A 50,071-nucleotide genomic window follows, 5' to 3' on the forward strand; every position below is an offset into this window, starting at 1 on the left:
TTTTGTCTACTATGCCTATCACAATTAATACACATAACCATACATTAAATAATCAACAAACCCAACATCAAGGGATAACAAGTCAAGGTGATATTCGTTTACAGGCCGTTGCTGTATTAAATAATCAGCAAGGCAACCTCAGTACAAAGGGTAATTTGGTTATCCAAAGTGAACAAATTGATAACCAACAAGGAAACTTACTTAGCCAACAACAAATATCTTTAACAGGGAATACTTTAGATAATCGTCAGGGAGCTATTCAAGCACAACAAAATATTGAAATTACGGCAAATCGTGAAATTAACAACCAAGCAATCAACGCTAAAGGTTCGGTGATTCAAAGTGGTGCCACGCTCACCTTGATCACAAATCACCTGAATAATCAAGCCACCAAAGCAACGACAGCGATACCAACGCAAGGCTTAGTAGGTCATCAGCTTACCTTGAGTAGTAAGCAACTGGATAATCAGCGAGGTGGCATTTATACCACCGATCAACTTAGTGCGAGTGTGGCACAAGATATCCATAATCAACAAGGTGAAATCCTCTCTTTAGGCAACGTGAATCTGCAAGGCGATTCTCTCACATTACATAATCAACTGGGTATCATTGAAAGCGGGCAAAATCTAAGGTTGGTTCTGCAACAGTTTAATAATGAAGGTAATATTAAAAGTCATCAGGATGCCTTGATTGAGCTACAAAAAGATTTAATCCTTACCCAACCTTTTACTGTCGCTGGCCATTTAGCGATAAAAACAATGGGCGATTTTATTAATCAGACTCAATTAATCACGGGAAAAGGTTTACAGATCACAGCAAAACAGATTGAGAATCCAACAAACAGCGAGTTTACCTCGCCCAATACCCAACTGACTGCAAATTCATTGACCAATCGGGGATTAATTGATGGTACACAAAATGCAATTTATGTGAATACTTTAAATAATCTCGGCACAGGACGTATTTATGGCGATGAGTTAGCGATTCAAGCCAATGTGTTAAATAATCAACCAGAACATTCCAATAATGAAGTGCATACTGCAACCATAGCGGCACGTAAAAACCTTCATCTAGGGGTAGGTACCTTAACCAATAGTGATCATGCCTTAATTTTGAGTTTAGGAGATTTAACGATTGGTGGACGAATCGATGCAAACCAACGAGCCATTGGACAAGCTGATTTTGTGGATAATGGTAGTGCTACTATTGAAGCCTTGGGGAATGGAAAAATTAATACTAAACGGTTATGGAATCATGATTTGCATTTAATTACTGGAGAAGATCATCAAGATCAACGTATCAGTGAATATGCGGTACATAGTAAAGGTAAACGCTATTCTAGTCTTGAAGGATGGTTTGATCGTAATAACAATAATCGGCATGACAAAAACTCTTATTTTAATTTTAATGACGGTAGACCACGAGTGGGCAATCCAACTTGGGTACAATGGCATTTTAATCGTCATACTGTCACAACGACATTGGAACATCGTGACCCAGCTAAAATTTTGATTGCTGGTGATTTACGGTTAAATGGTGAAGATTTAGTGAACGATGTTTCACAAATTTTGGTCGGCAATCGAATCCGTATGGGCGGACGGGTATTTAATCAAAATGAGAAAAATCGTAACTTAAAAGGTAATTCTGTTCGATTAGAGAATAAAGATCTCATCGGTGAAATTCATCGCCATGATGAAGGAACTTGGTACACTATGGTCACAAAACGTAAGCGTCATGGTTGGAGAGGTAAAAAAGTATGGGCTAAATATGGTGATGATGATAAACCATTTAGTCGAGATTTACCGGTGGAATATTTTAAATTTCACCTAGTAGAAAACACCATCGGTCAAGCGCAAGCCGTAGCAAGCCAAGCCTCTCAAGTCACTATTGATAAACAGCATCAAGCTTCCACGCTTGCGGAGCAAGCATTAAAGGTCGCCCCTGTTTCTGCTATTGAGCCACATCAAATATCAACACCGGTGTTACCAAAAATCATCAGTGTTGAAATGAGTCAATCGGTTGGTCAAGTACGAACTTATCAACCCGACATTCGTTTACCGGAAGTCAGCCTCTATCGTATTAATCCAAAGACGGATAGCCATATCTTAGTTGAAACAGATCCACGCTTTGCCAATAAACGCAAATGGTTAAGCTCCGATTATATGTTTGATGCCTTACGCGCCGAACCACAAACGATGCTTAAACGTTTAGGAGATGGTTATTATGAACAGCGTTTAATTAACGAGCAGATTAACCAACTGACCGGGCAACGCTTCTTAGGCAATTACACTTCGGATTATGAACAATACAAAGCATTGATGGATGCCGGTATTCGTTATGCACAACGTTATCAGTTGATTCCTGGTGTTGCGCTTAGTGCTGCACAAATGCAGGAATTAACCGAAGATATGGTATGGCTTGCGCCTCAAACCGTCACCTTAAAGGACGGTACTCAAGTTCAAGTGCTTGTCCCTCAAGTTTATCTCGTAAAACGTGATGTCGATATTCAGCCAACAGGCGCTATTATCTCTGCAAGAGAAATTGAAATAGACAGTGAGGGTGAAGTCAACAATAGTGGCATAATTGCCGGACGCAATTTAACACAAATTTCCGCACAAAATGTCGTCAACACAGGTACCCTCGCTGCCGATCAACTGAATTTTCAGCTAGCGAAGCGTTTCTATCAACAAGGTGGAGAGCTTAATGCCAATAATCTTTATCTCAATGCAGGTTCAATTCAGATTGAAGGGCGAATGAGCGAAGCAAAAGCCAACCCTAACTATGCGCATCGTCAATTAGATCAGCAAGCTTTATTACAGGTAAAACAAGCGCTTATTTTGCAAAGCCAAGGCGATATTCAATTAGACGCAACCAGTGTTAATGCTGGATCTGCCTTATTAACAGCTGGTGGTGATATACATATCGGGACTGTCACTGAACGCGAACGTTCACATTATATTGCTAATTCAGAAAACTATTGGAAACTCGACCAACAAAGAGAAATCGGCTCTACCTTTAAAATTAAAGACAATGCGGTATTCAATGGCAAACAAGGTGTCATGTTACGTGCCGCACAAATTAATGCGGGTGGCGACCTTATTGTTAATAGTGAGCAAGGTGATATTCAACTACAAGCAGGGCGTGACCAAGAAACACTCTCATTTGCAACCAAATACAAAGATAAAAGCCTACTGAGCCGTAGCACAACAATCATTAAACATGATCACCAATATGACTTAGCCCAAGGTTCACAACTCTCAGGAGACAACATTGTACTTACTGCAAATCAAGGCAAAGTTTCTGTTAAAGGCAGCACCATTGTTGCCGATAAAAATGTGAACTTACAAGCTCAAGACATTGAGATCACTGCAGCGAAAAATACCCGAAAAGAACATGATTTTTACGCAGAGAAGAAATCAGGTTTAATGAGTAGTGGTGGGTTTGGTTTTACCATTGGCAGCCGCTCAGAAAAACAGGATTATACCGATAATGAAATTACCCAATCCGATGCACGTGCCACAGTAGGCAGCTTAGGCGGTAATGTTACCTTAGTCGCTGGCAGTCAAGCTAATATTCTGGGGACTGACCTGATTGTTCAACCAGAGAAAAGTATTAATGTCACCGCCAAGTCCTTAAAAGTAGAAGCAGGTAAAGACGTGATTGAGCGCACAGAAGACCACGAGTTTAAACAGTCAGGTTTGACCGTATCCCTGTCTTCTCCAGTGACTGATATGGCGATGAAAGCACGAGACAGTATGACGCGTAGTCAACAGGTGCAGGATAGTCGTTTAAAAGCCCTTTATGAAATCAAAGCGGCTCAGGAAGGCGTATTAGCCGCACAAGAAGCCTCAAAAGTGGCTCAAGCAGCACAATCAGGTCAGCGTTCAGACTTTAAAATCTCCGCGTCGGTGGGCGAGCAAAAATCAGAATCACATAGTCGAACCAAACAAGTGATACACCAAGGCAGTACCTTAAGTGCAGGTAATGTGAATTTGACGACTACAGAAGGCGATTTAGATATTATTGGCTCTTCTATCAAGGCAGGCAATACCATATTAGACGCAGCAGGCAACCTTAACTTATTGTCTACACAAGATACGATGAGTCATCGTAGTGATAATAAGAATAGCGGTTGGAGTGCTGGGGTATTTGTGGGCTATAGCGGCGGTAGCTATGGTTTTGGAGTGGAAGGCTCTGCTCAAGTAGGAAAAGGAGACGAGAACAGCGATAGTGTTACGCAAGTAAATACAGCCATACAAGCGGATAACGCTATGCTTCGTAGTGGGCAAGACACAAACCTGAAAGGAGCCGTAGTTAATGCTGACCACATTCAAGCAGAGATAGGGCGTCATCTCACGATAGCAAGCCGACAAGATAAGCAACACTATGATAGTAACCAAGTTCAAGCAGGTGTTTCGGCATCGGTGGCGATTTATGGCAGCGGCTCAAATGCTTCAGTCAATGCAAGCTTGAACAAAGGCAAGCTCAATTATGCCCAAGTTGAAGAGCAGAGTGGTTTACACGCAGGCAAAGAAGGATTAGAGGTTACTGTACAAGGCAATACGCACTTAAAAGGGGCTATTGTTGACAGTCAAGCAAGCCAAGAGAAAAACCACTTTACCACAGGCAGCTTAACCTCAGAAAATATTGAGAATCACAGTGAAGCCAAAGTGGAATCTATCAGTGCAGGCATTTCGACCAATATGGAACAAAATATTGCCAATGGTATGGCAGCGGCGTTAAGTGCGTTGGGGAATATACAAAAGCGCGAAAGCAGCACCACATATAGTACGATAGGTAGCAATATTCAGCTCACCACGCAACAAGGTGATATTCCGACTACCCTTTCTCGCGATACCACCACAGCAAACGAACGAATTGATAAAACCGAGATTGCTGACCTGAAAATGCGCCAAGAGATGGCACAAGTGATAGGTGAGATAGCCAATAATGGCATTACCATCGTTTTAAAACCAAAAGTAGATGAAGCAGAACGGCAAAAGGCTGAAGCGGAAGCGATATTAAAGAATGATGAGCATAACCAAGCAGCACAACAGAAATTAGATACAGCCAATAAGGTCATAAAAACCTACGGACAAGGCGGTCAAATCCAACTTGCCGTGCGTGCGGTTACAGGGGTATTACAAGGGATAGCGACAGGTGAAGCCTCGCAAGCAGTAGTTGGTGGCTTATCGCCGTATGCCAATTATGCGATAAAGAAAGCCACAACTAATCAAATAACAGGCGAAGTAGATACCCAAGCCAACTTAATGGCACACGCCTTATTAGGAGCAATCGAAGCTTATGCGACAGGAAACAACGCTGCTGCAGGGGCAGCTGGAGCGCTTGGCGGTGAATTGGCTGCAAAAATTATCACAGAACAGCTTTACCAAAAAACACCAGACCAACTCACCGAAGCACAAAAACAAACCGTCTCCACCTTAAGCCAACTTGCCAGTGGTTTAGTGGGTGGCTTGGTGGGTGATAGCACCTCAAGTGCTATTAGTGCGGCAGAGATTGGAAAGAGGGCGGTTGAGAATAATGGATTGCTTAGCGGACAAGTATCTGATTTATTTAGAGAGTTGGATGCAGCGGAGAAAGATAAGCAGCCTATAGAAGAAATTTTTATAAAAGCTAAAGCGCTAAGTGATAAGCAATATAAAGAATTAACAGAAAACTGTACTGATTCTGCAATATGCCGTTACGGCACAGAAAAAGCATTAGAAGAAGCAAATCAAAAAGCCTTTGAATTGGTAGGATATTTTAATTCTAAACTAAGTAATTTATCTTATGAAGCTCAAAATAAATTTCTTGAGTTTATTATTGATGAGAATAGTAAAGAATTTAATTTTATTGAAGAAAACAGAACGATTACAGAAAAAGCGATAGTTGGTTTGGTAGATAGTTTTATTGCCTCTCAACAAGATCAAGGAATAAAAATATCACCTAAGATTGCTAGCTTTGCTAAAAAAGTTAAAAATCCAAATATACAAAATAAAGATTGGAAGTATATTCCAGCTCCTAAAAAAGAAGAAATAACTGGCTTTAAAGGTTTAACTAGGGCAAAAGAAAAAACATCTATTCGCGGAGGAGGAAAACTTCGTGAACGTTGGAAAGATAGAGAGGGGAATATTTATGAATGGGATTCACAACATGGGACAATGGAAAAATATAATAAGCAAGGTAAGCATTTAGGAGAATTTGATTTTAAAACAGGAGAACAACTTAAAAATGCGGATCCAACAAGGAGAATAGAACCATGATAGAAGTTACTCGATATATAGATGTTTTTGATAATATAACAGATGAATTAATTGATTCATATGAAATAACATTACCTGATGAAAAAGCTATTTCTTATATCCAGCCTGATGATGATGATTGTTATGCTATTTGTGTATATGCATTAGATGAAGAGCAAGTGATTAATTTAGGAGGAGAACACTTAGTATCTTTATATAAAAATAAGGATGTTTGTTTTCATGCGAGCTGTTGTAGAAAATAAAAATAAATCAGAAAATTTAAGCCAACTTGCCAGTGGTTTAGTGGGTGGCTTGGTGGGTGATAGCACCTCAAGTGCTATTAGTGCGGCAGAGATTGGAAAGAGGGCGGTTGAGGATAATTTCCTCTCTGAAAAAGAGATTGCTATTTTAGACAAACTTGCTGAGAAGAAAGTATTAACGCCAGAAGATGTCGAACATATCACTAGCATAAAGATGAAAGATAAAGTCTCTGATGCCTTACTAACGAAATATTAGAAAGACCCAACATCATTAACCCCACAAAAATATCAACAACTGATGTATTGGGTGAATGAAGCGGCAGCTTGGCAACCTGAAACTGCCAAGAATATTTTAAAAATGGATGTTACAGGAGCTGCAATAAAATATTCAAACCCTGAATTAGATAAGAAATACCAAGCTGCACATAGGATTTACAGCTCATTAGATTATCAATTTGGTAAATCCACTTTAGAGGGATTGGCGGTGCTTGGGAATAGTGGTAACGTAATAATTAAAGGGGTTACTACTGTTGAAACGCTTGCTAGAGGGATCAGTGATAAAGCCTTTATCACTGCTCTGCAAGCTGAAAAGGCAATGGGTAAAATTTCGCCTGCATTACAATGGCTAGAGTTACTGTAATTGCTAAGCGATCTGTGTAATAGTTTTACCTAATGCGTAAAAAAGCCGTTATCTTTTTATGTTCACCAAGTGTAATATGTTTGTAGGTGTTCATAAGTTCTTATCAGTGATTTTGTTGTGGTAAACAAATTATAGTTGAATTCCTTATGAACACTTTTTTATTTGTTGCAGTTAGATTGTAAATTCAAGGTCATAAAAAAATCTGCACCTCTCTGTACGTTGGTAAATCCAAATTTAAAGGGCAGATGATTTGTTCATTAAGGAAATTTATTTTCCCCAAACTTCTTCGCTGATTTCACGAATAAATTCAAGTTTTTTCCATTGTTGTTCTTCAGTCAACACATTTCCTTCTTCGGTTGAAGCAAAACCACATTGTGGACTTAAACAAAGCTGATTGATGTCAACATATTGCGCTGCTTCTTTAATACGGGCAATAATTTCATCTTTATCTTCAAGCTCACCGCTTTTTGAGGTGACCAAGCCCAATACAACCTGTTGATCTTTAATAAAGCGTAACGGTTTAAAATCTCCGGCACGGTCGCTATCATATTCAAGGAAGAAACCATCCACTTTGCAATGGCCGAATAATGTTTCTGCGACAGGTTCATAACCACCGGAAGAGAACCAAGTTGAGCGGAAGTTACCACGACAAATATGCATTGTGATTGTCATATCTTCTGGTTTATCTTTAATAGCTTCATTAATTAAATTAACGTAATCTTTTGCGAGTTGATCAACATCAATACCGCGTGCAGTGTAGGCGGCACGTTTTTCTTCTGAGCAGAGTTCACCCCAACTGGTGTCATCTAATTGCAAGTTACGGCAGCCTAATTCATAGAATTTTGCAATAGCATCACGGTAAGCTTGTGCAAGATCGGCAAATAATTGTTGTGGATTTTGCTTATAAAGCTCAATCGGCTGATATTCCGCTTCACGAGCAATACAGATAACGTGCAGCATGGTCGGTGAAGGAATGGTGAATTTTACTGGATAATCGCCTGCAATTTTTTGTAATGAACGATAATGTTCAACAAATGGGTGGTTGTCACTGAAACCAACTTTATCGACAATTTTTAATGTTCTAGGACGTACATTGTGATGTTTGAATTGAACGGAGAATTTTTTGGCATCGACTTCTTCAACCCCATCCAATGCAGCAAGAAAATCCATATGCCAGAATGTGCGGCGAAATTCGCCATCAGTTACTGCGTGTAAGCCAACTTGTTTCTGATGTTCTACTAATTTTGTAATTTCTTGATCTTCAACATTTTTTAAATCAGCACAACTAATATCACCACATTGACATTGATGACGTGCTTGTTTCAATACTTCTGGGCGTAGGAATGAGCCGACAATATCAAAACGGAAAGGGGCTTTTGTGCGTTGTGTTGCATTTGGGAATAATTTACTCATTTTAAAACCTCATATTATATATTAAAATAGACGTTTAGATGTCTAAACAAAAAATACTGTACTGTACTTTATACAAGTTATCAAGAGGATAACGAAAAATAGTGATAGAAAAGGCGATTTATCATCGCCTTTAGTTTAATTTATGCCAAAATATCGTTTTTGATATAGAAACTATTCTTCAGAAATAGCCTCGTTTTCATCGTCATCACAAATACGTTCAATGCTGACTACTTGTTCAGTATCTGACGTACGAATTAAACGGACACCCTGGGTATTACGCCCAACAAGACTGATTTCAGCAACACGAGTACGCACCAAGGTACCGGCATCAGTGATCAACATAATTTGGTCATTTTCTTCCACTTGGGTGGCAGCAACTACTTTACCGTTACGTTCGCTGACTTTGATTGAAATAACACCTTTGGTATTACGAGATTTGGTTGGATATTCCGCAAGTGCGGTTCGTTTACCATAACCATTCTGTGTTGCAGTAAGAATTGCTCCGTTAGTTTTAGGAATCACTAATGAAACTACTTTATCAATGCTTAAATCTAGAATTTGCTCAGTTTCATCGGTAGCGTTTTCTTCATTGCTATTTTCTTCATCGGAAATGTCATTGGTTAAAGCAAGTTTGATTCCCCTTACACCAGCAGCGGTTCTACCCATTGCACGTACTGCGTTTTCATCAAAACGCACAACACGACCTTGTGCAGAGAATAGCATAATTTCGTTATTGCCTTCTGTAATATCAGCTCCGATAAGTTCATCATCATCTCGTAAATTTACTGCGATAATACCACTGGTACGTGGGCGACTAAATTCGGTCAAGGTTGTTTTCTTCACTAAACCACCAGCAGTTGCCATTACGATAAATTTATCTTCAGCATATTCTTTGACAGGAAGGATTGCAGTAATACGCTCATTTTCTTGTAAAGGTAATAAATTGACAATAGGGCGACCTCTTGCACCACGGCTAGCTTGTGGTAATTGATATACTTTCAGCCAATATAAACGACCACGGCTAGAAAAACAGAGAATAGTATCGTGAGTATTCGCCACTAAAAGCTTTTCAATGAAATCTTCATCTTTCATTTTAGTTGCTGATTTACCTTTACCACCACGCCGTTGAGCCTCATAATCGGAAAGTGGTTGATATTTAACGTAACCTTCGTGTGACAATGTCACAACAACATCTTCAGGATTGATTAAATCTTCAAGATTGATATCTCCACTACTTGCAGTGATTTCAGTACGACGAGGATCGTTATATTGATTTTTAATTTTTTCTAGCTCTTCATGAATTACTTCCATTAAACGTACCGGACTATGTAAAATATGTAAAAGCTCTGCTATCACATCTAGCAGTGACTTATATTCATCTAGAATTTTTTCGTGTTCTAATCCGGTAAGTTTTTGTAGACGTAAATCCAAGATTGCTTGTGCTTGTGCTTCACTTAAATGATAAACACCGCCACGAATACCTAAATTTTCATCTAAATTTTCTGGACGTGCCGCATCGACTCCGGTCGCCGCCAACATTGCTTCAACATTACCTAAATGCCACGGTTGAGATAATAACCCCTCTTTTGCTACTGCTGGCGTTGGTGCATTGCGAATTAATTCAATAATCGGATCAATATTGGCAAGTGCGATTGCCAAACCTTCTAAAATATGCGCCCGTTCGCGCGCTTTGCGCAGTTCATATACAGTACGGCGAGTAACAACTTCACGACGGTGTAATACGAACGCTTCAATTAACTCTTTTAGATTGAGTAGCTTAGGTTGCCCGTGGTCGAGAGCAACGATATTAATGCCGAAGGTAACTTGTAATTGTGTGAGGGCATAAAGATTATTTAAGACAATTTCACCGACCGCATCACGTTTGATTTCAATCACGATACGCATACCGTCTTTATCGGATTCATCACGTAAACCGCTAATACCTTCAATTTTTTTCTCTTTAACCAATTCAGCGATTTTCTCGATTAAGCGTGCTTTGTTTACTTGGTAAGGAATTTCGTGAACGATAATGCTTTCACGACCTTTGTCATCAGTTTCAATATCGGCTTTTGCACGGATATAAATTTTACCGCGTCCAGTTTTGTAAGCCTCTTCAATGCCTCTTTTGCCATTAATGATAGCCGCAGTAGGGAAATCCGGACCCGGAATATAGCTCATTAATTCATCAATAGTAATCTGTTCATTATCAATATAGGCTAAACAACCATCAATTACTTCTCCTAAATTATGTGGAGGAATATTGGTTGCCATACCGACAGCGATACCACTAGAACCATTAACAAGCAATGCAGGCACTTTAGTGGGCAATACTTCAGGGATCATTTCCGAACCATCATAGTTTGGTTGATAATCGACAGTTTCCTTATCTAAATCAGCTAATAATTCGTGTGCAATTTGGGTCATACGTGCTTCGGTATAACGCATTGCAGCAGGTGAATCTCCATCAATAGAACCAAAATTACCCTGACCATCCACTAATGGATAGCGCAAAGAGAAAGGTTGAGCCATACGCACTAAAGTATCGTAAACGGCAGAATCTCCGTGAGGGTGGTATTTACCAATAACATCTCCGACAATACGCGCGGATTTACGATATGGTTTATTATAGTCATTGCCTCCAACAGCCATTGCGAAAAGTACGCGACGGTGTACCGGCTTTAACCCATCTCTTACATCAGGTAATGCACGACCAACAATTACGGACATTGCATAATCCAAGTAAGACGATTTCATTTCTTCTTCGATATTAACGGGAATAATATCTTTTGCTAAATCGCTCATTTAGACATTTCCTATATTTGAATTTTGTCAAAAAACAGTTTCGGATTATAGCACAAAAAGCACTGTAACCATAGGGTAAAGCTGAATTTAATCTAAGGCATAACTATGGTATTGGTAACCGTTTCCTGTTGGTAAAAATTCAAAAATATGACTAATGCAATCAGGCTGATCCTCTGAATGGTGAGAAACGAAAAAGAGTTGCGTATCGCTGTTTACAATCAGTTGATTGATAAAAGTTAAGACCAAATGACGATTTAATGCATCCAAGCCAATTAATGGTTCATCTAAGATTAAAATCGGAGGGTGTTTAACCAAAGCTCTCGCTATTAATAATAGTCGTTGTTGTCCCCAAGAAAGAGAGCGAAACGGTGTGTTGGTAAACTTTTCCATATTAATGCGTTGTAACCACTGCAAAGCGTTCAAACGGGTATTTTCATCAACCTGCTGATAAACACCGATAGAGTCAAAATACCCGGAAATAATCACATTTAATGCTGAGCAGTTAACCCGATAATCAAGATGGAAATGATTGCTAAGAAAACCGATATTTTGTTTAATTTGCCAAACAGTTTCGCCACTACCACGTTGCTTGCCAAATAATTTTACTTTGTTGTTAAATGCCTGAGGATGATCGCCGTTAATTATTGACAACAAGGTTGATTTACCACAACCATTCGGGCCTTTTATCCACCAATGTTGTTTCGGTTTTACCTGCCAGTTCAGTTTATTTAGAATAATTTTATCTCCATATTTAACAGTAACATCTTCTAAGTCAAAAATAGTTTGTAAATCTTGTGACAATGTCACAGGAGGAAAAGCAGGAAGAGGCACAGGAACGTGTAGCGAAGTTTCTGCATAGCAGAGTTGTTGGAAAGCATCACTGTCTAGAATTTTATCTGCTTGATCTTGCATTAATAAATGGCATTGATGTAGCAATGAAATAGTGTCTGACCAAATTGGCACATCGTTCAAACGATTAATCACTAAGATAATAGTAATATTTTGTTTTAACTGTTGTAATAATTGTAGCCATTGCTGTTGAGAGTTTGTATCCAATCCTTCAAACGGTTCGTCTAAAATCAATAAATCCGGCTGTTCAATTAAAGCTTTTGCCAATAACACTTTTCTTGCCTCTCCAGTAGAAAGCAATTTAAAAGCACGATCTAATAAAGGTTTTATACCAATTAAAGTGGCTGTTTTTACAATTTTTTGATCACTATACTGTTTGTTCATACAAATGATTTGTTTTGCTGTTTTACCATGATCATCTGGGCTGACACTGTCATTATTTAAATCTCGAAAAATCTGCTCCAATAATACTTGCTGCTGAGCTAAGGAAACTAAACTGATTTTTTCAAATGTATTTTGGTAATGTCCTTCATAAGGGGGTTGGTGTTGACTGATAAATTTGCTTAATGTGCTTTTACCGCTGCCGTTATGACCGACAATGACATTAAATGTTTTCTCTTCGATGGCAAAATGATCGATATGTAACCAGAGTTCCGATGTTATTTTTATTTTTGCTTGTTGAAATGTAATTTGCATATTGATGTCACTCTAACTTATTGATAAGCCTGTTTAGTTTATTTAACTTGATGCTATTAGCAAATAAATGTGTAAAAAATAGTTGAATGCTGTATTAATATACAGTAAATTATACTGTATAAATAAACAGTATTTATGATCGTGGAGGTCATTATGCAACCGCAAACTAAAACAGCTGCCAGTGTAGAACAAAAATATTCTTATCTTCCTTTGCCGTTATATGATGATAAGCCGCAATTACCTTATTTCAATAAACAAAGCGATATTCACTATAAAATGGATCTGAATCGTTATTGCATCCGCAAGCCGCAACAAACCTTTTTTCTTCGTGTGACTAATGAAAATTTGTTGGCATGGGGGATTGATGTAGGTGATATCCTGATCATTGAGCAAAGAGAACAAATTAATGAAGGGGATTTAGTGGTAATTGAGCAAGATGACGGCTTGCAGTTATATGAATATTTTGCAATGAAAGATCAACAATATGTATTCTTTTCTTTGGACTCAAATCATAGCAATTTAACCATTAAGCAATTAACGCAACTTAACATCCAAGGTGTTGTGGCGAGCACAATCCATCAGCTAAAAAATCGCAAAGCGGCATAAATGCGATAAAAAATGATAGTAAGAAAAAAAGATAAGAGCTTGTACGTATGAAGATGGCTTGATGAAAAAAGACTTTGAACACGGATAGATAAAATCTCAGACATAAAGAGGAAAATATCAATGCTATGTTGTATCAGGTTTGATATTTTCCTCAAGTTTAAAACGCTAATTCAAACAAAGAAGAGAAAATGGTTAAATGACCTCTTTAAATGCAATCTGAGTCTGTTCAAGGAAGTCATTTTCTTCATCTGGCAACAGTGGTGCGGTTGGCAAATCAGGCTTATCAAAGGCAATATCGCCCTCAATATTTTCTAACGATACACCACGTTGAATTGATTTAAAATCAAACAATTTAGCATCGCACAGATGAGAAGGAACAATATTTTGTAATGCACTGAACATTGTTTCGATTCTGCCGGGATATTGGCGATCCCATTGTTGTAACATTTCCTTAATAACTTGACGTTGTAAATTTGGTTGTGAACCGCATAGATTACAAGGAATAATCGGGAATTGTTTTGTCTCCGCATAACGAGCAATGTCTTTTTCCCGACAATAGGCTAACGGGCGGATAACAATCTGTTTGCCATCATCGCTAATCAGTTTAGGCGGCATACTTTTCATCTTACCGCCATAGAACATATTTAAAAATAAGGTTTCCAACATATCATCACGATGATGTCCTAATGCAATTTTAGTGGCACCTAATTCGGTAGCGGTACGGTATAAAATACCGCGGCGTAAACGAGAACAGAGCGAACAAGTCGTTTTTCCTTCCGGAATTTTCTCTTTAACGATACCGTAAGTATTTTCTTCGACAATTTTGTATTCCACGCCTAATTGTTGTAAATAAGTTGGTAATACCTCTTCAGGGAAACCGGGTTGTTTCTGATCCAAATTAACCGCAACAATTTCAAAATTTACCGGCGCATTCAATTTTAAATTCAATAAAATATCGAGCAAGGTATAGCTGTCTTTCCCTCCGGAAAGGCATACCATTACGCGATCGCCCTCTTCAATCATATTAAAATCAGCAATGGCTTTACCCACTTCACGGCGTAAACGTTTATGTAATTTGTTTAAGTTATAAATCTGCTTTTTTTCCATAGACATTGTTGTTATTTACCGGGTAGTCAAAATCGGCTTGATATGGTACGGAGTTATGTTTTTTTTGCAACAGATTTATCTGTTTAGATGGAAAAACTCTCTTTTTAGGTAGGCTAATTTTAAAACTAAAGTATAAAAAGTATAAAAGAGACTTGTTGTTATCTGTATATTGCAAAGGAAATTATTCTCGTTAGTTAGCGATGTTTTTAAACTTAGATTGTGATGAAAACTCAACTAATGTTTTGATGTTATAATTTTGTTCAAAATATATAACTTTTTATTTATATAAAGCTTTGGTTTATTCTTCCATTTGTTATTTATTGAATTGTAACCGATAAGTCATTTATAGTAATGTAGATTTTATCAACGATAACGAAGGAGAAAAAATATGATTGCATTAATTACAGGAGCAAGTGCCGGATTCGGTGCAGCCATTGCGCGTAAACTGGCACAAGAAGGACATAAAGTGATTGTAACGGCTCGCCGTAAAGAGCGGCTGCTCGCATTACAACAGGAGATTGGTGAGAATTGCCTACCGTTAGCGTTTGATATTACAGACGAGAAGGCGACATTGCAGGCAATAGCGGAATTGCCGGAAGCGTGGAAAGCGATCGATATTTTGGTCAATAATGCCGGTTTGGCGTTGGGTATCGGTGCAGCACAAGATTCTTCTTTAGAAGATTGGAAGCAGATGATTGCAACTAATATCACCGGGTTAGTAACGGTAACACACGCTGTTTTACCGGGTATGGTGGAACGTAATCGTGGCTTAATTGTTAATTTAGGTTCAATCGCCGGTACTTATCCATATCCGGGCGGCAATGTTTATGGTGGAACTAAAGCGTTCGTGAAACAGTTCAGCTTGAATTTACGTGCAGATTTGGTTGGAACCGCAATTCGTGTATCCAATATTGAACCTGGTCTTTGTGGTGGCACTGAATTTTCAAATGTTCGTTTCCACGGCGATGATGCCAAAGCAGCGGCACTTTATGCAAATGTGGATTACATTACACCAGAAGATATTGCCAATACTGTTGCTTGGATTGCACAATGTCCGCCACATATGAATATTAACCGTATTGAAATTATGCCGGTTGCACAAGCACCTGCAGGGTTAGTAATTAAGAAAAAACAATAATTCATCGTTTATTATCCCCACTGCGGTGGGGATTTTTCTCCGTTACTGGAATGAAATAACCTTTAGAGAAATCAGCTTTTTTTGCTAGAATAACGCACATTTAGTTATTTTGATCAAAATAAATCTCAGTTGTTTAGGTAACCAATAATGAGTGATTCAACTCAAACCATTCCTGAATTAGTGTCGTGGGTCAAGGAGCGAGAATTTAACCTTAGCTTAAGTACCGATCGATTAGCGTTTCTTTTAGCGATCACTATTTTTAATAATGAGCATTTCGCCGGTGAAATGGAAGAGGGCGATTTAGTCGATCTGTTTCGTCACGTTTCCAAAGCATTAGGGCAATCGGAAGATACGCTTGTACAACGTGCAAATAATGCTATCAATGATTTAGTCAAACAACGCCTATTGAATCGCTTTAGCAGCGAATTTACGGAAGGTTTGGCAATTTATCGCTTAACGCCGCTGGGCGTGGGCATTTCCGATTATTATATTCGTCAACGGGAATTCTCAGCGTTGCGTCTTTCCGTACAGCTTTCGATTGTTGCCGATGAAATTCAACGTGCTGCCGAAGCGGCAGAAAATGACGGTGATGAATATTATTGGCGGCGTGAAGTGTTTGCACCGTTGAAATATTCTGTGGCAGAGATCTTCGACAGCATTGATCTTTCGCAACGTATTATGGACGAGAGTCAACACCAAACTAAAGAAGAAATTGCGGAATTATTAAGCAAGGATTGGCAAGCGGCAATTTCCAGTTGTGAACGGTTATTAGATGAAACATCTGGCAATTTACGTGAATTACAGGACACATTAAACGCTGCCGGTGATAAATTGCAGGCAGGTTTATTACGTATTCAGGATTGTATTGTCGGACGTGCCGAATTGGATTTTGTAGAACAGCTTATTATTAGCTTACAACTTAAGTTAGACCGCATTATCAGCTGGGGACAGCAGGCAATCGACTTATGGATCAGCTATGACCGTTATGTGCATAAATTTATTCGTACCGCAATCGATTTGGATAAAAATCGTGTGTTTGCACAACGTTTACGCCGTTCAATTGCCGATTATTTTGATACACCGTTTTATTTGTGGCACGTGCAAGCAGAGCGTCTGATTGATCTGCGCGATGAAGAGTTAGCATTGCGTGAAGAAGAAGCACTAGGTGAGTTGCCGACAGAATTGGAATATGAATCTCTACAGACGGTACACGAACAGATTAGCGAAGCAATGCAATCATTGTTAATCCGTTATTATGAAACGAAACAGCAGATTGAATTGGGTGAGTTGTTACGTCAACAGCTTGAGCGTTATCCGCAATCACAACATTTTGATGTTGCCAGAATTATTGTTGATCAGGCAGTCAAATTAGGGATTGCGAGTCAAGATTTCAGTGGCAATGTACCACAATGGCAACCGATTAATGATTTTGGTGCAGAAGTTCAAGCACACCCAATTGATGAATATAATAATCAACCGAAAAAATAGATTTTTATAAGCGAACAAATTATGAGTGAAACTACCTCTTACGAACCTATCCCGGCAAAGTTGGCAATCGCCATTGCAAATCCGTTATTTCCTGTTGTTGACAGCCAATTACGTTCCGGACGACATATCAGTATTGATCAACTCGATCCACACGCCTTTTTAATGGATTTTCAAACGGAATTGGAATTGTTCTATCGTCGTTATAATGTTGAGTTGATTCGTGCGGCGGAAGGCTTTTTCTATTTGCGACCAAAAGCGACTACATTAATTGCACGCAGTGTATTGTCAGAATTGGAAATGTTGGTCGGTAAAGTGTTGTGTTATCTCTATTTAAGTCCGGAACGTTTGGCACAGCAAGGCGTTTTTACTATTCAGGAAGTGTACGATGAACTGCTTAATCTTGCGGACGAAAATAAATTGTTGAAAGCCGTTAATCAACGTTCCAGCGGTTCAGATTTGGATAAACAAAAATTGGCGGAAAAAGTGCGTGCTGCTATAAGTCGTTTACGTCGTTTAGGAATGTTGCAAACTGTAGGTGAACAAAACAGCGGTAAATTTATTATTTCAGAGTCGGTTTTCCGTTTCGGTGCAGAGGTTCGTAGTGGTGAAGATATTCAGGCAGCTCAATTACGTTTAATTCGTGAAGGAGAAATAGCAACACCGGATTCATTACAAATTGAAGCGGAACAAGACGGTATTGATGAAGATTTAGATGAAAATAGTGAAGAAGGGGAGGCATAATGGCGGATTTACAAATGGAAACATTAGAGCCACAAATTGCACCAATAACCAAAAACAGTGACGCAGAACGTGGTAAATTTCGTTCTTTGACCTTAATCAACTGGAATGGTTTTTTTGCGCGTACTTTTGATCTTGATGATTTGGTAACAACCCTGTCCGGTGGTAACGGAGCTGGAAAATCAACTACAATGGCAGGGTTTGTAACTGCATTGATCCCCGATTTAACATTGTTACACTTTAGAAATACCACTGAAGCCGGAGCATCTGGAGGCTCTCGAGATAAAGGTTTATATGGAAAACTACGCCCAGGTGTTTGTTATGCGATCCTTGATACTATTAATTCTCATCGTCAACGTGCATTAGTGGGAGTACGTCTGCAACAAATTGCAGGAAGGGATCGTAAAGTAGACATTAAAGCGTTCTCTGTCCAAGGTTTGTCTTTATCAATTTCACCGACAGAAGTTTTCACTGATAAAATTTCAGAAACACAAGCGAAAGTTATCGGATTGAATGAAGTTAAAGAGAAAGTGGAACAATTTGGGGCAAGTTTTAAGCAGTATCATTCTGTTGCCGATTATCACAGTTTTATGTTTGATATGGGGATTATTCCGAAACGGTTACGCTCTTCCTCTGATCGTAGTAAATTTTATAAATTAATTGAGGCTTCGCTTTATGGGGGGATCTCTTCAGCGATAACAAGGTCTTTGCGCGATTACTTATTGCCAGAAAATGTTGGTGTGAAAAAAGCTTTCCAAGATATGGAAGTAGCGTTGCGTGAAAATCGTATGACACTGGAAGCGATTAAAGTCACACAAGCGGATCGAGATTTATTCAAACATTTAATTACGCAATCTACTGACTATGTAGCGGCAGACTATATGCGTCACGCTAATGAGCGTAGACATAATATCGAAGCGATTTTGTCACAACGTCACGAATTGTTTAACACTAAACAGCAACTCAATTTAGCACAGCATAATATCGTTGATTTCAGTCGGGAAGTCAGTCAACTGAAAGAGGCAGAAAAAGCATTAGAAATTGATTATCAAAGTGCCAATGATCATTACAATTTGGTCGTAAATGCACAGCGTCACCAAGAAAAAATTGAACGTTATCAACAAGATGTTGAATCATTAACAGAAAATATTGAAGAGCAACAAGGTATTGTTGAAGAGGCACAAATCAATCTTGAAACACAACGAGAACAGGTTGAAGCAATAGAGGAAGAGATTGAATCCATCCGTGATCAATTAGCCGATTATCAACAAGCATTAAACGCACAGCAAACCCGCAGTGTGCAGTATCAACAAGCACTTCAAACTTTGGAAAAAGCTAAGAATATTACCGGCATTACCGCTTTAACAGCGGAGAGTGCGGAACAGTATCAAGCGGAGTTTGAAGAACAGGCAGAAGTGTTGACTGAACGTGTGTTGGAGTTAGAACAGAAATTATCGGTGGCGGATATCGCAAAAAGCCAATTTGATAAAGCGTATCAGTTGGTTTGCAAGATTCACGATGAAAATGTTGCTCGTGATCAGGCTTATGAGGCAGCTAAACAGATCTTACGCGATTACCCTGCACAAAAATTGCAGTTACAACAAGCAAATACATTAAAGTCTAAATTGACTGAATTACAACAAAAGGCTGAACAGCAACGCCGAGTACAGCAACAATTAGCAGTGTTTAACCAACAATCTGGGCAAGCATTGAATAGTGCAGAAATGTTGGAGAATTATGCGTTGCAGCAAGAAGAGATTGGGGCAGAGTTGGAAGAGCAATTAAACACTTTGATTGAACAGCGTTCAGGCTTGCGTCAGCAACGGGATCATTATCAAGCGTTATATCAACAATATGCCCAAAAAGCACCATTATGGCTAACTGCACAAGCAGCATTGGAACGTATTCAGAAACAGGTAAGTCAGCAGTTTCAAAGTGCACAAAGTGTAATGGATTTTATGCAGGTTCAGCTTAATAAAGAACGTGAGTTGGTTATTTTACGTGATCAATTACAACAGAAAAAAGAGAACCTAGAGCAACAAATTTTGCGTTTAACGCAGCCGGACGGTTCGGAAGATCCACGTTTAAATCAGTTGGCTGAAAAATTTAGTGGCGTGTTGCTTTCTGAATTATATGATGATGTTGATATTAGCGATGCACCTTATTTTTCTGCATTATACGGACCAGCTCGTCACGCTATCGTAGTACGAGATTTAGAAGCAGTTAAACCATTATTGCAAGATCTACAAGATTGTCCGGATGATCTCTACTTAATTGAAGGCGATCCTAATGCGTTTGATGACAGTGTTTTATCGGCACAAGAATTAAATGCCGGTGTCGTGGTTCAGGTGTCGGAACGTGAATTGCGTTATTCCACTTTCCCTGAAATTCCATTATTTGGTCGTGCGGCAAGAGAAAAACATTTAGAAACTTTGCGTGAACAGCGTGATGAAATTGCGGAGCAGTTTGCTCAAGTGTCGTTTGATGTACAAAAATGTCAGCGTCTGCATCAACAATTAAGTCAATTTGTGGGCAGCCATCTTGCTTTAGCTTTTGAAGTTGATCCGGAAGAGTTGATGAAAGAGGCTCAGCAACATAGAACTGATATTGAACGTGAATTATCCACATTCACTGATCGAGAGCAGCAATTACGTCATCAAATTGCCGATATTCGTCAGCAATTACAACAATTAAATAAATTATTGCCACATTTGTCGTTATTGGATGAAGATGATCTGTTAGAACAGATTGAGGTTTATCAGGAACAGTTGGAGCTTGCAGAAGAGAGTGCGATGTTTGTGCGTCAAAAAGGGAACTGGATTGAGCAACTTGAGCCGATTGCAACAGCGTTACAAAGTGATCCTAAACAACATCAAACTTTGCAACAGGATTATCAACGTGCAGTCGAGTTACAGAAACTGATACAGCAAAAACTATTCGCCGTAACTGATGTTGTCAGTCGTTTGCCGCATTTCGCTTATCAAGAAAGTGTTGAAATTGAAACTTCAACATTAAGTACAACATTACGTGAACGCTTAGAACAGATGCAGCAACAGCGTGAACAGGTGCGTGAAGCGTTACAACAGGCACAACATCAATTCTCTCAATATCAACAAGTTTTAACCGGCTTAACCACTTCTCGCGATGTAAAACAGCAAACATTGCAGGAATTGTTGGATGAAGTGGCTCAACTTGGTGTGAGAGTGGATACGGATGCTGAAAATCGAGCTAAAACTCGTCGTGATGAGCTTTATCAGCAACTATCAGTGAATCGCCAACGTTATAACTACTTAGAAAAACAATTAGCAGTGCTGGAAAATGAAAGTGACAGTTTAAGCAAATCACTGCGCAAATTGGAACGTGATTATAAGACACAGCGTGAGATGGTGGTAATGTCAAAAATCAGTTGGTGTGCCGTACAACGTCTTTCTCGCCATAGTGATGTCGAAAAACGTTTACATCGTCGTGAATTGGCTTATCTTTCTGCCGAAGAGTTACGTTCTATGTCGGATAAAGCATTAGGCGCGTTGCGTAATGCAGTGACGGATAATGAGTATTTGCGTGATGCATTGCGTTTATCGGAAGATTCAGCAAAACCGGAAAATAAAGTGAAATTCTTTATTGCGGTTTACCAACATTTACGTGAACGTATTCGTCAGGATATTTTGAAAACCGATGATCCGATTGATGCAATTGAACAAATGGAAGTAGAACTTTCTCGTTTAACTGAAGAGTTGACCAGCCGTGAACAGAAATTAGCGATCAGTGCGGATAGCGTGGCGAACATTATGCGTAAAACCATTCAACGCGAACAGAATCGTATCCGATTGCTGAACCAAGGTTTGCAAAATATTGCTTTCGGGCAAGTGAAAAGTGTCCGTTTGGTGGTGAATATCCGTGATACACACGCGATGTTGTTAGATGCGTTATCAGGTCAAAAAGCGGAATATGAAGATCTGTTTAATAATAATAAGATCACTTTCTCCGAAGCACTGGCAAAATTATATCAACGTTTAAATCCGCATATCGATATGGGGCAACGTAGTCCGCAGACTATCGGTGAAGAGTTGTTGGATTATCGCCATTATCTTGATTTGGAAGTGGAAGTATTTCGTGGCGCGGACGGTTGGTTGCGTGCGGAAAGTGGCGCGTTATCAACCGGTGAAGCAATTGGTACCGGGATGTCGATCTTATTGATGGTTGTACAAAGTTGGGAAGAGGAGTCTCGCCGTTTACGCGGTAAAGATATTATTCCTTGCCGTCTATTGTTCCTTGATGAAGCAGCGCGTTTGGATGCAAAATCCATTTCTACCCTGTTTGAGTTGTGCGATCGTTTAGATATGCAGTTGTTAATCGCTGCACCGGAAAATATCAGCCCGGAAAAAGGAACAACCTACAAACTGGTGCGTAAAATTGCGCACAATCAAGAGTTTGTTCACGTGGTTGGTCTGAAAGGTTTCGGTGTCTAACTTGACATTAATCGTAAAAAATCCGGCAAATTGCCGGATTTTGCGGTTAATAAAGTGATAATGGGTTAGTCTTCAGGAACAAATTTTTGCAAATTTGGCTTAAAATAATTTTGCCCTTTTTGGATTTTCCCATTTTCATCAAAAATAACTTTACCGTTTTCAAATTTTGACCAGTTCGAATCATTTACTTCAACAAAAGCCGCATTAAAATCAAATCCTGCCATATAAGCAACGCCAATCGCAGTAACAACTTGATCTGCCAGTGAATCCAATACTTCTATTTTTTGTTGATGCGTTAATTGCTGTAATCTTTCAGTTTGTTGATTCTGCTTATAGCCGTCAGCTATTGTTTCAAGACGATGAGCTATTTCTGTATGCCCTAACGCATCCAACATTTCTACTATTTCCTCAAAATGGCAACCAATTTGTATGGATAAATCTCGTTGATTCGGTTTAGGTTTTGCTTCTTTAAACCAATCTAGTGTACGTTTAATTTCATTTTGATGGTTCATATCCTTCTCCTTTCACTTATAAGGAATAATAAAACGATAAAACTTATCTATTTTATTCTGTTGTTGCAACTAATTTTTATCTAATTTGGTATCTCTAAACTATAGGAATTGCAGAAATCCATCTTATACTTTACAAGGAGAATATTATGATGCAGAACTTATTCGCAGCATTACAAAATACAGTATTGGGCGTGATAGATATTACCATTATTGTGCTATTTTTTATCGTCAGTTTATTAGGAATTGCTGTGTCTTCAGCAATATGGTTTTTATCCAAATCTTTTATAAAAGCTTCTGAAAAAGAGGTAATTGATATCAAAGCGGAAAAAGTTTGGTTTGAAGGGAGGTAAAAATATACCTTACTGATAATGAGATAGGACTATAAATTGTCAGAGATAATGAGAAATACTTACAGTAAAAAGTGTTGGAATTTGCCAACACTTTTTAGTTTAAATGCCTATTTCCTTTTAATCTGAGTATAGCGTTTTATGGAAAGTATTTATTCATCATCAGTAATTAAATTTTTAGATGGCTTAATCGCCAATAAATTGCAGTTTAACTGACTAATAACGTGTTCGGCTGTATTACCTAATAATACAGCAGAGAGTCCTGTACGGCCAATAGTTCCTAATACAACTAATTCAGCTCCAATATCTTGTGCAACTTTAGGAATAACCTCTTCCGGTAAGCCTTCATAAACGTGGGTATGATCTTCAGCAATACCAAAATGTTGGCGTAAAGCTTTCATATTGATTAAGTGCTGACCGCGAATGCTGTTACCATAATCTGGTACACTGAATTCCGGTAAGTCTAAAGTAATACCGACCGGAGCACTTGGATAAGCACTGACAAGATGAATATTCCCACGATCTAAACTTTGCGCCAAACTCATACTCAAACCCACTAATTGTTTATTAAAATCATCGTGATAAGGTTCATCGTCAGAAACATTCACAGCAACTAAAATGCGCCGCTGATGTTGCCAGTCACCGTCTTTAACCATCAAAATCGGACAAGAAGATTTACGTAATAATTGCCAATCAGTAGGTGTAAAAATTAAGGAAGAGAGATCATCTTCTTGGTGAGTAAATTTAACTACTAAATCGTGATGATGTTTCACAATCTCTTTTTCAATTGCATCGGCTTCATTGCTTTCCCAAACTACTTCAATTTTTAGCTGGATGTTAGATAAATCATATTGAGCCAAAATACCCTGTAACCACTCTTTTTTCTCTGCAATAACGGCAGCGATCATTTCTTCACGTTCGCTGGAGGAGAGTGTAACACTAACGGCATAGGATAAATTATAAATGGCAAAAAACGCAGTGAGATTAACAGGCTGAGAACTGTTTTGCTGTTTTAGCAAATGTAAAGCACGCTCAAGAGCAGCTTGCTTTTCACTTTCAGGATCAATGACCACAAGAATATTGTTGAAGTACATAAAACCTCCTTATTATGTAGTTTGTTTTATTATAAGGAGGTCGTTATTGAAAGCAAGCTATTACTTGGGATTAAATCATTAAATTGCTAATCTCAATTTAACTTTAGTAGAACCAGCTAATTCAACTAACGCTGGCATATCATTGATAGTTATGTATTTACCTTGTACTGCCAACATACCGCTTTTTTGGAAACGTCCTAGTAAGCGACTGATGGTTTCAACGGTTAAACCGAGATAATTGCCGATATCACCACGTGTCATTGTTAAGCGGAATTCTCTTGCGGAGAAACCTCGAGCTGAGTAACGTTTGGAAAGATTATAAATAAATGCAGCCAGTTTCTCTTCAGCATTCATCTTTGAGAGTAATAAAATCATTTCCTGATCACTTAAAATTTCATTACTCATTAGACGAATAATTTGTTGACGCAATTTCGGCATTTTACCTGCCAAGTCATCTAGCACATCAAATGGAATTTCACATACCATTGATGTTTCAAGTGCTTGAGCAAAACTAGGATGATGCATACTGTGAATAGCATCAAATCCGACTAAATCACCCGGTAAGTGGAATGATGTAATTTGTTCTTCACCGTTTTCACTGATGGTATAAGTTTTAATGGTACCTGACCGGATAGCATAGAGCGATTTTAATTCATCACCTGCTTTGAAGAGAATTTGTGATTTTTGGATAGGTTTTTTACGTTCTATGATGTTATCTAGTTGATCCAGTTCGTGTTCATTAAGCGTAAACGGAATACACAACTGGCTAATACTACAATCCTGGCAATGGATAGCACAACCACCGGATTGAATTCTGCGTCCAACGCGATTATCGATTAATCCTTTCATCTACGGATACCCCATAACTGACAACGATAGTGAAATCTACGATTTTGCTATCTGAAAAAATTTTGATCTAACGCAATAAATGGTATCATAAAACAAAATTCTTAAGAAGTATAAAATACATCTTTTGAGGTAAATATTTTATGTCTGTAGAAAAATTGACAAAAAAGAGATTAATCCAAATTTTAGTGATGTTGGTTATTTTAGTCAGTGCCTTTTTATATCGCAGTTGTCATTATCAACCACAATCAGCGAATACGGAAACAATTGAAGAAAATTCTCGATAAAGAAAATAAAAAAATAGCAGTTATTTAGAAATTAAACTGCTATTTTTTATATTTATAATTACGCGACAACAGAATTCGCTAAATATTTATCAAAATGGTATAAACCTTTATTATCTGTACCTAATAAGTTAAGTTTATCTAAAATACCGTTAAATAAAGTTTCTTCTTGATGTTGTTCAGAAACATACCATTGCAAGAAATTAAAAGAAGAGTAATCTTTTTCTTCAAAAGCTGCAGAAACCAGCTCATTAATTTTGGCAGTAATATGCTTTTCGTGTTGATATGCCAACTCAAAGACTTCTTGTAATGAAGCAAATTCATTTTGTACTGCTGCAATTGTTTCGATACGAGTGCTAGAGCCGGTTTCATTGAGGTAGGTGAATAGTTTACGCATATGTTGTAATTCTTCATCGGCGTGAGTATGTAAAAATTTTGCTGCACCATCAAAACCGTGGTAAGTACACCACGCACTCATTTGTAGATAAAGATTAGATGAATAAAACTCTAAATTCATTTGCGCATTAAGCATATTAACAATTTTTTGCGATAACATATTAAATTCTCCTGATTATAATGATGCTAACTCTTTATCGACAAAATAAAGTCCTCGTTGATCTTCTCCGGCCAGATCAAACTTAGTAAGAATCCGTTTAAATAGTGTTTCTTCTTCATGCTGTTCAGCAACATACCACTGTAGAAAATTAAAAGTAGAATAATCCTTTTCAACAAAGCTTTCGTCAACAAGCTGATTAATTTTTTGTGTAATTAACTGTTCGTGCTCAAGAACTAATGTGAATAGCTGTTTTAATGATGTAAATTCGTGTTGCGGGGCGGCAATTTCACCTAAAATCGGCAATGCACCGGTTTCGCTGACATAAGCAAATAATTTTTGCATATGTTCTAATTCTTCGTCAGCGTGACGTAATAAAAATGCAGCAGCACCTTCATAACCGTGTTCATTGCACCACGCACTCATCTGTAAATAAAGATTGGAAGAGTAAAATTCCAAATTAATTTGTTGATTAAGTTTTTCAATCATTGCTGGTTTTAACATACTTAATTCCTCTGATAAATAATTCCGCTATAGTTTAGCGATTTATTTAATAAAAATAAAATATTTTTTATTATTTTAGATAAACAACAAGAATAATTCTTATTTATTAAATAATAACTTATTTTAATTAAGATTTATTCTTATTTATTAACGTTATTTTAAGTGTCTGCCTCCAGTTATTTTGATGGTTTCACCGGTAATATATTGGCTTGAAAAGAGATATTCGACTGCTTTAATCATTTCTTCATAACCACCTATTTTTTGCATCACCGATTTTTGCAATACTTTTTGTTGATATTCTGCACTGTCATTTTCATTAAACATAATTAAAGAAGGGGCAATGCTGTTCACTTTTACTAGCGGTGCATATTGTGCTGCAAAGGAGAGAGTCAAATTTTCTAATGCGGCTTTGCTGGCGGCATAAGCAAGATGTTTTTGGCTTCCTTTGTAAGCGACGAAATCAGTGATATGGATGATATCTGATGTTGCTTGACGTTGTTGTGCTGATATATGTAATAAAGAAAAAAGTTGGCGATTTAGAAGATAAGGCAATTCGGCGTGAATACGCATTAAAGATTGAAATAATTGACTATCCTGTAGAATATCTGCAGTGTGTTCCGCCTGCCAAGCAGAAGCATTATGAATAACAGCTTTAACTGATTCACAATGTGTTTTTATTTGTGATACGAAATGTTCAATATTATTCAGATCAGAAAAATCGGATTGCAGTTGTAATACATTTTTTGGCAATTGAGTAAGTTGATGATAAGTATGTCGATAAGAGATCACAACATTTTCCCCCTTTTGGGCGAAGTGCTGTGCTAAAACATATCCTACACGCCGGCCGGCACCGGTAATGATAATGGCATCCTTCATAAATTATTCTCTTATTTCACTTTTTTAAGTGTCGTTTATCGTATCAGAAAATTTCTTTTTTTGCTGAAATGAGATGAAGTTTATTGATTTTGGTTTGCTTTGTCTTGTTATCTTTAAATTTTGCTGTTATTGTTGCCAACTAAATTTTTCTTCTACGCCACATCAACTGGTTATAACAGCAGCACAGCAAATGACAACAATGTCTGTTGATGCGACGAGAAGTTGTCTGTTTTTTATAAGAGGAATTTATCAGGTTTAATTATGGGTAAGTCGTTAGTTATTGTGGAATCACCGGCCAAGGCTAAAACCATTAATAAATATTTAGGCAACAGTTATATTGTTAAATCAAGTGTTGGACATATTCGTGATTTGCCGACTTCCGGTAGTGGCAATGGTGAGAAAACAAAAGCAGTATCTACAAAAGGGTTAAGTTCAGACGAAAAAGCTAAAATTAAGCAAAAGAGAGAGCGAGATGCGTTAGTGAAACGTATGGGCATTGATCCTTATCATAATTGGAAAGCAAATTATCAAATTCTTCCAGATAAAGAAAAGGTTGTCAGTGAATTAAAATCTTTAGCGAAAAAATCTGATCATATTTATCTCGCGACCGATTTGGATAGAGAAGGAGAAGCGATTGCGTGGCATTTGCGTGAAGTGATTGGTGGTGAAGATGATCGTTTTAGTCGTGTTGTTTTCAATGAAATTACAAAGAATGCGATTACACAAGCGTTTAGTCATCCAGAGCAACTTAATATGGATCGTGTAAATGCACAGCAAACTCGCCGTTTTCTAGATCGTGTGGTTGGTTTTATGGTGTCCCCATTGTTATGGAAAAAAGTGGCTCGAGGTTTGTCTGCCGGTCGAGTTCAATCTGTAGCAGTAAAATTGTTGGTAGAACGTGAACGAGAAATTAAAGCTTTTCAACCGGAAGAGTATTGGCAAATTGCAGTAGAAACGAAAAATTCTGAACAACAACTATTGCCCTTTGAAGTAACGCATTATCAATCCAAACCATTACAAATAAAAGATAAACAGGGCGCAGATCAAGCAACTGAAATTTTAAAAAAATCACGTTACATTGTCACTGAAGTTGAAACAAAACCGACTCAATCACGTGCTAAAGCCCCATTCATTACCTCAACATTGCAACAAACTGCTAGTACTCGTTTAGGATTTGGGGTGAAGAAAACAATGCTGTTGGCACAACGTTTATACGAAGCCGGTTATATTACATATATGCGTACCGATTCGACTAATTTGAGTCAGGATGCGTTGATGATGGCTAGAGAATATATTTCCGATAATTTCAGTACTGCGTATTTACCAGAAAAGCCGAATTATTATTCTAGTAAAGAAAATGCACAAGAGGCACACGAAGCAATTCGTCCTTCCGATATTCAGCTAAAAGCGGATGATTTACAAGGAATGGAAAAAGATGCAATTCGTCTTTATGATTTAATTTGGCGTCAATTTTTGGCGTGCCAAATGACGGCGGCGAATTATGATTCTACAACAGTAACGGCGACAGCAGATGATTACACCTTGAAAGTTAAAGGGCGAGTATTGCGTTTTGATGGTTGGACAAAAGTATTGCCGCCAATTGGTAAAAATGCGGAAGATCGTGTTTTGCCAGAGGTGAAAAAAGGTGAAGAGTTAACACTCTTGCAAGTAATACCAAGCCAGCATTTCACTAAACCGCCAGCACGTTATACTGAAGCAGCATTAGTCAAAGAGCTAGAAAAACGGGGGATAGGTCGTCCATCAACTTATGCCTCTATTATTTCGACTATTCAGGATCGTGGTTATGTTCGCACAGAAAATCGCCGTTTTTATGCAGAAAAAATGGGAGAAATTGTTACCGATCGCCTTAATGAATCTTTCCCTGATTTAATGAATTATGATTTCACTGCCAATATGGAAGACGTATTGGATCAAATTGCAGCAGGAAAAACAGATTGGAAACAACAGTTAAATCAATTCTTTGCTGATTTCTCGACTAAACTTTCACAGGCAGAATTGGACGAATTGGAAGGGGGAATGAAACCTAATCATTTGGTTGAAACCAACATTCCTTGCCCAAGTTGCGGTCGTCCAATGGCGATTCGTACTGCCAGTACCGGCGTATTTTTAGGTTGTACCGGCTATGCTTTGTCGCCAAAAGAGCGTTGTAAAACCACAATAAATTTGATTCCAGAGTCGGAATTGTTAAATGTACTTGATGACAATTCAGAAACCAAAGCGTTAATGGAGCGTAAACGTTGCCCGAAATGCGGTACGGCAATGGACAGTTATTTAATTGATGCACACCGTAAATTACATATTTGCGGTAATAATCCGAATTGTGATGGCTATGTGGTTGAAGAAGGGCAGTTCAAAATTAAAGGATATGATGGGCCGGTCGTTGAATGTGATAAATGCGGTGCGGATATGCATTTAAAACTAGGTCGTTTCGGTAAATATATGGCGTGTACGCAATGTGATAATACTCGTAAGATCTTAAAAAACGGTGAAGTTGCACCGCCAAAAGAGGATCCAATACCGTTCCCTGAATTAAAATGTGAAAAATCGGATGCCTATTTTGTCTTGCGTGACGGTGCCAGTGGTGTCTTTATGTCAGCACATAATTTCCCTAAATCTCGAGAAACTCGTCCGGCAAAAGTATCGGAATTAGCACAATATCGAGATCGTTTACCAGAAAAACTGCAATATTTAGCAGACGCACCTCAGCAAGATCCGGAGGGGAATCCGACGGTTATACGTTTTAGTCGTAAAGAGAAGCGTCAATATGTTAACTCTGAGAAAGAGGGTAAGGCAACCAAATGGATTGCTGACTATATTGACGGCAAATGGGTGGTGAGAGCAAAATAGTTGCGTGAAATAACGGCAACAGGTTATTGTAACTGCCGAACAGTGTAATAAAATAAAAACAATTTTTTAGCATACTCCGAGCTAGTTTACCTAAGTCGTAAGATATGGTGGCTATGCCAACACAATGTGTTCAAGGATAGATGGGAAACGATCTATCCTCTCGTATTTAGAAAGGTGTCTATGCAACAACTTATCAAAATGTTTACATCATCCGAAGATCGATTGATTGACGCATTCAACCGTCAATATTTTTATCTTCGTCTTTCCATTACAGATGTCTGTAATTTCAAATGTAATTACTGTTTGCCGAATGGCTATCAGCCGCCAAGCAACAAACAGATGTTCCTGAGTGTTGATGAAATAGCGCGTCTTGTGAGTGCTTTTGCCGAATTAGGCACGGAAAAAGTGCGGATTACCGGTGGAGAGCCGACATTAAGAAAAGACTTTCTTGCGGTGGTGGAGGCGATTCGCCGTCAACAATCAATCAAGAAAATTGCTTTAACCACTAACGGTTACCGTATGGCAAAAGAGGTAGCGAGTTGGAAGCAAGCCGGCATTGATTCAATTAATGTCAGTGTGGACAGCTTAGATCCACGTCTATTTCATCTGATTACCGGAGAGAATAAATTGCACGATATTCTCAAAGGTATCGAACGTGCGTTTGCAGTCGGTTATGAAAAAATCAAAGTAAATGCAGTGTTGATGAAAAATTTAAATGATCACGGTTTTAATTCATTTTTGGCTTGGATTAAACATCAACCGATTCAAATGCGTTTTATCGAATTAATGCAAACCGGCGAAATGGATGCTTTTTTTCACCAACATCATTTATCCGGTGCGGTGTTAAAGCAGCGTTTATTGGCTTCGGGCTGGCAATTACAGCAAAAACATTATACTGATGGCCCGGCACAAGTGTTCAAACATCCGGACTATGTTGGTGAAATCGGATTAATAATGCCATATGAAAAAGATTTTTGTGCCAGCTGTAATCGTTTAAGGGTTTCTGCAAAAGGGAAACTGCATCTTTGTCTGTTTGGCGAAGAGGGCATTGATATTCGTCCTTGGTTACAAAAGGATGAGCAACAGACTGAATTGCAACAACGTTTGATGGCTGCCTTGCAAGGCAAACGAGAACATCACTTTTTACATCAGGGTGATAGCGGCGTCAGACAGCATCTTGCCTCGATCGGCGGTTAATTTTGAATTTAATGGGAACAATATGAGTCAATTTACGCATATTAATCAATCCGGTGAAGCGAATATGGTGGATGTTTCTGCCAAGGCGGACACCGTACGTGAAGCGCGAGCAGTGGGGTACGTTTTAATGGCGGAGGAAACATTAGCGATGATCATAAAAGGCAAACATCATAAAGGTGATGTTTTCGCAACTGCGAGAATTGCCGGTATTCAAGCAGCGAAACGGACGTGGGAATTAATCCCACTATGTCATCCGTTATTATTGAGTAAAGTGGAGGTTTCACTTTTTGCAGAGCCGGAACATAATCGTGTTCGTATCGAAAGTTATTGCAAGTTGACCGCAAAAACCGGCGTGGAAATGGAGGCGTTGACAGCTGTGTCAGTAGCAGCTTTGACCATTTATGATATGTGTAAGGCAGTACAGAAAGATATGAAAATCGAAGGTATTCGTTTATTAGAGAAACTAGGCGGTAAGTCAGGTCACTTTAAAGCGGAGGCGGAATGATTAAAGTTTTCTTTTTTGCGCAAACAAGGGAATTAATCGGCGAGTCTGAAATTGAAGTTGAGACAAAATATGTAAATGCGGAAGCGTTACGAAAAGCATTATCAGAGAAAGGTGAACATTGGGCATTAGCATTAAATTCTGGACGAATTTTAGTAGCCGTTAATCAATCTATTGTGCCATTATCTACGCCATTACAAGAGGGGGATGAAGTTGCTTTTTTCCCACCAGTTACTGGAGGTTAAAATGGCGGAAATTGAAATTAGCGTGCAGACTGAGCCATTTGATCAAAATGCTATTTATCAATGGTCTTCTGCGTCTGCAGAGAGTGGGGCGACAGTCATTTTTGTCGGTAAAGTGCGGGATATGAATTTAGGTGACAATGTTTCCGGTTTATATCTTGAGCATTATCCGGCAATGACGGAAAAGGCACTCCGAGAAATTGCTGAACAGGCAGCACAACGCTGGCAATTACAGCGTATTTATATCGTACATCGGGTCGGACAATTATATACCGGTGATGAAATCGTAGCGGTGGCTGTCAGCTCCGCCCATCGTGGCAGTGCTTATCAAGCCAATGAATTTATTATGGATTTTTTAAAAACCAAAGCACCGTTTTGGAAAAAAGAGACGACAAAAAACGGTGATCGTTGGCTGGATAGCAGAGAATCTGACCAACAAGCAGCGCATAGATGGGAATAAGTCGTTATTCCCTTTCTTTTTTGATTAAATTTCCTCCCAAAAATCCTGATCTAACGTTTTATCGGCAAGTTGCAATAAACGAACCAAGTCATTAAATGTGGGTTGTGTTTCCATTGCCGGTAAGGCTTTCTGTAAACTCAATTTTTGATAGATCTTAAAGTACCACGCCAAAGTGCCTTCGTTTAATGGCGTTAACGAACGTTTTCCTAACCAATAAAAACCTTGTAAAGGCAACGAGATGATAAAAATAATCGTCAAAATGGTACTAGCGAACGAAGCAATATGATAACCGATGACAAAATATTGCCAGGCAAGGGTTAACAATAACAAGGGCATTAATAATTGTTGAGAAAATTTTGTCGCTTTAATAATTCTAGGTTCCGGAAAGATCATTTGCAGCTTTTTGATATGATTGATTTCTTGCCACATTGCAGCATAATTAACACCTTGTTTTAGCATCTTGAACATAAATTAATCCTATTTTTTTAACCAATCTGACCCAAATAGGTTACACTTTTTTTTAAAAATTAAAAAAATTTTGATTTTATTCGCTTTGAAATTTATTTTTTACGCATAACAGTGTATCCTATCGCCACAAAATTTATCATCCTGTTTATTCAAACAGATTACTCTTAATTCAACAAGATAGGTTATTTCAATGACGCAAAATCTTATTCTTATTCTTAACTGTGGAAGTTCATCATTAAAATTCGCTATTTTAAATCCTGAAAGCGGAGAAGAGAAGTTATCCGGTCTTGCCGAAGCATTCCATTTGCCTGATGCACGTATTAAATGGAAATTGCACGGTGAAAAGGGGAATGCTGAATTGGGTGCAGGTGCCGCACATAGTGAAGCACTTGATTTTATCGTGAAACATATTTTCCCATTAGATCCGTCTTTAAAAGAAAATATCGCTGCAATCGGACATCGTATCGTACACGGTGGTGAACGTTTTACAGCATCAACTATCGTTGATGAGGGTGTTATTGAAGGTATTCGTGATGCAATTCAATTTGCACCGTTACACAATCCTGCGCACTTAATCGGAATTGAAGAGTCTTTCAAAATGTTCCCTGAATTGAAAGATAAAAATGTTGTCGTGTTTGATACTGCTTTCCACCAAACTATCCCTGAAGAAGCATTCTTATACGCATTGCCATATTCAATGTATAAAGAACACGGAGTTCGCCGTTATGGTGCACACGGTACTAGCCACTATTATGTAACTAAAGAAGCAGCAAAACGTCTTAATATTGCCGAAGATAAAATTAATGTGATTACTTGCCATTTAGGTAATGGTGCATCAGTCTCTGCAATTCGTCACGGTAAATGCGTTGATACTTCAATGGGCTTAACTCCATTAGAAGGTTTAGTAATGGGAACACGTTGCGGTGATGTTGATCCGGCGGTAACTTTCTTTATGTCAAAAACATTGGGAATGAGTATGGATGAAATTGAACTTACTCTAACCAAAAAATCTGGGTTATTAGGCTTAACCGAAGTAACCAGTGATTGCCGTTATGCGGAAGATAATTATGATAAAGAAGAAGCAGCAAAACGTGCTTTAGACGTTTTCTGCTATCGTTTAGCAAAATATATTGGTAGCTATATGGTTGCTGTTGGTGAACCGATTGATGCAATCGTATTTACCGGCGGTATCGGCGAAAATTCCGCACACGTTCGTGAATTAACTTTAGCGCATTTAAAAACTTTTGGTTATAAAGTTGATAAAGAACGTAATCTTGCTGCGCGTTTTGGTAACGAAGGTGTGATTACTACTGAAGATTCACCTGTTGCTATCGTGATCCCAACAAACGAAGAATTAGTGATTGCACAAGATACAGCACGTCTTTGCGTTAAATAATTGTTTTTCTGAACTGCCGATAAATTATCGGCAGTTTGTTTTTTATTCCTGAGTAAGAAGGTTATTATGTCAAGAACTATTATCCTGATTCCAATCAGTACCGGCGTTGGCTTGACCAGTGTCAGTTTAGGTTTAATCCAAGCCCTTGAACAAAAAGGTGCAAAAATCGGTTTTATGAAACCGATCTCTCAGCCTATCAGTGGTGAAGATACTTTAGATAGAACCACGTCTATTCTTTATCAAAGCCCGACAATTGATACCGCAAAAACATTTTTATTAAGTGAAGCGGAAAATATGATCGGACAGAATCAAACCGATGTATTGTTGGAAAAAATTGTTGAACGTCATCAAATTTTGGCAAGAAACAATGAAATTGTAGTAGTCGAAGGGTTAATTCCAACTCGCAAAAACTCTTATGCCAACAGTATTAATTATCGTATTGCACAAGCTTTGGATGCGGAAATTATTTTAGTTACTGCGCCGGCAACCGATACTCCGGTGGAATTGAAAGAACGTGTTGAAGCGGCAGCCTCTCTTTTCGGTGGTAAAAATAACCCGAATCTATTGGGCGTGGTGATTAACAAATTCAATGCACCGACAGACGAAAGTGGACGTACTCGTTTGGATTTGGCAGAGATTTTTGATTCTTTCCAACATAATGATCTTAATGTACACACTGTATATAAACTTTTTGAAAAAAGTCCGATTCGTGTGCTTGCCTGTGTTCAGTGGAATCCAGAATTGGTTGCAAGCCGTGCAATCGACATCGCTCGCCATTTAGGTGCATCCATCTTAAAAGAGGGAGAAATTAATAAACGTCGTATTCGTGGTATTACCTTCTGTGCCAGAAGTTTACCTCACGTGATTGAACATCTTAAAGCTGGAAATTTAATGGTAACTTCTGCTGATCGCCCTGATGTAGTTGTAGCGATTGCTTTAGCGGCAATGAATGGCGTTGAAATAGGGGCAATGTTACTTACTGGTGGATACCGTTTAGATAATAATGTGGCTAAATTATGTGAACGTGCTTTTGAAACCGGATTACCAATTTTCCGTGTTGAAGGAACAACTTGGCAAACTGCATTAAGTTTGCAGAGTTTTAATCTTGAAGTGCCGATTGATGATAAAGAGCGTATTGAAGCAATCAAAGATTATATGGCACAACAGTTCAATAAAGAGTTGATTGAATCTTTAGTGGAAACAACTTCTAAAGTTCATCGTTTATCGCCACCAGCATTCCGTTTCCAATTAACTGAATTGGCGCGTAATGCGAAAAAACGTATTGTATTGCCTGAAGGGGATGAACCTCGAACTGTTAAAGCTGCAGCACTTTGTGCGGAACGTGGCATTGCGGAATGTGTGTTGTTGGCAGATCCGACCTCTGTTGCACGTGTTGCCGAAGCTCAAGGCGTGCAGCTTGGTAAAGGCATTACCATCATCAATCCTGCTGATGTGCGTGAAAATTATGTAGCTCGTTTAGTAGAGTTGCGTAAAAACAAAGGTATGACAGAAGTATTGGCACGTGAACAACTCGAAGATACTGTCGTTCTTGGCACTATGATGCTTGAAGCAAATGAAGTTGATGGTTTAGTATCCGGTGCGGTACATACCACTGCGAATACTATCCGTCCACCACTTCAGTTAATTAAAACTGCGCCGGGTAGTTCATTAGTTTCTTCTGTGTTCTTTATGTTATTGCCGGATCAAGTACTTGTTTATGGGGATTGTGCTATTAACCCGAATCCAACAGCAGAAGAATTATCTGAAATTGCAATTCAATCTGCTGATTCAGCAAAAGCATTTGGTATTGAACCTCGTGTTGCAATGATCTCTTATTCAACTGGTACTTCTGGTAAAGGTGCAGATGTTGATAAAGTGAAAGAGGCTACCCGTTTAGCGAAAGAAAAACGTCCAGATCTTATTATTGATGGTCCATTGCAATATGATGCGGCAATTATGGAAGATGTAGCTCGTTCTAAAGCACCAAATTCACCGGTGGCCGGTAAAGCGACAGTCTTTATCTTCCCTGATTTGAATACAGGTAACACCACTTATAAAGCAGTACAACGTTCAGCAGATTTAATCTCTATCGGGCCGATGCTTCAAGGTATGCGTAAACCGGTTAATGATTTATCACGCGGTGCATTAGTGGATGATATTGTTTACACCATTGCATTAACAGCAATTCAGGCAACCCAAAACTAATCATTCATTATTATCTTTATTATTGAACAATCAGCTGGCGTAAATCGTTGGCTGATTTTTTTATACGGCTATTTTTCTCAATTTTCATTTTTGAAACCTATCTTATCTAGATTAATAAATAATTTGTAAAAAATTGTAAAATAATACGCAATCGATTGCGTTTTTTTTTTTTTTTAGAATAGGGAAGTTTTCTCAAAAAATTTCAATATGAAATTATCAGATATAGTGTTTTCATATTAAATGAATGTGTATTTGATGATAACTCATAATGAGTTGATATTGGATTTTTTGATAAACATACCCATTGCTAGAGAAAAACTTATCAACCTATTTAGCTGTATTGAGTTTGATATTTAGATAGTGATGTTTTTGTGCACTATTTGATAGTGTGAGTCTTATTTATAACCTTTAAGGATAAATTATGAGAAAATCAATTAAATTTTCTTTACTTGCATTATGTATAAGTAATGTTATCGCAGTGAATACAGTGTTTGCTGCAGAACAAAATCAGGAAAAATCACCTTCTCCTACCCTGTCTAAGCAACAACTTATTGCTGAAATTAATCAATTAAATAAGGAGATTTCAGCGAAAGAGAAGACAGCAGTAGAATTAAATAATCAAATAAAAGATTTGCAAAGTAAAATTACCAAGGCCAAACAGGACTTACAATCAAAAATAAAGGAGCGTGATGCTTTAACTAATAGTTTACAAGCTAGCAGTAAAGAAAAAGCACAGCTGGAAGAACAAATTAAATCTTTAACTGCTCAGTTGGCGGATTTACAAAAGAAAATTGATCCAAAAGTAGTGGAGTTAGTAAAACAAAAAAATACAGCAGAAACTCAGTTAAAAAAAGTGAATGCTGATGTGAGTAGTAAAACAAACCAATTAAGTCAATTAACTGCCCAAATTACACAATCGACAACGAAAGTTGAGCAACTCAAAGCACAAATCAAACCATTAGAAACCAAAATAAGTGGTTTAAATTCTCAAGTTAAACAACAACAAGATAAACTCACTAAAATTGCAGCAGAGCGAAAAGCAGTAACAACGAAGATTGCAGAATATACTAAAAATCAAGAGTGGGTGAAACAATATGAATTAGATAGTGATGGAATAAGATGGCGTGATATCTACTTTGATAGATATAGTCCATCCTCAAAATCAAACTTTGCTAAGGTTTCTAATATGTACATGGATACACATATTGAGGTAATTACTGATGAGTTAGGAAATCCAAAAATATCTAACTTTTATACACCTACGCTACCTCTTTCCCAATATAAAGCTAATCCTAGCAAAATTAATGAAGTTCTGATTAGTTCTGAACAACCTGAGAATAAAGGAAAAGCTGTTGGTAAAGCTTTTTTCGTTAATCAAAATTACTCTTCTTATGTTGCTTGGCAACCTATATTAAAGAATTATTCGGAAATAACATCAGTTTTATCATTAAATGAGGGGAATCGGGGTAACTTATATTTTGCTCGTACTGATTATAAAAAAGGCGTTGATATTGGATTGCAAGCACAACAGCGTTATGAATCTGTAAAAGCTAAAACACCACAGATTACTTATCGTGGATATATGCTGAATGTTGGCGGTAAATCCGGCGATATTACATTAACTGCAGATTTAGATAAAAATGTAGTGAATGGCACAGTTACAAATAGAATCGTAAATCCACTACAGGATGGTCGAGATTTATTATTAAAAAATGGTCAAATCTCTGTAGATAGGGCCGGGATTACTTTTAGAGGCACCTCTGGGAGAGCTATCATTCCTGTAGGGAATAATCCAAATAATTTGCCATTTAGATATGCTAATTTTGAAGGGATTTTTGCAGGTAAAAATATGGAAGAAGTCGTAGGTGAAATATCTGGTTTGCCAAATGAAGCAAATTCAGTATTTGGTGGTACACAGGTAACAAAATAGATAAGGAATAAATTATGAAACAGAAAACATTTTTCCAATTAAGTACAATTACTTTAGCATGTGCAGCATTAATGGCGTGTAGTTCATCTTCCAATGATTCTCCTGCTAAACCAAGTTCAGAAGCACAATTACAGCAACAGTTAGATAATGCTAAAACAAAATTAGCCAAAGTAAAACAGCAATTATCCGTAGTTCAAGCAGATGTTAATCAACATCAACAATCATTAACTCAAACCTCGCAACAATTAACCCAAACTAAACAGCAATTAACTAAAGCGCAAAGTGATGTTAAACAGCTTTCGGGTGCAGTGAGTGCTAGAGAGGCAGAAGTGAGCCGTTTAACTCAAGAAATGGCGGAATTGGTAGAGGTACAAAAATTAGGGGACAGCGATGATATCCAGCAAAAGATTTCACAAACCCAACAAGCATTAGAGAAAGCGAACAGCTCTTTATCTGAAGCCCAAAACCAATTAACTAATGCCGAAAAGCAGTCTGATTCCCTGAAGAAAACTGTTGCTGAGTTAGAGAGTAAAAAGAAATCGTTATCTACGCAAATTACCCAAAAACAGGCACAGTTAAGCCAATTAACCGCACAAGTAACAGCGGCAGAACAAGCATTAGATAAAGAAAAATCTCAACTTAAACAACTGACCCCAGATAATCCTATTGTTGAGGCACACACTGAAGAGAATTATATGGGAGATCAATATAAATGGCGTAGTATTAAATTTGATGAGAGAGGTAATATAGAACAAGGGTCAATATCACAATATGTTGAGCTTGAGCACTCAGTCGATGGTATCACGGGGTATCTTAACCTTGGTAATATTGATTTTTCTCAATACTCAGTGAATTCTCAACAAATTCAAACAATGGGTAAGGCTCGTTTTGTAAACCAAACTTATTCTACTTATTTTATGTTGAATCCTGCTAATGACGACAAACCAGTGGTAGGCTATATTTTTAAAGAACTTCCTCAGGATAATAGTGTATGGAATCGACCATTAGATAAAGCTATTGTAACCTACCAAGGTAAGGTGTTAGGTTATAAAGAAGAAAGATTAGATACAACAGATGTCTATAGCTTAGAACGTACATTTAAGCCAACTCAAGGAGATATTACATTAAAAGCTAATTTTGCGAAAAATACGGTGTTTGGAGTAGTAACGAACCGTAGTGGTTATGATGATAATCGCGATCTAGATTTAGAAGAAACTAGAATATCAGAAATTAATAGTCAAGGATATATAGGTTTTTCAGGTCATATTGGGAATTCAACTGATTATTATGAGGGTGTCTTTGTTGGCCCGAAAGCTGAAGAGGTAGTAGGGTTTATTAAAAGTTCTACTACATTTGATGGTGATCAAGTTTTTGGTGCTTCGTCAAAATAATCCTTTTACATTCCCTGCTAGGCTTATGCTTAGCAGGGCTTTTTGTTTTTTAGATTGAGAACGATTTATTATGCCTAATTTAGTAAAAAAAACAGCAAAGTTTGCCTTTTCTCCTATGGTAGTAGGGTTATTTCCGTTTATTTTTATAACAAATAGTTTAGCTGCTCCTGTTACTTCCCCGACAACCACTATTGATGTTAAGACTGAGCCAAAAGAATATATTAATGTGGCACAACCAGATTTACGTTCTACGCCAAAAGTGCAACCAAAAGAGACAGCTACGAAACAAGATGACAGCCGTGAAATTACAGATGAAGAATTGCAACAACGCCCTGAACTTGCACGTAAGTTGTTAAATTATGTTATTGATACACAACGTTGGCATTTATTGCCTGATCTTTTAGAGATTTATAAGAAAACTCGTGATCCTGATCCTATTCTCATTGATTATGCTCAAGCGACACTTTATCGTGTACAAGGTAATTTAACAGGAGCCATTAGTTTATATCGCCATATTTTGGCAGATAATCCAAACTTTGGACCTGTTCGTTTCGCATTAGCACAAGCCTTATTCGAGGATTATCAAACAGAAGCAGCAGAAGATCAATTTAATAAATTACGAGCAAGCTCAAACCTTCCGCCAGAGATTATGGCTGTTTCTGAGCAATATTTAATGGCAATTAAGCAACAGTCAGCGTGGTCGTTTAGTGGCTCTTTATCTTATTTACAAGATGATAATGTGAATAATGCAGCAAAAGATAAAGTTGTTTATATTGGTAATGTACCTTTCCAAAAAAGTGAAGAATCTTTGCCACAATCAGCCCATGGTTTGCAATATAGTATCAATTTGAGTAAAAAATTTAATTTAATTGGTCGCCATTCTCTTTATTTAGAAAATAATTTATATGGGAAAAGTTTTTGGGATAACCACGAATATGACGATATTCTGAACCGTACTACAGTGGGTTATCAATATCAGGATATAAAGAATCGTTTTGCTATTCTTCCTTTCTATGCTTATCGCTGGTTCGGTGGTGAGAAATATAGCCGTAATTATGGTACTCGTTTTGAGTATGAACGTTGGTTATCACCAAAATGGCAAACCAGTTCAGCCATTGAATTAAGTAAAACAAAATATAAAGAAAATAGTGATGCGGATAGTAATAGCCAACTTTATTCTACAACCTTACTTCACTTATTTAATGCGAAAACCTATTTTTATGGGGGAGTAGATTATCAACGTGAAAAAGCTCAAAATCGAATGTTTTCTTCCGATCGAATGGGATTTCGTTTGGGGTGGGGACAAGAATGGAAATGGGGACTTTCTACCCGTTTACAATTTGGCATAGAACATCGTAACTTTAAAGAAAAGAACCTATTTTTTAATAAAGTTCGTAAAGATAAAGAATATAATAGTGTCTTTACTATATGGAATCGTGAATGGCATTTATGGGGAATTACTCCAAAACTTAATTTGAGTTGGATGAGAGTAGATAGTAATATTCCAGCACTGTATAGTTATGATAAAAATAGAATTTTTTTAAATTTTGAGAAAACATTCTAATCGTCATTGTATTGCTTTACTTATACGAAATTAAATAGGTTTTATTTTTTCTTCAAAATATCAGCTGACGTAAATCGTTGGCTGATTTTTATTTCCTGAATTTGGTTAGGTGCGAGATAAAAATAGATTTATAGCTAGATGAAAAATAAGCAATTAAAGAAACTTAGAAAAGGAGGTAATAAAACAAAGAGTTATAGATAATAGGTTAGCGAAAATACCCCCCCCCCACTAAGGCAAATATGTGCGAGGGGCGAATTAAGAAATGTATCTTAATTATTTAATGCCCATTGCAGCTTTTGCCTGTTTTAACTGGTCGATCGCTTGAGTACAAGCCTGTTCTTGAGCAGCGCTAGGTAAAGCGGCAAATTGTTGTTTTGCAGCTTCATATTGTTGTTTATATGCGTCAACTTGTGCTTGTGGCATTGCTTTCAGCATACCTTCATACTCCTCAAAATATTTTTGGCAAGCAGGCGCTAAATCAGCTGCAGACGCACTCATTGCTACACCAAGTAAAGATAATGATAAAATTAATTTTTTCATTGTTACGATTCCTTATGAATAAAAAATGAATAAAAGTTTGCCTATAAACCAGGCTTTTTTATCGTAACATACCTTTTTTTAAGTATCTATAATAATTTTACTTTTTTAAACAAAATAATTAAATTTCTAGGTGTAAATTAAACACCAAGAAAAGAAGATTATTTAGTAGAAATCCTATAAATTTGTGATAAAAGAAGAAAATTAAAGTAATCTGATAAGAAAAAAATATGCCAAAAAATGAAAGGCGTGAATTTTCACGCCCTAGTTCAATCAACTCTTTTTTAGTTTAAAGTTTAAAATCTTCAAAATCATCAACATCAACTTTAGAGTCAATTTGACCCACCAAATAGGAGCTAACTTCCACTTCTTGTGGTGCAACCTGTACATTGTCTGATACCAACCACGCATTAATCCATGGAATTGGATTGGAACGAGTAGTAAATGGTAATGGCAAACCAACCGCCTGCATACGAATATTAGTAATATATTCTACATATTGGCACAAAATATCTTTATTTAATCCGATCATTGAACCATCTTTAAAGAGATAATTTGCCCAATCTTTTTCTTGTTCAGCAGCGGCAACGAAAAGATCATAGGCTTCTTGTTGACATTCTTCTGCAATTTCTGCCATTTCTGGATCATCTTGACCTGCAGCCATAATATTTAGAATATGTTGTGTTCCAGTGAGATGAAGAGCTTCATCACGAGCTATAAATTTGATAATTTTTGCATTGCCTTCCATCAGTTTACGTTCTGCAAAGGCAAAAGAACAGGCAAAAGAAACATAAAAACGAATAGCTTCCAATGCATTGACACTCATTAAACAAAGGTAGAGCTGACGTTTTAAATTGCGTAATGTCACTTGATATTCTTTACCGTCAACGGTGTAAGTGCCTTCGCCATAAAGGGAATAGAGCTGTGAATCACGAATTAGATCATCATAATAAGCTGAAATATCTCTTGCTCGTTTAATGATTTCCTGATTCGTAACAATATCATCAAATACAATCGAAGGATCATTCACAATATTGCGGATAATATGTGTATAGGAACGAGAATGAATGGTTTCTGAGAACGTCCAAGTTTCTATCCAAGTTTCTAATTCGGGAATAGATACCAACGGCAACAAAGCTACATTTGGACTTCGACCTTGAATTGAGTCGAGCAGTGTTTGATATTTTAAATTACTGATAAAAATATGTTTTTCGTGTTCCGGTAAAGATTGGTAGTCAATACGATCTTGAGATACATCCACCTCTTCCGGACGCCAGAAGAAAGAGAGTTGTTTCTCAATAAGTTTTTCAAAAGTTTCATATTTTTGTTGATCGTAACGTGCCACATTTACGTTTTGTCCGAAAAACATCGGCTCTTTAAGTTGATCGTTTTTATGTTGTGAGAAGGTGGTATAAGCCATTTTATTTTCCTCGACTAGATATTAGTAAGAAAAAGGTCAGAGTGACTGACCTTTTTATTAGAATTAAATCTTACAAGCACCGCCGGCACAGCCATCATCAAGATCTTCTTGACTATCTTCAGCACCGTCACGCGTATTTTGATAATAAAGCGTTTTTATTCCATATTTATAGGCTGTCAATAAATCTTTTAACAACACTTTCATTGGCACTTTACCGTCTTCAAAGCGTTGTGGATCATAATTGGTATTAGCTGAAATAGATTGATCGATAAATTTTTGCATAATAGCGACTAAATGCAAGTAACCGTCATTATTTGGAATATCCCAAAGCAATTCATAATTTTCACTTAAATTTTCATAATCCGGCACGACTTGACGCAAAATACCGTCTTTCGATGCTTTAATGCTGACAAAGCCACGTGGCGGTTCAATACCATTGGTTGCGTTAGAAATTTGTGAAGAGGTTTCTGACGGCATCAATGCAGTTAATGTTGAATTACGTAATCCAAATGCCTGTATATCTTTGCGTAAACTCTCCCAATCATAGTGCAATGGTTCTTTGGTTAAACTATCTACATCTTTTTTGTATGTATCTATCGGTAAGATACCTTTGGAATAAGTAGTTTCATCAAAGAATTTACAAGGTCCGAACTCTTTTGCTAATTGGTTTGATGCCTTCAATAAGTAATATTGAATCGCTTCAAAAGTGCGGTGAGTTAAATCATTGGCAGAACCGTCCGAATAACGCACACCGTTTTTGGCTAAATAATAGGCATAATTAATAACACCGATACCTAACGCACGACGACCCATTGCCCCAATTTCAGCAGCTTTCACTGGATAGTTTTGATAATCTAATAAAGCATCTAATGCACGTACAGCCAATTCAGCCAAGTCTTCCAATTCATCCAAATTATTCAATGCACCAAGGTTAAATGCGGAAAGCGTGCAAAGTGCAATTTCACCATTTTCATCGTGAATATGTTGTAACGGTTTTGTCGGTAATGCAATTTCTAAGCAAAGGTTAGATTGACGTACTGGTGCAACTGACGGATCGAATGGGGAGTGAGTATTACAATGATCTACATTTTGGATATAAATACGACCGGTTGATGCACGCTCCTGCATTAATAACGAGAACAGTTCGATAGCTTTAACCGAACGTTTACGAATATTCGGATCCTGTTCATATTTTACATAAAGCTGTTCAAATTTTTCCTGATCGGCGAAGAACGCTGCATAAAGCCCCGGCACATCAGATGGGCTGAAGAGTGTAATATCTGCGCCTTTAATTAAACGTTGGTACATCAGTTTATTTAACTGCACACCGTAATCCATATGGCGTACACGGTTATCTTCAACACCTCGGTTATTTTTCAACACTAATAAACTTTCAACTTCCAAGTGCCAAATCGGGTAATAAACCGTTGCAGCACCACCACGAACGCCGCCTTGCGAGCAGGATTTCACCGCTGTTTGGAAATGTTTATAAAATGGGATACAGCCGGTATGGAACGCTTCTCCATTACGGATTGGACTACCCAATGCACGAATAGCACCGGCATTTACACCGATACCGGCACGTTGTGAAACATATTTCACAATAGCGGCAGAAGTTGCATTAATTGAGTCTAAACTATCATCACATTCGATTAATACGCAGGAGCTGAATTGGCGAGTTGGGGTACGAACACCCGCCATAATTGGTGTTGGTAATGAAATTTTAAAAGTGGAAGTCGCATCGTAAAAACGGCGAATATAATTTAAACGAGTTTCTTTTGGATATTGTGCAAATAAGGAAGCTGCAACCAAAATATATAAAAATTGTGCAGATTCATAAATTTCACCGGTTACACGATTTTGGACGAGATATTTCCCTTCCAACTGTTTGACTGCCGCATAAGAGAAAGTCATATCGCGCCAATGGTCGAGATAAGTATCCATTTCATCCCATTCTTCACGGGAATAATCTACTAAAAGAGAAGCGTCGTATTTTCCCATACGAACTAAACGCTTTACTTGTTCATAAAGACGAGGTGGCTCAAAATGACCGAAAGCTTTTTTACGTAAATGGAAAATAGCTAAACGAGCAGCAAGGTACTGATAGTCTGGAGTATCTTTACTGATTAAATCTGCAGCAGATTTAATGATTGTTTCGTGGATATCGGAGGTTTTAATGCCTTCATAAAATTGAATATGTGAACGCAATTCTACTTGCGAAACAGAAACATTCTCTAAACCTTCTGCCGCCCAAGTAATTACACGATGGATTTTATCCAAGTCGATAGGCTCTAAACGCCCATCACGTTTAGTTACTCGAAGTGATGTATTCATTAAAAAAGATCCCTAACACAATATGTTGTATTTTTAAAAAAATTTTCGTCAATATAATGTGTTTCGAGAAAAACTCAAGCAGAAAAATTTGTGGAAATGAGAGATCTGTAATTGACAAAAACTAACTTATTTAAAAATAAAGAATTTCTCAATTTGCTTTTGAATCCATTCGCACAAAAAGAAAACATTGCACAAAATAAGTACAATAATCTATTTAATTTCTATTAAAATCAATGAGATATTTCCGATCTTAACAATAATCCTATTGCTTTAAATCGATTTGATAAACCGACTGAAACCAAAGAAAACATATCAGAAGAAAATACACTGCACGCACCTGATACGCCGGAAACTACCGCTGATTTAATGGATAAATCATTAAATTTGGCTTTTACATAGTTACTATGATAGTTACTAAAATCTTTGGTTAGAACCGATTTAATACGAAAGGTTGCGAGGGGTAAAACAACCGAAAAGCCCTGTTATTACTGGATTTATAAAGGTTTTTTGATGAGATATGAACGGTTGTGAAAGGTAAGATGGTGCGACCGGGTGGACTCGAACCACTGACCCCCACCATGTCAAGGTGATGCTCTAACCAACTGAGCTACGGTCGCATTGTGAAAACGAGGGCTATTATAGAGGGTAAAAAAAGAATTGCAAAAGATTTTTTAATGGAAAAGAATCAATCGCTTAAAAAGATAGCATTTTTATCAAAAAGTTTAGATTTGAATTGTTATAAATCATATTTTTTAAATTTGTCTTCTTTAGAAGAAATAGTAAGTAGTCAAAAATCCATCAATTTTGATCTTTTTAATGAAAACTTTCATTTATTTAATATTTATATGTATTGGAAAAAGAAATTATATATTTATAATCAAGTTTTCATTTTTATGAAAAACTATATAAAAATCTTAATGAAAAATATCTTATCTATTCAATTCTTTATTTGAGATTCTATATACTTCACCACTTTTTTTAATATCTAATAAAATTTATGCTATTACACTCTATTCTTCGATTTAAATATACTAAAGTTGCATTTTTTGTTTCATCTATTTTGGCAAGTGCGGTGGCAAATGCTTCTCGAGTTCGTGCGGATATTGATTATCAATATTTCCGTGATTTTGCAGAAAATAAAGGTCAATTTACAGTTGGTGCAAGTAATATTCCTATTTTTAATAAAAATAATGAAAAAATTGGGGTAATGATGCAAGGAATACCTATGCCTGACTTAAACATCGCTAACAAAAATGGTGGATTTGCCTCATTAATTGATAATGCTTTTGTAAGTAGTGTTCAACATAATAGAGGATATGGCAGTGTCCAATTTGGTGATCAGGATAATAAACCTGATTCTCATACTTTTGATTATTTACTGACTAGCAGGAATGAAATGACATCAGGAGAAAATGGATACTTAAAAAAACCTAGAGCATACGAAACAGATTATCACGTTCCGCGCTTGCATAAGTTAGTAACAGAAGTTGCGCCTATATCGGTAACAGATGCTTTTATTGAAAATAATGATAAAGAAAATTATAACACTTATGGCATTAATGGTAGCGGACGTTTTTTAAGTTATGTCCGTGTAGGAAGTGGAGATCAATCTGTTTATGATCTAGTAGAAAATAAGATTACAAACATAACTGATGCTTATAATTTTCTAACAGGTGGTGGAATACTAGGTGTTCATTCAGTGCAAGGACATACATTATGGTCAAAAGGAAACAAATTACCGGATAACACTTGGGTACAGGATTCAAGAAGCTTATTTGGAACTGATTATGGAGTAATGCCAACGTGGGGAGATGCTGGAGATAGCGGTTCACCATTACTGGGTTATGATTCTAAGTTAAAGAAATGGGTGGCTATTGGTGTATTAATTGGTGGAACACAACCGCCTAATGCACCGTATATCACTGTTTTTAACATACATTACCCAGGTTATATTAAATTGGTTAAGGATAAGTTTACTGCTGGCATTGTTCAAAATAATACAAATACAGAATGGGAGTGGGCAGTAGATGATAATGACAAATCAACAAGCCATATTCATTCTGAGCAGGCATCATTAAAAGTGAATTTATATAATGAATCTTTATCCGCCAATGATAGTCACCAATCTCGTCCATCAATTGATTATGGACAAGATGTAATTTTTAATGGTGATACTGATGGAAAATTAATCCTAAACCAAGATATTAATCAAGGAGCGGGAGCACTTTATTTTAATACCAATTTTACAGTTGCACCAAAAGAAGATCAAACTTGGCTTGGTGGTGGTATTTCCATAGCCGAAGGGAAGTATGTTGTATGGAAAGTGAAAAATCCAGAAAATGACCGTTTATCAAAAATTGGTGCTGGAATGCTTTATGTAAATGGTAAAGGCAAGAATTTAGGGGATATCAGTATCGGTGATGGCACTGTTATTTTTAATCAGCGTGAAGATGAGAATGGGCTAAAACAGGCATTCAATAAAGTAGGCATCACTAGTGGGCGACCAATTTTAACTTTAAATAGTGAGGATCAAATTAATCCTGATAATCTTTATTTTGGTTTTCGTGGTGGGCGTCTAGATTTAAATGGAAATAGCTTAACTATGCAATATATTCGCCATAGTGATTCTGGGGCACAGATTGTTAACCATAATACTAACATAGGTGCAACACTAACACTTACAGGAACAGAACCTTTCACGGCTGATCAGATACAATGGGGACAACACGGAGAAAAAGGTAAAGATCTGTATGAATATAAAAATCAATGGGCTGCTGGCAGAACAGATTATTTTGTGTTAGTTGGTGATGAACCTTGGAGATACTATCCAACCAATCAAGATAGTTCAAAAAATTGGAAGTTTATCAGCAGTGATAAAGCAACAGCTATGCAATTTATTGTTGATAGTAAAAATACATCAACAGAATTTCGTTATAAAACTTTTGAAGGAACTTTAGGAGAAACTGATTTTAACAAAGGTAGTAATGGAGCATTAGATGTTATTTATCGCCCCAAAATAGCTAATTCAACACTTTTACTTAATGGAACGATAAATTTGAATGGTAATTTAGAGGTTGAAGAGGGCAATGTTATTATTTCTGGGCGTCCAGTTCCACACGCAAGAGACATTAATAATAAAGAAGTGATATTGGATAATGAGTGGATAAATACATCTCATACTGCGTCAGCAATGATAGTTAAAAACAGTGCTACTTTGACGATTGGTCGTAATGTTAGTGAAGTAAATACGATCTTTTCAGTAACTGACAAAGCTGTTTTAAATTTAGGATATCAGACAGGGCAGGATGTTTGTTATCGTTCAAACTATAATGGTAATACACAATGCAATAAACCAAATTATTCTCAAGAGGTTCTAAATACTCTTCCTCAAACATTAGTGAAAGGACATATTATTCTAGACAATGAAAGTACAGCTAATTTAAGTAATGTAATATTTCAAGGAAGGGCTATTGCTAAAGCAGGAACACATATAAATCTTTTTTCCAATAGTCTGTGGGAATTAACCCAAAACAGTCAAGTAGGTTATTTAACTTTAGAGGATAATGCTCATATTGTACTAAAAAGCCGTCGTAATGGTTATACTAATTTAATTGTTCAAAATGATTTCAATGGACAAGGGGTCTTGGATTTTAATACAAATATAGGTTCCTCATTAGGAAATAAGTTAATTGTTAACGGAGCACTGCGAGGATTTTTAACTTTATTAGTTAAAGACCAAGCAAAAACATTATCTACAACAGATTCACTTACACTGATTCAGTTTAATCCAAATGAAGAAAATAATTTCACATTTATTTTGCAAAATAGTGAAAATGGTGAACCTTATGTTGATGCTGGAGCTTGGCGTTATAAAGCTAAAAAGAATTTAGACGCCATTGTTTTAACAAATCCTTATGTTAATCCGGATGCTCCGGAAAATATAAAAGAGAGAATAAAAGAAAAAGCAGCAGAATTACAAGCAAAACAAGCTGAACAAGAACGTTTAGCGAAAGAACGAGCTGAACAAGAACGTTTAGCAAAAGAGCGAGCTGAACAAGAACGTTTAGCAAAAGAACGAGCAGAACAAGAACGT

Annotated in this window: 34 protein-coding genes, 1 tRNA gene, 2 pseudogenes and 1 riboswitch; of the genes and pseudogenes, 22 read left to right on the top strand and 15 right to left on the bottom strand. The window is 37.4% G+C overall.

The features are described from left to right. Nucleotides 1–17 precede the first annotated feature (17 nt). The 4 genes and pseudogenes from JP36_RS02085 to JP36_RS02100 form a co-directional block, all read left to right on the top strand. Nucleotides 18–6,263: pseudogene (locus JP36_RS02085) on the top strand (hemagglutinin repeat-containing protein); the annotation flags it as partial. Further along, nucleotides 6,260–6,505, top strand: a complete 246-nt coding sequence (locus tag JP36_RS02090) for a DUF7683 domain-containing protein (protein ID WP_013747210.1) — start codon at nucleotides 6,260–6,262, stop codon at nucleotides 6,503–6,505. The pseudogene JP36_RS02085 and the gene JP36_RS02090, both read left to right, overlap by 4 nt. A 13-nt stretch (nucleotides 6,506–6,518) precedes the next feature. After that, a pseudogene (locus JP36_RS11945) lies at nucleotides 6,519–6,632 on the top strand (VENN motif pre-toxin domain-containing protein); the annotation flags it as partial. Between the two features lie 168 nt (nucleotides 6,633–6,800). After that, nucleotides 6,801–7,142: a hypothetical protein gene (locus tag JP36_RS02100; protein ID WP_039171476.1), complete on the top strand. Its 342-nt coding sequence runs from the start codon at nucleotides 6,801–6,803 to the stop codon at nucleotides 7,140–7,142. A 267-nt stretch (nucleotides 7,143–7,409) separates the two neighbouring features. Here JP36_RS02100 and JP36_RS02105 read toward each other — a convergent pair whose 3' ends face one another. The 3 genes from JP36_RS02105 to modF all read right to left on the bottom strand — a co-directional run bounded on the left by JP36_RS02105 (nucleotide 7,410) and on the right by modF (nucleotide 12,902). Then, nucleotides 7,410–8,555: a 5-methyltetrahydropteroyltriglutamate--homocysteine S-methyltransferase gene (locus tag JP36_RS02105; protein WP_039171479.1), complete on the bottom strand. Its 1,146-nt coding sequence runs from the start codon at nucleotides 8,553–8,555 to the stop codon at nucleotides 7,410–7,412. A gap of 171 nt (nucleotides 8,556–8,726) precedes the next feature. Beyond that, nucleotides 8,727–11,357, bottom strand: a complete 2,631-nt coding sequence (gyrA, locus tag JP36_RS02110; protein ID WP_039171481.1) for a DNA topoisomerase (ATP-hydrolyzing) subunit A — start codon at nucleotides 11,355–11,357, stop codon at nucleotides 8,727–8,729. An 87-nt stretch (nucleotides 11,358–11,444) separates the two neighbouring features. Beyond that, nucleotides 11,445–12,902 carry a molybdate ABC transporter ATP-binding protein ModF gene (gene modF / locus JP36_RS02115; protein WP_039171483.1) on the bottom strand — a complete coding sequence of 486 codons (1,458 nt, stop codon included), beginning with the start codon at nucleotides 12,900–12,902 and terminating at the stop codon, nucleotides 11,445–11,447. Nucleotides 12,903–13,055: 153 nt separating this feature from the next. Between modF and JP36_RS02120 the strand changes: the two genes are divergently transcribed. Continuing rightward, the gene (locus tag JP36_RS02120) at nucleotides 13,056–13,508 is read left to right on the top strand and encodes a LexA family protein (protein ID WP_039171486.1); all 453 of its coding nucleotides are present in this window, start codon (nucleotides 13,056–13,058) and stop codon (nucleotides 13,506–13,508) included. 192 nt (nucleotides 13,509–13,700) lie between these two features. Here the strand turns inward: JP36_RS02120 and ttcA are convergent, their stop codons facing one another. After that, complete coding sequence (ttcA, locus tag JP36_RS02125; protein WP_039091075.1) at nucleotides 13,701–14,621, bottom strand: tRNA 2-thiocytidine(32) synthetase TtcA; 921 nt, start codon at nucleotides 14,619–14,621, stop codon at nucleotides 13,701–13,703. Nucleotides 14,622–15,003: 382 nt separating this feature from the next. Here ttcA and JP36_RS02130 point away from each other — a divergent pair, with 382 nt between their 5' ends. From JP36_RS02130 to mukB, 4 genes are all read left to right on the top strand, one after another. Then, the gene (locus JP36_RS02130) at nucleotides 15,004–15,753 is read left to right on the top strand and encodes an SDR family oxidoreductase (RefSeq protein WP_039171489.1); all 750 of its coding nucleotides are present in this window, start codon (nucleotides 15,004–15,006) and stop codon (nucleotides 15,751–15,753) included. Nucleotides 15,754–15,900: 147 nt separating this feature from the next. Then, a complete protein-coding gene (gene mukF / locus JP36_RS02135; RefSeq protein WP_039171491.1) occupies nucleotides 15,901–17,241 on the top strand; it encodes a chromosome partition protein MukF in 1,341 nt (446 codons plus the stop codon). Between the two features lie 21 nt (nucleotides 17,242–17,262). Then, nucleotides 17,263–17,982, top strand: coding sequence for a chromosome partition protein MukE (mukE, locus tag JP36_RS02140; RefSeq protein ID WP_039135938.1), 720 nt, complete (start codon nucleotides 17,263–17,265; stop codon nucleotides 17,980–17,982). Beyond that, the gene (gene mukB / locus JP36_RS02145; protein WP_039171494.1) at nucleotides 17,982–22,448 is read left to right on the top strand and encodes a chromosome partition protein MukB; all 4,467 of its coding nucleotides are present in this window, start codon (nucleotides 17,982–17,984) and stop codon (nucleotides 22,446–22,448) included. Before mukE ends, mukB begins: the two co-directional genes overlap by 1 nt. Nucleotides 22,449–22,513: 65 nt before the next feature. Here the strand turns inward: mukB and JP36_RS02150 are convergent, their stop codons facing one another. After that, a complete protein-coding gene (locus JP36_RS02150; protein WP_039171497.1) occupies nucleotides 22,514–22,960 on the bottom strand; it encodes a nucleoside triphosphate pyrophosphohydrolase family protein in 447 nt (148 codons plus the stop codon). Nucleotides 22,961–23,106: 146 nt separating this feature from the next. On the opposite strand from JP36_RS02150, the gene JP36_RS02155 reads away from it, so the two are divergent. Beyond that, entirely contained in the window at nucleotides 23,107–23,310 is a 204-nt protein-coding gene (locus JP36_RS02155; protein WP_039171500.1) for a hypothetical protein, read from the top strand. A gap of 149 nt (nucleotides 23,311–23,459) precedes the next feature. Here JP36_RS02155 and uspE read toward each other — a convergent pair whose 3' ends face one another. Both uspE and JP36_RS02165 read right to left on the bottom strand, forming a co-directional pair. Next, on the bottom strand, nucleotides 23,460–24,401 hold the full coding sequence (uspE, locus tag JP36_RS02160; protein ID WP_039171503.1) for a universal stress protein UspE: 942 nt from the start codon (nucleotides 24,399–24,401) through the stop codon (nucleotides 23,460–23,462). A 78-nt stretch (nucleotides 24,402–24,479) separates the two neighbouring features. Next, nucleotides 24,480–25,250: an FNR family transcription factor gene (locus JP36_RS02165; protein WP_013747225.1), complete on the bottom strand. Its 771-nt coding sequence runs from the start codon at nucleotides 25,248–25,250 to the stop codon at nucleotides 24,480–24,482. A gap of 140 nt (nucleotides 25,251–25,390) precedes the next feature. Here JP36_RS02165 and JP36_RS11600 point away from each other — a divergent pair, with 140 nt between their 5' ends. Next, nucleotides 25,391–25,534, top strand: coding sequence for a hypothetical protein (locus JP36_RS11600; protein WP_167332833.1), 144 nt, complete (start codon nucleotides 25,391–25,393; stop codon nucleotides 25,532–25,534). Between the two features lie 58 nt (nucleotides 25,535–25,592). On the opposite strand, the gene ftnA (JP36_RS02170) is transcribed toward JP36_RS11600, so the two are convergent. The 3 genes from ftnA (JP36_RS02170) to folM form a co-directional block, all read right to left on the bottom strand. Continuing rightward, nucleotides 25,593–26,087, bottom strand: a complete 495-nt coding sequence (ftnA, locus tag JP36_RS02170; RefSeq protein ID WP_039171509.1) for a non-heme ferritin — start codon at nucleotides 26,085–26,087, stop codon at nucleotides 25,593–25,595. 15 nt (nucleotides 26,088–26,102) lie between these two features. Next, the gene (gene ftnA, locus JP36_RS02175) at nucleotides 26,103–26,588 is read right to left on the bottom strand and encodes a non-heme ferritin (protein ID WP_039171512.1); all 486 of its coding nucleotides are present in this window, start codon (nucleotides 26,586–26,588) and stop codon (nucleotides 26,103–26,105) included. A gap of 153 nt (nucleotides 26,589–26,741) precedes the next feature. After that, nucleotides 26,742–27,464, bottom strand: coding sequence for a dihydromonapterin reductase (gene folM, locus JP36_RS02180; protein ID WP_039171515.1), 723 nt, complete (start codon nucleotides 27,462–27,464; stop codon nucleotides 26,742–26,744). A gap of 261 nt (nucleotides 27,465–27,725) precedes the next feature. Between folM and topA the strand changes: the two genes are divergently transcribed. The 5 genes from topA (at nucleotide 27,726) to moaE (ending at nucleotide 32,733) form a co-directional block, all read left to right on the top strand. Then, nucleotides 27,726–30,332: a type I DNA topoisomerase gene (topA, locus tag JP36_RS02185; RefSeq protein ID WP_039171518.1), complete on the top strand. Its 2,607-nt coding sequence runs from the start codon at nucleotides 27,726–27,728 to the stop codon at nucleotides 30,330–30,332. Nucleotides 30,333–30,394: 62 nt separating this feature from the next. Continuing rightward, a riboswitch (molybdenum cofactor riboswitch) is annotated at nucleotides 30,395–30,525 on the top strand. Further along, entirely contained in the window at nucleotides 30,513–31,529 is a 1,017-nt protein-coding gene (moaA, locus tag JP36_RS02190) for a GTP 3',8-cyclase MoaA (RefSeq protein WP_039171521.1), read from the top strand. (Overlaps the previous riboswitch by 13 nt.) Before the next feature lie 22 nt (nucleotides 31,530–31,551). Then, nucleotides 31,552–32,034 carry a cyclic pyranopterin monophosphate synthase MoaC gene (gene moaC / locus JP36_RS02195; RefSeq protein ID WP_039171525.1) on the top strand — a complete coding sequence of 161 codons (483 nt, stop codon included), beginning with the start codon at nucleotides 31,552–31,554 and terminating at the stop codon, nucleotides 32,032–32,034. Continuing rightward, a complete protein-coding gene (gene moaD / locus JP36_RS02200; RefSeq protein ID WP_039171528.1) occupies nucleotides 32,031–32,276 on the top strand; it encodes a molybdopterin synthase sulfur carrier subunit in 246 nt (81 codons plus the stop codon). Before moaC ends, moaD begins: the two co-directional genes overlap by 4 nt. A 1-nt stretch (nucleotide 32,277) precedes the next feature. Further along, nucleotides 32,278–32,733, top strand: coding sequence for a molybdopterin synthase catalytic subunit MoaE (gene moaE / locus JP36_RS02205; RefSeq protein WP_039171531.1), 456 nt, complete (start codon nucleotides 32,278–32,280; stop codon nucleotides 32,731–32,733). A gap of 24 nt (nucleotides 32,734–32,757) precedes the next feature. Here moaE and yfbV read toward each other — a convergent pair whose 3' ends face one another. Further along, a complete protein-coding gene (gene yfbV / locus JP36_RS02210; RefSeq protein ID WP_039086772.1) occupies nucleotides 32,758–33,201 on the bottom strand; it encodes a terminus macrodomain insulation protein YfbV in 444 nt (147 codons plus the stop codon). 190 nt (nucleotides 33,202–33,391) lie between these two features. Here yfbV and JP36_RS02215 point away from each other — a divergent pair, with 190 nt between their 5' ends. The 5 genes from JP36_RS02215 (at nucleotide 33,392) to JP36_RS02235 (ending at nucleotide 41,687) form a co-directional block, all read left to right on the top strand. Next, nucleotides 33,392–34,597, top strand: coding sequence for an acetate kinase (locus JP36_RS02215; RefSeq protein ID WP_039171534.1), 1,206 nt, complete (start codon nucleotides 33,392–33,394; stop codon nucleotides 34,595–34,597). Between the two features lie 66 nt (nucleotides 34,598–34,663). Further along, nucleotides 34,664–36,802 (top strand): phosphate acetyltransferase, encoded by a 2,139-nt coding sequence (pta, locus tag JP36_RS02220; RefSeq protein ID WP_039171537.1) that lies wholly within the window; start codon nucleotides 34,664–34,666, stop codon nucleotides 36,800–36,802. A gap of 421 nt (nucleotides 36,803–37,223) precedes the next feature. Next, entirely contained in the window at nucleotides 37,224–38,732 is a 1,509-nt protein-coding gene (locus JP36_RS02225; protein WP_039171540.1) for a hypothetical protein, read from the top strand. A gap of 14 nt (nucleotides 38,733–38,746) precedes the next feature. Further along, nucleotides 38,747–40,123 carry a transferrin-binding protein-like solute binding protein gene (locus tag JP36_RS02230; RefSeq protein WP_039171543.1) on the top strand — a complete coding sequence of 459 codons (1,377 nt, stop codon included), beginning with the start codon at nucleotides 38,747–38,749 and terminating at the stop codon, nucleotides 40,121–40,123. A gap of 70 nt (nucleotides 40,124–40,193) precedes the next feature. Then, a complete protein-coding gene (locus JP36_RS02235) occupies nucleotides 40,194–41,687 on the top strand; it encodes a surface lipoprotein assembly modifier (protein ID WP_052119431.1) in 1,494 nt (497 codons plus the stop codon). 273 nt (nucleotides 41,688–41,960) lie between these two features. Here the strand turns inward: JP36_RS02235 and JP36_RS02240 are convergent, their stop codons facing one another. The 4 genes from JP36_RS02240 to JP36_RS02255 all read right to left on the bottom strand — a co-directional run bounded on the left by JP36_RS02240 (nucleotide 41,961) and on the right by JP36_RS02255 (nucleotide 46,595). Further along, nucleotides 41,961–42,227 (bottom strand): DUF5339 family protein, encoded by a 267-nt coding sequence (locus JP36_RS02240; protein ID WP_039171546.1) that lies wholly within the window; start codon nucleotides 42,225–42,227, stop codon nucleotides 41,961–41,963. Nucleotides 42,228–42,513: 286 nt separating this feature from the next. Beyond that, nucleotides 42,514–43,644: a class Ia ribonucleoside-diphosphate reductase subunit beta gene (nrdB, locus tag JP36_RS02245; RefSeq protein WP_039139021.1), complete on the bottom strand. Its 1,131-nt coding sequence runs from the start codon at nucleotides 43,642–43,644 to the stop codon at nucleotides 42,514–42,516. A gap of 63 nt (nucleotides 43,645–43,707) precedes the next feature. Beyond that, nucleotides 43,708–45,978: a class 1a ribonucleoside-diphosphate reductase subunit alpha gene (nrdA, locus tag JP36_RS02250; RefSeq protein WP_039171549.1), complete on the bottom strand. Its 2,271-nt coding sequence runs from the start codon at nucleotides 45,976–45,978 to the stop codon at nucleotides 43,708–43,710. Between the two features lie 540 nt (nucleotides 45,979–46,518). After that, nucleotides 46,519–46,595, bottom strand: a tRNA-Val gene (locus JP36_RS02255). 455 nt (nucleotides 46,596–47,050) lie between these two features. Here JP36_RS02255 and JP36_RS02265 point away from each other — a divergent pair. After that, nucleotides 47,051–50,071 (top strand): S6 family peptidase (locus JP36_RS02265; protein ID WP_324606546.1); only part of this gene is annotated, 3,021 nt, incomplete at its 3' end.

Source organism: Gallibacterium genomosp. 1 (assembly GCF_000771875.1).
Taxonomy (GTDB): Bacteria; Pseudomonadota; Gammaproteobacteria; order Enterobacterales; family Pasteurellaceae; genus Gallibacterium.

Bases quoted from the DNA above. Each gene is read 5' to 3' on its own strand.
- JP36_RS02130 (WP_039171489.1), top strand. From the start codon at position 15,004: ATGATTGCATTAATTACAGGAGCAAGTGCCGGATTCGGTGCAGCCATT.
- uspE (WP_039171503.1), bottom strand. From the start codon at position 24,401: ATGTACTTCAACAATATTCTTGTGGTCATTGATCCTGAAAGTGAAAAG.
- JP36_RS02240 (WP_039171546.1), bottom strand. From the start codon at position 42,227: ATGAAAAAATTAATTTTATCATTATCTTTACTTGGTGTAGCAATGAGT.
- JP36_RS02225 (WP_039171540.1), top strand. From the start codon at position 37,224: ATGAGAAAATCAATTAAATTTTCTTTACTTGCATTATGTATAAGTAAT.
- mukF (WP_039171491.1), top strand. From the start codon at position 15,901: ATGAGTGATTCAACTCAAACCATTCCTGAATTAGTGTCGTGGGTCAAG.
- moaE (WP_039171531.1), top strand. From the start codon at position 32,278: ATGGCGGAAATTGAAATTAGCGTGCAGACTGAGCCATTTGATCAAAAT.
- ftnA (WP_039171512.1), bottom strand. From the start codon at position 26,588: ATGTTAAAACCAGCAATGATTGAAAAACTTAATCAACAAATTAATTTG.
- JP36_RS02235 (WP_052119431.1), top strand. From the start codon at position 40,194: ATGCCTAATTTAGTAAAAAAAACAGCAAAGTTTGCCTTTTCTCCTATG.
- folM (WP_039171515.1), bottom strand. From the start codon at position 27,464: ATGAAGGATGCCATTATCATTACCGGTGCCGGCCGGCGTGTAGGATAT.
- moaA (WP_039171521.1), top strand. From the start codon at position 30,513: ATGCAACAACTTATCAAAATGTTTACATCATCCGAAGATCGATTGATT.
- JP36_RS11600 (WP_167332833.1), top strand. From the start codon at position 25,391: ATGTCTGTAGAAAAATTGACAAAAAAGAGATTAATCCAAATTTTAGTG.
- modF (WP_039171483.1), bottom strand. From the start codon at position 12,902: ATGCAAATTACATTTCAACAAGCAAAAATAAAAATAACATCGGAACTC.
- yfbV (WP_039086772.1), bottom strand. From the start codon at position 33,201: ATGTTCAAGATGCTAAAACAAGGTGTTAATTATGCTGCAATGTGGCAA.
- pta (WP_039171537.1), top strand. From the start codon at position 34,664: ATGTCAAGAACTATTATCCTGATTCCAATCAGTACCGGCGTTGGCTTG.
- nrdB (WP_039139021.1), bottom strand. From the start codon at position 43,644: ATGGCTTATACCACCTTCTCACAACATAAAAACGATCAACTTAAAGAG.
- gyrA (WP_039171481.1), bottom strand. From the start codon at position 11,357: ATGAGCGATTTAGCAAAAGATATTATTCCCGTTAATATCGAAGAAGAA.
- JP36_RS02105 (WP_039171479.1), bottom strand. From the start codon at position 8,555: ATGAGTAAATTATTCCCAAATGCAACACAACGCACAAAAGCCCCTTTC.
- JP36_RS02150 (WP_039171497.1), bottom strand. From the start codon at position 22,960: ATGAACCATCAAAATGAAATTAAACGTACACTAGATTGGTTTAAAGAA.
- moaD (WP_039171528.1), top strand. From the start codon at position 32,031: ATGATTAAAGTTTTCTTTTTTGCGCAAACAAGGGAATTAATCGGCGAG.
- JP36_RS02120 (WP_039171486.1), top strand. From the start codon at position 13,056: ATGCAACCGCAAACTAAAACAGCTGCCAGTGTAGAACAAAAATATTCT.
- JP36_RS02090 (WP_013747210.1), top strand. From the start codon at position 6,260: ATGATAGAAGTTACTCGATATATAGATGTTTTTGATAATATAACAGAT.
- ftnA (WP_039171509.1), bottom strand. From the start codon at position 26,087: ATGTTATCGCAAAAAATTGTTAATATGCTTAATGCGCAAATGAATTTA.
- topA (WP_039171518.1), top strand. From the start codon at position 27,726: ATGGGTAAGTCGTTAGTTATTGTGGAATCACCGGCCAAGGCTAAAACC.
- mukB (WP_039171494.1), top strand. From the start codon at position 17,982: ATGGCGGATTTACAAATGGAAACATTAGAGCCACAAATTGCACCAATA.
- ttcA (WP_039091075.1), bottom strand. From the start codon at position 14,621: ATGTCTATGGAAAAAAAGCAGATTTATAACTTAAACAAATTACATAAA.
- mukE (WP_039135938.1), top strand. From the start codon at position 17,263: ATGAGTGAAACTACCTCTTACGAACCTATCCCGGCAAAGTTGGCAATC.
- JP36_RS02100 (WP_039171476.1), top strand. From the start codon at position 6,801: ATGTATTGGGTGAATGAAGCGGCAGCTTGGCAACCTGAAACTGCCAAG.
- JP36_RS02230 (WP_039171543.1), top strand. From the start codon at position 38,747: ATGAAACAGAAAACATTTTTCCAATTAAGTACAATTACTTTAGCATGT.
- JP36_RS02165 (WP_013747225.1), bottom strand. From the start codon at position 25,250: ATGAAAGGATTAATCGATAATCGCGTTGGACGCAGAATTCAATCCGGT.
- moaC (WP_039171525.1), top strand. From the start codon at position 31,552: ATGAGTCAATTTACGCATATTAATCAATCCGGTGAAGCGAATATGGTG.
- nrdA (WP_039171549.1), bottom strand. From the start codon at position 45,978: ATGAATACATCACTTCGAGTAACTAAACGTGATGGGCGTTTAGAGCCT.
- JP36_RS02215 (WP_039171534.1), top strand. From the start codon at position 33,392: ATGACGCAAAATCTTATTCTTATTCTTAACTGTGGAAGTTCATCATTA.
- JP36_RS02155 (WP_039171500.1), top strand. From the start codon at position 23,107: ATGATGCAGAACTTATTCGCAGCATTACAAAATACAGTATTGGGCGTG.